The organism is Novipirellula herctigrandis (genome assembly GCA_007859835.1).
Taxonomy (GTDB): Bacteria; Planctomycetota; Planctomycetia; order Pirellulales; family Pirellulaceae; genus Novipirellula_A; species Novipirellula_A herctigrandis.
Genome location: SJPJ01000001.1, coordinates 4,268,513 through 4,326,183, shown reverse-complemented (window position 1 = coordinate 4,326,183; position 57,671 = coordinate 4,268,513). Strand labels below are relative to the sequence as shown.

36 protein-coding genes (1 of these 36 cut by a window edge) are annotated in these 57,671 nt (G+C 52.7%); 26 read left to right on the top strand and 10 right to left on the bottom strand.

The window, feature by feature from the left end; translation table 11 throughout:
- The 3 genes from CA13_RS16090 to CA13_RS16080 all read left to right on the top strand — a co-directional run.
- Nucleotides 1–313: the final stretch of a secretin N-terminal domain-containing protein gene (locus CA13_RS16090; protein WP_146398288.1), read on the top strand. It extends 3,455 nt beyond the left edge of the window; 313 of the gene's 3,768 nt are visible here — the last part of the coding sequence; the start codon falls outside the window, past its left edge; its stop codon occupies nucleotides 311–313.
- Nucleotides 313–1,359 carry a hypothetical protein gene (locus CA13_RS16085; protein ID WP_146398286.1) on the top strand — a complete coding sequence of 349 codons (1,047 nt, stop codon included), beginning with the start codon at nucleotides 313–315 and terminating at the stop codon, nucleotides 1,357–1,359. The genes CA13_RS16090 and CA13_RS16085 overlap by 1 nt, the downstream gene beginning before the upstream one ends.
- Before the next feature lie 67 nt (nucleotides 1,360–1,426).
- Nucleotides 1,427–3,052, top strand: a complete 1,626-nt coding sequence (locus tag CA13_RS16080) for a cation:proton antiporter (protein ID WP_146398284.1) — start codon at nucleotides 1,427–1,429, stop codon at nucleotides 3,050–3,052.
- Between the two features lie 31 nt (nucleotides 3,053–3,083).
- Here the strand turns inward: CA13_RS16080 and CA13_RS16075 are convergent, their stop codons facing one another.
- A complete protein-coding gene (locus CA13_RS16075; RefSeq protein WP_419194436.1) occupies nucleotides 3,084–4,904 on the bottom strand; it encodes an outer membrane protein assembly factor BamB family protein in 1,821 nt (606 codons plus the stop codon).
- Nucleotides 4,905–5,266: 362 nt separating this feature from the next.
- Between CA13_RS16075 and CA13_RS16070 the strand changes: the two genes are divergently transcribed.
- Both CA13_RS16070 and CA13_RS16065 read left to right on the top strand, forming a co-directional pair.
- Nucleotides 5,267–8,740: an aminotransferase class I/II-fold pyridoxal phosphate-dependent enzyme gene (locus CA13_RS16070; protein WP_419194435.1), complete on the top strand. Its 3,474-nt coding sequence runs from the start codon at nucleotides 5,267–5,269 to the stop codon at nucleotides 8,738–8,740.
- A gap of 266 nt (nucleotides 8,741–9,006) precedes the next feature.
- Nucleotides 9,007–10,782, top strand: coding sequence for a cbb3-type cytochrome c oxidase subunit I (locus CA13_RS16065; RefSeq protein ID WP_146398280.1), 1,776 nt, complete (start codon nucleotides 9,007–9,009; stop codon nucleotides 10,780–10,782).
- A 38-nt stretch (nucleotides 10,783–10,820) separates the two neighbouring features.
- Here the strand turns inward: CA13_RS16065 and CA13_RS16060 are convergent, their stop codons facing one another.
- Nucleotides 10,821–12,080, bottom strand: a complete 1,260-nt coding sequence (locus tag CA13_RS16060; protein ID WP_146398278.1) for a nickel-dependent putative hexonate epimerase — start codon at nucleotides 12,078–12,080, stop codon at nucleotides 10,821–10,823.
- Nucleotides 12,081–12,377: 297 nt separating this feature from the next.
- Between CA13_RS16060 and CA13_RS16055 the strand changes: the two genes are divergently transcribed.
- From CA13_RS16055 to ilvE, 3 genes are read left to right on the top strand one after another with little or no spacing between them, the layout of a single operon-like run.
- Complete coding sequence (locus tag CA13_RS16055) at nucleotides 12,378–12,926, top strand: 3-hydroxyacyl-ACP dehydratase FabZ family protein (RefSeq protein WP_419194434.1); 549 nt, start codon at nucleotides 12,378–12,380, stop codon at nucleotides 12,924–12,926.
- A gap of 1 nt (nucleotide 12,927) precedes the next feature.
- Nucleotides 12,928–13,767 carry an enoyl-ACP reductase FabI gene (locus tag CA13_RS16050; RefSeq protein WP_146398276.1) on the top strand — a complete coding sequence of 280 codons (840 nt, stop codon included), beginning with the start codon at nucleotides 12,928–12,930 and terminating at the stop codon, nucleotides 13,765–13,767.
- A gap of 27 nt (nucleotides 13,768–13,794) precedes the next feature.
- Entirely contained in the window at nucleotides 13,795–14,652 is an 858-nt protein-coding gene (gene ilvE, locus CA13_RS16045; RefSeq protein ID WP_146398274.1) for a branched-chain-amino-acid transaminase, read from the top strand.
- 27 nt (nucleotides 14,653–14,679) lie between these two features.
- Here ilvE and CA13_RS16040 read toward each other — a convergent pair whose 3' ends face one another.
- A complete protein-coding gene (locus CA13_RS16040; RefSeq protein WP_419194433.1) occupies nucleotides 14,680–15,273 on the bottom strand; it encodes a hypothetical protein in 594 nt (197 codons plus the stop codon).
- Nucleotides 15,274–15,401: 128 nt separating this feature from the next.
- The gene (gene ychF, locus CA13_RS16035; RefSeq protein ID WP_146403704.1) at nucleotides 15,402–16,493 is read right to left on the bottom strand and encodes a redox-regulated ATPase YchF; all 1,092 of its coding nucleotides are present in this window, start codon (nucleotides 16,491–16,493) and stop codon (nucleotides 15,402–15,404) included.
- A gap of 351 nt (nucleotides 16,494–16,844) precedes the next feature.
- Between ychF and CA13_RS16030 the strand changes: the two genes are divergently transcribed.
- From CA13_RS16030 to CA13_RS15975, 12 genes are all read left to right on the top strand, one after another.
- Nucleotides 16,845–17,648 (top strand): hypothetical protein, encoded by an 804-nt coding sequence (locus CA13_RS16030; protein ID WP_146398273.1) that lies wholly within the window; start codon nucleotides 16,845–16,847, stop codon nucleotides 17,646–17,648.
- A 291-nt stretch (nucleotides 17,649–17,939) separates the two neighbouring features.
- Nucleotides 17,940–19,700 carry a GspE/PulE family protein gene (locus CA13_RS16025; RefSeq protein WP_146398271.1) on the top strand — a complete coding sequence of 587 codons (1,761 nt, stop codon included), beginning with the start codon at nucleotides 17,940–17,942 and terminating at the stop codon, nucleotides 19,698–19,700.
- A 452-nt stretch (nucleotides 19,701–20,152) separates the two neighbouring features.
- Nucleotides 20,153–21,265, top strand: coding sequence for a type IV pilus twitching motility protein PilT (locus tag CA13_RS16020; protein ID WP_146398269.1), 1,113 nt, complete (start codon nucleotides 20,153–20,155; stop codon nucleotides 21,263–21,265).
- A 242-nt stretch (nucleotides 21,266–21,507) separates the two neighbouring features.
- Nucleotides 21,508–23,226: a GspE/PulE family protein gene (locus CA13_RS16015; RefSeq protein ID WP_146398267.1), complete on the top strand. Its 1,719-nt coding sequence runs from the start codon at nucleotides 21,508–21,510 to the stop codon at nucleotides 23,224–23,226.
- A gap of 140 nt (nucleotides 23,227–23,366) precedes the next feature.
- Nucleotides 23,367–24,803 carry a type II secretion system F family protein gene (locus tag CA13_RS16010; protein ID WP_146398265.1) on the top strand — a complete coding sequence of 479 codons (1,437 nt, stop codon included), beginning with the start codon at nucleotides 23,367–23,369 and terminating at the stop codon, nucleotides 24,801–24,803.
- Nucleotides 24,804–25,070: 267 nt separating this feature from the next.
- Nucleotides 25,071–26,345 (top strand): prepilin-type N-terminal cleavage/methylation domain-containing protein, encoded by a 1,275-nt coding sequence (locus tag CA13_RS16005; protein ID WP_146398263.1) that lies wholly within the window; start codon nucleotides 25,071–25,073, stop codon nucleotides 26,343–26,345.
- Nucleotides 26,346–26,401: 56 nt separating this feature from the next.
- Nucleotides 26,402–27,601 carry a type II secretion system protein gene (locus CA13_RS16000; RefSeq protein WP_146398261.1) on the top strand — a complete coding sequence of 400 codons (1,200 nt, stop codon included), beginning with the start codon at nucleotides 26,402–26,404 and terminating at the stop codon, nucleotides 27,599–27,601.
- Between the two features lie 2 nt (nucleotides 27,602–27,603).
- Entirely contained in the window at nucleotides 27,604–28,923 is a 1,320-nt protein-coding gene (locus CA13_RS15995; RefSeq protein ID WP_146398259.1) for a type II secretion system protein, read from the top strand.
- Nucleotides 28,924–28,939: 16 nt separating this feature from the next.
- The gene (locus tag CA13_RS15990; protein ID WP_146398257.1) at nucleotides 28,940–30,424 is read left to right on the top strand and encodes a hypothetical protein; all 1,485 of its coding nucleotides are present in this window, start codon (nucleotides 28,940–28,942) and stop codon (nucleotides 30,422–30,424) included.
- A gap of 125 nt (nucleotides 30,425–30,549) precedes the next feature.
- Entirely contained in the window at nucleotides 30,550–36,933 is a 6,384-nt protein-coding gene (locus CA13_RS15985) for a hypothetical protein (protein WP_419194432.1), read from the top strand.
- 11 nt (nucleotides 36,934–36,944) lie between these two features.
- Nucleotides 36,945–39,302 (top strand): PulJ/GspJ family protein, encoded by a 2,358-nt coding sequence (locus tag CA13_RS15980; protein ID WP_146398255.1) that lies wholly within the window; start codon nucleotides 36,945–36,947, stop codon nucleotides 39,300–39,302.
- Entirely contained in the window at nucleotides 39,302–39,730 is a 429-nt protein-coding gene (locus CA13_RS15975) for a hypothetical protein (protein ID WP_146398253.1), read from the top strand. The genes CA13_RS15980 and CA13_RS15975 overlap by 1 nt, the downstream gene beginning before the upstream one ends.
- A gap of 333 nt (nucleotides 39,731–40,063) precedes the next feature.
- Here CA13_RS15975 and CA13_RS15970 read toward each other — a convergent pair whose 3' ends face one another.
- Complete coding sequence (locus CA13_RS15970; protein ID WP_146398251.1) at nucleotides 40,064–41,344, bottom strand: outer membrane protein assembly factor BamB family protein; 1,281 nt, start codon at nucleotides 41,342–41,344, stop codon at nucleotides 40,064–40,066.
- A 483-nt stretch (nucleotides 41,345–41,827) separates the two neighbouring features.
- Between CA13_RS15970 and CA13_RS15965 the strand changes: the two genes are divergently transcribed.
- Nucleotides 41,828–42,625 carry an SDR family NAD(P)-dependent oxidoreductase gene (locus CA13_RS15965; protein ID WP_146398249.1) on the top strand — a complete coding sequence of 266 codons (798 nt, stop codon included), beginning with the start codon at nucleotides 41,828–41,830 and terminating at the stop codon, nucleotides 42,623–42,625.
- Nucleotides 42,626–42,664: 39 nt separating this feature from the next.
- Here the strand turns inward: CA13_RS15965 and CA13_RS15960 are convergent, their stop codons facing one another.
- From CA13_RS15960 to CA13_RS15950, 3 genes are all read right to left on the bottom strand, one after another.
- Nucleotides 42,665–44,722, bottom strand: coding sequence for a M13 family metallopeptidase (locus CA13_RS15960; protein ID WP_146398247.1), 2,058 nt, complete (start codon nucleotides 44,720–44,722; stop codon nucleotides 42,665–42,667).
- Between the two features lie 489 nt (nucleotides 44,723–45,211).
- The gene (locus CA13_RS15955; protein ID WP_146398245.1) at nucleotides 45,212–45,886 is read right to left on the bottom strand and encodes a tellurite resistance TerB family protein; all 675 of its coding nucleotides are present in this window, start codon (nucleotides 45,884–45,886) and stop codon (nucleotides 45,212–45,214) included.
- 115 nt (nucleotides 45,887–46,001) lie between these two features.
- Entirely contained in the window at nucleotides 46,002–46,613 is a 612-nt protein-coding gene (locus tag CA13_RS15950; RefSeq protein ID WP_146398243.1) for a 4'-phosphopantetheinyl transferase family protein, read from the bottom strand.
- Nucleotides 46,614–46,683: 70 nt separating this feature from the next.
- Between CA13_RS15950 and CA13_RS35255 the strand changes: the two genes are divergently transcribed.
- Entirely contained in the window at nucleotides 46,684–47,556 is an 873-nt protein-coding gene (locus CA13_RS35255; RefSeq protein ID WP_419194431.1) for a hypothetical protein, read from the top strand.
- A 46-nt stretch (nucleotides 47,557–47,602) separates the two neighbouring features.
- On the opposite strand, the gene CA13_RS15940 is transcribed toward CA13_RS35255, so the two are convergent.
- Nucleotides 47,603–49,123, bottom strand: coding sequence for a bifunctional folylpolyglutamate synthase/dihydrofolate synthase (locus CA13_RS15940; protein ID WP_146398241.1), 1,521 nt, complete (start codon nucleotides 49,121–49,123; stop codon nucleotides 47,603–47,605).
- 225 nt (nucleotides 49,124–49,348) lie between these two features.
- Here CA13_RS15940 and CA13_RS15935 point away from each other — a divergent pair, with 225 nt between their 5' ends.
- Genes CA13_RS15935 through CA13_RS15925 form a run of 3 tightly spaced genes read left to right on the top strand, consistent with a single transcriptional unit; the run spans nucleotide 49,349 to nucleotide 54,062 of the window.
- Nucleotides 49,349–50,368 (top strand): ABC transporter ATP-binding protein, encoded by a 1,020-nt coding sequence (locus CA13_RS15935; RefSeq protein WP_146398239.1) that lies wholly within the window; start codon nucleotides 49,349–49,351, stop codon nucleotides 50,366–50,368.
- Nucleotides 50,368–52,263, top strand: coding sequence for an ABC transporter permease (locus CA13_RS15930; protein ID WP_146398237.1), 1,896 nt, complete (start codon nucleotides 50,368–50,370; stop codon nucleotides 52,261–52,263). Before CA13_RS15935 ends, CA13_RS15930 begins: the two co-directional genes overlap by 1 nt.
- On the top strand, nucleotides 52,260–54,062 hold the full coding sequence (locus CA13_RS15925; protein ID WP_146398235.1) for an IRE (iron responsive element): 1,803 nt from the start codon (nucleotides 52,260–52,262) through the stop codon (nucleotides 54,060–54,062). Before CA13_RS15930 ends, CA13_RS15925 begins: the two co-directional genes overlap by 4 nt.
- Nucleotides 54,063–54,412: 350 nt before the next feature.
- Here the strand turns inward: CA13_RS15925 and CA13_RS15920 are convergent, their stop codons facing one another.
- A complete protein-coding gene (locus CA13_RS15920) occupies nucleotides 54,413–56,881 on the bottom strand; it encodes a coiled-coil domain-containing protein (RefSeq protein WP_146398234.1) in 2,469 nt (822 codons plus the stop codon).
- A gap of 315 nt (nucleotides 56,882–57,196) precedes the next feature.
- Here CA13_RS15920 and CA13_RS15915 point away from each other — a divergent pair, with 315 nt between their 5' ends.
- Nucleotides 57,197–57,631 carry a hypothetical protein gene (locus CA13_RS15915; protein ID WP_146398232.1) on the top strand — a complete coding sequence of 145 codons (435 nt, stop codon included), beginning with the start codon at nucleotides 57,197–57,199 and terminating at the stop codon, nucleotides 57,629–57,631.
- Nucleotides 57,632–57,671: the final 40 nt, after the last annotated feature.

Sequence of the window (57,671 nt, the reverse complement as noted above, 5' to 3'; positions counted from 1 at the left end):
AGGGAACTACCAGGATTTCGGTGTCGACGTCATTTATCCGCACGATGACCCGCGCGGTCAGAACATGGTAATGGAACCGAGTGAGATCCCAAATGAAATGAGTGTTCTGCAGCCAGCTCATTCCTCGATGCAAAATCCGGTGATCAACGGATCAGGCAATATTATGGATAACACAATGGAAACGACAGTGGAAAACCTTGCCGATCCAATATGGTCCGCAAGCCCAATGCCCGACAACACGCTGCCGCCCGGGCGCCTCTCTTCACCCGATACGATGTTGTCCGCACCAAATGCGATAGGAAGTGGTTTGTAATGAAGGACACAAACAACCACCGATACACCTCTAGTTGTCTTTGCACGCTGATTGTCACAATCGTTTTAACAGCGGGATGTCAATTTGTTCCCGACCGAGTGAAATGGTCGCCGGACTTTTTCAACAAGGAAGAAGAAGCGGTCGTTCCAACTCGGATGATGGTGATTTGGACCGACACGGTTTTGCATCAACCTCAAAAGCCAGGCGTGCGAGGATTTGGTGGCCGTATTTATTTCTACAACGAAAACGATCCTGATCCCGTTAAGGTCGATGGCGGGTTAGCGGTCTACGCATTCGATGCAGATGACTTGAACCCCACGACCGCGAAACCGGAACGCAAGTTCGTCTTCACGGCCGATCAGTTTGCCGAATACATGAGCCGAACGTCGATGGGTGTTTCCTATAGCGTTTGGTGTCCGTGGGACGAAGTTGGCGGGTACAACGAACAATTGAGTTTGATCGTCCGTTTCGAAGGTCGCGGTGGCGGCGTCGTCATTTCCGATCCGACCATCAAGTTGCTGCCGGGACTGAATCGCCCCGCCAGTGTTATGGAAAAATCAAACAATACCAATAGCGGCGTCACGCAAGCGGTCGTTTCGAGTGACACGAAGTCATCCAACCAAATGGTCAGTTTCGAGACCGACCCAACACGAACCGTCAAAGCGAAGGCACCGCGACGCAAAACCGAAACGATCGATTTGCCACCAAGTTTTTATCGACATCTTCGCGGTCCCTCCGTTCTGGATCAACCGTTTGAGATGACCAACGAAAACGCCGATGCGACCAATGAGCTAAGCACGCAGCCCATTGTCGACGAATTGCAGATTCCGGACGTCGAATTGCAACAACAACAATCCGTTAGCAGCGATAGGGAATCGAATGCGAGATGGGCTCAGTACCCTTCCCGAACGCTCGGTTTTCCACGACGGTTCGAGCCTCATGGGACTCGCCAAGAACCGATACCGGCGGGATGGATCGAGGAATTGCCTCGGACACCGCGTTCCGGCTATCCCCATTCGCGGTCGATTGCGGAAGAAACCCCGTAGCGTAAACCGGTCGAATCGGTCAAATTCGTCCGTACTGACCGATTGATACACTGCGTGTGGAATTTCGATGGACGATCTCTCAAGAATCACCTTCGACCTGTTGATTGTGTTGACCGCTGGTTTGATCGCGGTTGCGACCTGCAAACGGATTGGCGTGTCGCTATTGGTCGGCTATTTGGTCGTGGGTGCCTTGATCGGACAAGGTGTATTGGGGATTGTTTCCCAACAGAACCATGAGCTTGAAATTCTGGCGTCCGCCGGTGCGTTGTTCTTGCTGTTTGCCGTTGGAATCGAGTTTTCGCTCGATGAACTGGCTCGACTAAGCCGCTATTTTTTGGTCGGCGGTTTGACCCAAATGCTACTCGTTGCAGTTCCGCTCAGCGTGGCCTGTTTGGCGTACGGTTTTACAGCCAACGTAGCGATATTGATCGGGGCGGCCGGCGCGTTAAGTTCCACGGTACTCGTCTTTAAGGCTCTTTCGGAATGGGGTCAAACCACGACCCCGCATGGAAAGCGTGCCATCGCAATCCTTTTGTTCCAAGACGTTGCACTAGTACCTTTAATGCTGCTGTTGCCGCTGCTGACCCACCAAGGGGAAGCACCGACAATCGGCATTTACGGGTTGCTTGCAGGCAAATCGCTCACCTTTGTTGTTGCGATTTATTTGCTGCGAAGGCTGGTCGCATCGATGCTCGTCGCATTACTGGTCAAACTTCGCAGTGTCGAGTTGGTCATCTTGTTCACGTTGTGCTTGCTTGGTGGGGTTTGTTGGGGTGCGGTTTGGCTTGGCTTACCAGCCGCTGTCGGGGCATTGGCAGCGGGAATGATCCTCAGCGGCAATCGACTCAGCAAACAGATCGACACGGTGGTACTGCCGTTTCGCGAATCGTTTTCAGCCGTCTTTTTTGTGACGCTTGGGACGCTGTTCGATCCGGCGGTCTTTTTTCGAGAGCCGCTGCTGCTCTCGGCATTGTTGGTCGGCATGTTGCTGGTAAAGGGAATCGCCGCCGCCATCTCGCTACGGCTTACCGGATTGAAATGGAAACCCTCGATCGGGATGGGATTCGGACTTGCTCAGCTTGGCGAATTCTCGTTTTTGCTGTTGGCAGGAGGTGTGAGCCAAGGGTTGGTGTCGGCGTCTCAATACAACCGGATGCTCTTTATTGCCCTTGGGACGTTAATTCTCACGCCCCAGCTTTTGAAGTTTGGGCTTCAATGGACCGATCGATTGGCCATCGAACATGATCGTGATACGAGCGTCGTTGTCGATGACAAGGATTCCAAGCAAGCTGTGGTGATTGGTTTGGGTGTTATCGGACGCCAAACCGCATCGCGGCTCGAAACAACGGGGCTTCATGTTTGCTTGATGGACATTAGTCCCATCAACCTTTACGCATTTGCTCAACATGGTTTTCATACCGTCACCGGTGACGCACGTGACGTCATGGTGTTGAGAAGGGCAAACGTTCAAGATTGCGCTTTGGCCGTTGTCACAGTTCCCGATGATAACGCTGCCCGCCAAATTGTCACCGCGATCCGCTTGATCAACACAAAGGCATCGATTTTGGTCAGGTGCCGATACCTGGGGAACGTGCCCCGAATGAAAAAGGCAGGTGCGAATGGTGTGATTAGCGAAGAAGCCGAAGCATCGCAAGCGTTAATGAAATGGTGCGAGCAATTCATGGCAAAGTGAGCGAATCATGTCAATGCGAGCGAGGCCGATCCTATTCGCGCGGTGGCAGCCAGAAACAAATCGCCTGTCGGTCGTTGCGGACGATCAAATGCCGACCGGCGACCGTGGGAATGTTCCATGTCTTCGCACTCATCGCAGGTAACCGCAGCAAGATGCTGTACTCCGTCGGCGTCGCGCGAACCAACACCACTTCCCCCGGTTCGGTTTGCATCACAATCGTGTCTTCACAAAGCAAGATTTGACCTTGAGCCGCTCGGTCACTTCGCGGTTGTTCCCAAAGACGTTTTCCATCCTCGACTCGGACTGCTTGCAGTGCTCCATTACTAATCGCGTAGGCGGTTGCGTTGTCGACACACGCATGCGTGAACTTGGTTTTCAATACTCGGCCCGACATCCAAACTTCCTCGGCCGTCCAATTTCCTTCGGCATCCTTGGATACTTCCACTAAGGCACTGCCGCCACCGTAACCTTTGCCGATCAAGAATCGGTTCTCGCCAACGGGCATAGCGGAGGAACAAGAGGCATTCGCGTTGGACCGGCCAGGCCAATCGAATGACCAAAGGAGCGAACCGTCCGCGATTTCGTGTCCCGACACACTCGCTTCGTTTACCGTGACGATTTGCTGTTTTCCTGCCAACGTTAACACGACGGGCGAAGCGTAACTGATTTGGTCCTCGCCAGCAGTCCATCGTATTTCGCCCGACTGAGCATCTAACGCGATTAAGCTGCGGCCTGCTGTGGCAAGCTCCGACGGTGGAATCGATGCGTCCGATGCAGGGCCGCCAAACGGAATGATGCACAATCCATCGACCAGTAGCGGTGAGGCTGCGCGGCCCCATGAAATCAACGCTTCAGATGCTTCGACATCCCAACCGGCTAGTTCCACAAGATCGACCGTCCAGACCACGTCACCGTTTTTCAAGTTCAAACACCACAACTTACCTGTCGCTCCGAGTGCATAGACTCGATCCCCGTCGATGGTGGGTGTGGAGCGAGGGCCGACGCCGCCGAGCGTGTCTTCATGCCGCGCGGGATGTTCAACAATCCACTTAAGATGGCCGTCCCCTAGTCGATAACAACTGACACATTCAAGGTCGTCGCGTTGTTCAAGCGTCACGGCCGAGTCATTCGATACTGCGAACGCAGACCACCCCTCGCCGATCCCCTGATCCCAAAGGATTTCGACTTGCTCGGCATTTTCAGGGACACCAAAAAGCCGCTGTGGAATCACGCCCGTACGCGAGTTCCCAAGAAAGCCATTCGACGGCTCCAAGGCCATGGCCGCGTCAGAGATTGGAAGCGATTCCCTGGCCTGACTGCTGTCAATCGCGACCCGTGGAATCTTTTCTTCACCCCAATACCGGGGCTTCCATTGAGGCACCATCTCGCCACTGAATCCATCAAACTGATATAGCCATAAGAACAGCGCAATCGGTGCAACAGTCAAGAGTGGAACGGTCCAAACCGATCCGCCAACTGCGGAAACGTAGCGATGCAGTTTGTAGAGAACGAACAGGATGCCGAATTGCGCGATCGCAAACGTAGCGAAATTGGCCATCTGATGATCGGTGCTCGGAGCGAAACTCTGCGCAAGCCAAACCAGTAAAATGGTGACCAAGCAAGCGAAGCCAGCCCGCCAAAGGTAGCGAGACGACTTCTTCCCAGCACGCACTAATTCGTTTATCTCGGCATGCTCCGTAGGAGATGGCGACGGTTCGCCACCGAAAACCTCCCCGGATGCAGCGTCAGGAAGACCACCGTCCTCTGGAAGACCACCGTTCTCAGGAAGACCACCGTTCTCAGGAAGACCACCGTTCTCTGCTGGCGACGGTGAGTTTTTGGAATCAGTCAAAGTCAGATGAATCCTTACGATCAGCAAATAGTGAATTAGGGGGGCACAAGGGGCGACTTTTGGTGAAACCAGAACTCGCCCTCGAAAATTTTGTTACCTCGTCAAGTTCGATATCATAGTGAACAAAGCTATGATCCCGCCGCTCCGTGCGAGAAAAAAGATTCCATCAGCATTCGATCCCCAATTTTGACGAATTATCTGTGGTTTTGGCAGCCGATTTAAACGGAATCATGTGATCACAGAGTGACTCCTGCGGATGCTTCGTTATCCTAGGTGCTTGTCATTGTTATTCTAATCGGATCACCACCCCCTTGTTCGGGTGGTGCTGTCGAGTCAATCGATTCCAGGCGGTAATTACGTTCGTGGACCTAAAACGATTTTTTGGAAACGAGATCCCACCGCGAGACCACTATGTCTCGATCCTGCGTCATTGGGCGGAAAACCGTGCTGATAATGTCGCGTTTGGCTTCACTGATGGTGAATCGGTCGAACAGGAGATCACGTACGCCCAACTTTGGAACCGCGTCCGCGGGCTGGCTGGTTATCTTCAAGATCGATGTCGGATTCGTGCTGGCGACCGACTCTTGCTGCTTTATCCACCTGGGCTTGATTTCATTATTGGATTTTTCGCTTGCCATGCTGCTGGTGCAGTAGCCGTTCCTGCTTACCCACCACGGCGAAATCGCAAAGCGTCCCGAATCCGATCGATCGTCGTTGATGCCGATACACGGTGGGCGTTGTCAACCAAATCGGTGGTCGAACAATTATCGAGCGATCAGAAATACGATGACCTCGTCGGCGTTCAACTGCTCGGGACGGATGACCCTGACTGTCAACGGATCGACAAATGGCGGATGCCAAAACTCGATCGCAATTCCCTCGCAGTACTTCAATACACGTCCGGTTCGACGGGTTCGCCTAAAGGCGTCATGTTGACTCAGGGTAATTTGGTCGCCAACAGTGAATTGATTCTGCAAGCGTTCGAGCCCAACCGGGCAGTCTGTGGAATGACATGGCTTCCAACCTACCACGACATGGGCTTGGTCGGCGGTGTGTTGATGCCAATGTTTATTGGTAAGACAAACGTGCTGATGAGTCCGATGACGTTCCTGCAGCGACCGGCACGTTGGCTTCAAGGCATTTCGAAACACCAAGTTTCGATTAGTGGCGGTCCAAACTTTGCCTATCAACTTTGTGTCGACAAGATCGGTGACGAAGAGATGCAGGGAGTCGATTTGTCGACTTGGGAAATTGCGTTCAATGGTGCCGAACCGATCCGCGCATCAACGCTCAATACTTTCTGCGAACGATTTGAGCGTTACGGTTTTCGCCGCAATGCGTTTTTACCATGCTACGGGATGGCCGAAACGACGCTGTTGGTCACAGGTGGACCACGTGAAACCCGACCGGTCATCACAACTTTCAACGGGAAGGAACTCGACAAAAAACATGTCGTCACCGTTGATTCGGACTCTGACTTGGCACGACCATTGGTCGGCTGCGGGCGGGTGCTCCCGGAAGAAACGATCCTAATCGTTGACGCCAAAACCCTGATGCCCCTCGCCGACGACGAGATCGGCGAAATTTGGATCCAATGCCCATCGGTTGGTAAAGGTTACTACCAGCGTAAGGATGCCACCGAACAGACCTTCTATGCACGGACGGCCGACGATCAAGGACCGTTCTTGCGAACCGGTGACCTTGGTTTTTTACACGACGGGCAACTTTACGTCTCGGGTCGCTTAAAGGACATGATCATTGTCCGCGGTGTGAATCGGTATCCGCAAGACATCGAAGCGACGGTCGAACGGGCCAGCCATGCGGTCCAGGCAGGCTCGGTCGCTGCGTTTGCGATGGAATACGATGGACGCGAACAATTGGTGATCGTGGCCGAAGCGATCCGAGCACGCGACCTCGATTGGGACGCTCAGCTTCAAGCGATTCGCCGCGCCGTTACCGCCGAACACGAATTGCCGCCTGACGCAGTTTATTTGATCCGAAATAGCAGTGTCCCGAAAACCAGCAGTGGAAAGATCCAACGTCACGCCTGTTTGCACGCGGTCCGCGATGGCGATTTGAAGTTGATCGCCAAATGGGTGCGACGCGAAGAAGAATCGGCAGATCGCGATGGCAGCGATTTGCAGCCGATGATGCAGGCCGCCGCAGCCAGTGGACATGACACTACGATCAACGCCGATGACCTGAACGATTCGGTCATCGAAGCGATTAAGCAACATATCCGCAAAGTCGCAGGTGAACGAGCGAGCCACCTTGATCTCGAGACCAACATCGTGCTCGACCTCAGTCTCGACAGCCTCGAACGACTCGAAATCGCACGTAACTTGGAACGAACTTTTGGCGGTCGTTTCCCCGAGCAGATTCTCGACGAAATCGAAACCATCGGCCAAACCGCCCAAGCAATTGAGCGTTACTTGCCGCCCGGCGGTGAGATGCGCGCGGTGGCGTTTCTAAACGGCGCCGTCCCCCCATCGATCGCTGCAGCAGCGGGCAATGGTGCGGTCGCCTATGCTATGCCGACTGTCGAACCGGAAGACGATATCGCGCAATTCGCCGAGTACCGTCGACTGAAAACAATGATGCAGCAAATGCAGATGACGGGCTGTCCAAATCCCTATTTTACTGTCCACGAAGGAATCGTCCGCGACATGACCGTCGTCGGTGGCAAACCCTACATTAGTTTCGCATCGTACAACTACTTGGGGATGAGCGGACATCCACGCGTCACCGAGGCAGCAGCCGAAGCGGTTAAGAAATACGGAACGAGTGTTTCAGCAAGCCGTTTGGTCTCTGGTGAGAAACCGATTCACAATGAACTGGAACGAGCGATCGCCAAGTGGATCGGCGTCGACTCATCGATCTTAATGGTCGGTGGTCACGCAACCAATGAAACCACGATCGGGCACTTGGTCGGATCAGGAGATTTGATCCTGCACGATTCGCTTTCGCACAACAGCATCGTACAAGGGGCGCTGTTGTCGGGAGCTCGACGACGCCCGTTCCCGCACAACGATTTTGAGGCCCTGGACCGCATGCTAACGGAGATGCGGTCTCAGTACCGTCGCGTGTTAATCGTGATCGAAGGGGTCTACAGCATGGACGGCGATTTTTCCAATGTTCCTGAATTTGTCAAAGTCAAACGCAAACATCGCGCGGTGCTAATGGTCGACGAAGCGCACAGTTTTGGAACGATGGGAAAAACCGGCCGCGGAATGGCCGAACATTTCGGCATGGACGCGCGCGACGTTGATATTTGGATGGGAACGCTAAGTAAGTCGGGTGCGTCTTGCGGTGGCTACATTGCCGGCAGTGCAGCATTGGTGGAATTGCTCAAGTATACCGCGCCTGGTTTCGTGTTTAGTGTGGGCATGCCACCTGCGCAAGTCGCAGCAGCGCTGGCGGCAATCCAAACCTTAGACGACGAACCCGAGCGGGTCGAACTGCTGCGCAAACGAAGCCATTTGTTTCTTTCGCTTTGCCGCCAAGCGGGACTCGATACCGGTGATAGCGAAGGGACCCCCGTCATCCCCGTCATCACGGGCAATTCGATGGTCGCACTTCGCTTGTCAAATCGGCTCAAAGGGGATGGCATCAATGTCCAGCCGATTCTTTATCCAGCCGTCGATGAATCGGCTGCGAGACTGCGGTTCTTTATCACATGCGAACATAGTGAAGAACAGATTCGGTTCGCGGTCGAACGAACCGCCAAGCACTTGACCGATCTCGGCTTTTGCCGCACTACCGAGCCAAAGACGCCCGAAACCGAATCCGCGCAAACCGAATCCGCGCAAACAGCACCGGCCCAAATCGACCCTTAGTCTTTGCGGAAAAACAGTTCAAGCGGTTACCGAGCTTCGTGTTTTCCCTCTCCTGCAAACGGGCACGGCCAGGTATTGAACCAACTTGCCCTTAGCCATGTTTCATGGCCCCTACAAACGCGAACACCTGCACAACCGACACGCGACTCGGTTTCGAATTGCGGTTTTGGAGTATTTCTTGCCAAACATAACCTAGGCTTTCAGTGGTTCCCTGCGTTCACTTAGGTAACCATGTACACCTTCTGTGTTCCACTGAGAAACAGGTCATGCCGAAGTCGTCAAAACGAAATAGCAATCGAAACGCGCCGCCGCGCCCGCGCGGCAGTTACTCGATACTCTTTGGATTTCTACTACTGCTCTGGGGCACCACGCTCGCCATCACGTCCGGAATTCCGATCGGGCATCGATCATTGGCAATGAAAGCGTCACCACGCGAAGTGGACTATGCAACCTTGATCAAAGAGGGGCTTGCCGACAATGCACATGTGCATCTGACCAACGTTAACTTTGACCGTAACGAAAAAGCAAGCCAACTTGAACAGATCGCAAAAAGTCTGAGCAAGGTCAGCGATCTCGGATCTCTTAGTAGCGACCCCGAAGAAGTCAAACGACGCGTCGCAGCAATGCAAAAAGACCTCGCCGGTTCGATCGACCCAGCTCAAATTGGGAAAATTTTGGCGGATTCCTTCGAGCCGATCAAGCTCTACCCTCAAGACGCCAATCCAACTTCGCTTCCTCACGAACTCTCGTTGATTCGCACGAGTAATGCGGTTGCGATGGCTGCAAAACAAATTGATTCTTTCAATAAACTTCGTGGCTATCTCACGATTGACACAACTGGCCAATCCCGACAAACGATATCCATGCTTACGAAACCTGGGGCGATGGATCGCGATGCAACCGCTTGGGTTGAAACGCTTCAAGAGCTTCAAGCATCGTCGACAGACTCGCCAGTAAGTTACATCATCGAACCGATGAACGAACCTCCTTCTCGTGTTTATGCCATGGGCAGACTGCTGGTATCGCTTCTATCCATTCTGATTGGATGGTTACTGATCGGTAGCGGCACACCGTCGTGGTTGGGATGGATATTCATGCCGATCCCGTCGCTAATCGCTTTGGTCGGTTTTCCGCTTCGTCAAGGACGAGGCGGTCGTAAAACAAGCATGCTGTACATGATTATTGGTTTAATGATGGTCATCCTCGGCGGCTATGAAATGTTTGTGGAGGGCCATTTTGCACGCGTCGGCGGCAATTCGCTTCATCAAGTTTTTGGGTTTCTAATTGGAACGACTGGATTGGCTGCTGTCGTCGCTTCTCGACTGCACTGTCGGGCGTGCCAACCGCTTGAGAATATTTTGCCGCCACCATCGGTTGCCGAGCCGAGCGAACGAAAAGTCCTCAGCTATCGGTCATCGTTCGATCAAGCCCAAGATAACTTGGCTGGACGTGACAACACAAAAGAACCGATGATTTACAGCGACCCTCGGTTAATCGCGACGATGGACGATTCGTGCAGTACGATCATCATCGACGCTGTCGAACGGTTAGCAACGATCAGCTTTTCGAATCCCTCTTATGTTCGCCCAAGTGATGACTTCAACGTTTCAGCGATTGCATTGCAATTTGGCTGTGACCACAAAGTCCTTGCCGAGATCAGCGACAAAGGCCCCGAACCAATGATCCGGTTCACCAGTGTGTTACATGATGGGTTAGCGATCATTACAGTCACGGACAACATTGATCGAACGCGCCGTCCCCAATTCGGCGACAACGGCATTTACCAAACAGGGAAACTCGATTTGATCGAGGAACTATTGGCAAACCATCTGCAGCAGACTATTCGGATGTCCGACAAACGCGACGCAACGGTGGTGACGTTTGGTCACGAAGAGAAGCTTGAAGTTTGCCTCTATTCACGCCGCGTCTTTACCGACGTTCAGCGACAATTCAATGGGACCAAAATCGAAGTCGGCACTGCGAATTACGACCGATTCCAGTTCCCACCTCAGCAAATCGAAGAGTTAGCCGAGATAGCGTAACGTCTTAACATCGAGACCTTTTTCGCCGTGAAAGGTCTCTATCCTCTCCAAAGACCAAGCGCTGGATTTTGGACGTAGTAAAACTCACTGCCGTCGACGTCGGTATGGAAACCGTTTTCGAGCGTTTCAATATCGTAACGCTTCATCAACTCGGCAAGATCACCCGGCGTATAGCCCACGCTGTGGATTTCTTCGTCGCTGAGTTTACCGGCAGCGTAGACCACTTCAAAACGGTCTTCTGATGAACCGTGGATCAAGTGCGCTGCTGCCGATGGGTTAGCTGCCAAGTCTTCGTTGGCGTCAACCAATTCCATCACTCGTTGTTTGGTTTGATAACCGTATTTCCGAATCAGTGTATCGATTTGTTTGTCTTCGCCAAATTCTTCGACGGCGGGACCGAGTACCGTCAATCGCCCTCCGTCAGCAATCGCAAGTCGTGTGCGATAGATGGATTTGTTACCTAACCACGTACTTTTGAATTCACTGGGGTCGAGGTAAGTAACGACATGCTTTGGTTTGTGAGGCAGGTCTTTGATGTTTACTTTTTCGGCTAACTTGGCCGCTTGAAAAAAGGTCTCATGATCATCGCCGATGTACAATCCTCGCGTGTGCATCGTGCCATCAGCCATTTGTTCAACGACCGTCAATGCGTAAAGCAGCGGCATCGTTTTGCAAAAATTGTCTTGCGCATAGTTGAGAATTTGTCGAAGGGGCGTGTTCGCTTGCCCGAGAGTCTGTTCGATGCCATAGACCGCACTGAGGTAATGACTCTCGTTAATTCCATCCTTACCGCCAGTGCCAACAAAGATGTTCTTGTTATAGTTTGCCATCCCGATGACCTCGTGAGGGACAACTTGGCCGATTGAAAAAATCAAATCGTGCTCACCATCGCGAAGCAGTTTGTTTACTTGTGCTTGCCACGGCTTTTTGTAAACCCCACCGGTAACCTCCGAAACATAATCGGCCGGTACCGTTCCAAGCGTCACGACATCGCTACGCCAAAGATGAGGCCGAAACAAAGCGTGCGGTATGCCGGGGAACATATGGTCGAGTTGATTGGGGGCCATCGCCGAATGCGTCCCCAAAGCCGGCATGATGTCCGACACACGATCCCCAAGGATGTCTCGGCACAGAATCGTCAATTCGCCTGCACGGCTAAAAAAACGAGTTCCATCGGGGGGCAACAACAAGGCCCGTTTCGGCGCTCCGATCGCGGCAAAGGTTTGATTAAGTGCTTCGCGAAAATCATCACTCGATAGCGAAGTCGTGGCCGAACCAGCAGCGAAATAGGTTGTCATAGAAAAAGAATCCGGCAAAAAGACATTGAGAGTGTTAACGGCAAATGGGGATGAGTGCCATGTTTCGGAGCGCCTTGCCGCTCACGACGCGACCCCGTTGAATCCACACTCTACAAGTTACAACCAAGCACGCCCGGTTGAACAGGTCGGCTGGAAGAGGATCTGGGCAAATTCGATGTCCAAGTGAGGGCGACGGATAGACTCATCCTCGCTCGCTGTAAAAGCATAAGAATGCCATGATGCCCGGTTAACGCTTCCGGATGGCTGTTAGCACCACTTGAAAAACTGACTTTGCCCATGAAAAGCAAAGGTAGTGGAAGCCGGGTTGACGAAATGCGGCGTTTTCGCGTCGAATGGTCCGCGAAACACGCCTTCAAGACTGCGAGTGCCGACGAGATGACTGCTGAGAAAATCGAACGAATGATTCCGCATCGCAGCCCCATGCGTTTGTTGGACGAAATCGTTTCGCAAACCGAATCGGAAATCGTCTGCCGGAAAACTTTCCACGAAGACGAGTTTTTTATCCAGGGCCATTTTCCTGGGCATCCAATCGTCCCGGGGATCATTCAATGTGAATGCTGCTTACAAGCCGGAGCGATCTTGTTGGCGGAAATCACATCGATGCAGTCGGCAACATCGATGCAATCGGCGACGGTTCCTGTCGCCACACGCATGGACAACGTCAAGTTCAAACAGATGGTTCGGCCTGGTGACACGGTCGAAGTCCATGCGGTATTGAAGGATCGCGTCAGCAACGCGTTTTTCCTGACGGGAAAAATGATCGTCAACGGCAAAATTGCCACGCGACTTGATTTTGCTTGCTCCGTCGCAACCCTAACGAAATGAAATGAATCAAAAACCTTCTCACGAACCAAGTCTCGATTTTTTGGGTCTACGCGATCGTACAGTCCTTGTGATGGGTGTCGCGAACAAGAAAAGTGTCGCCTACCAAATTTCACGCATTCTCAGCCAAGCGGGTGCCCGTGTGATCTACAGCGTCCGAAGCGAATCGCGAAAAGAGAGTTTGGCTAAGCTTCTCGATGGAGAGAAGATGATCGTTTGCGATGTCGAAGATCAATCGCAAATTGATGCGCTGGCGGAACAGATTGCGTCCGAAGGGATCCGAATTGACGGTTTGGTCCATTCGATTGCCTTTGCTGATTACCCGGAAGGTATTCGGCCTTTCCACGAAACAACGCGAAAGCAATTCTTGCAAGCGGTCGACATTTCCGCTTATTCGTTGATCAGCGTATGCAATGCGTTAAAGGACCAATTTTCGGCGGACGCGTCTATCGTAACGATCGGCATTAGCACCACTCGCATGGCCAGCGAAAGCTATGGCTTCATGGCTCCGATCAAAGCAGCATTGGAATCATCGCTTGCGTTTTTGACCAAGTCGTTCAGCCGGTTTAGCGAAGTCCGGTTCAATGCGGTTTCGGCCGGACTGCTAAAAACGAGTGCTTCGGCAGGCATCCCGGGCTATGTTGATTCGTACCTCTATGCGGAAAAAGTAATCCCTCGCGGCCGTGCCGTTTCGACCAAAGAAGTGGCCAACACGGCTGCGTTTTTACTCAGCCCACGAAGTAGCGGGATCGCCGCTCAATCCATTGTGGTTGACGCTGCGATGGCAATAAACTATTTCGACTCTGCCGTCATTCAAGCAGTCACGGCACAAGACATTGACTAACCTCTTTCCCCAGCGTTGTTACGCATTATGAGCCAAAAAATATATATCAACGGTGAGTACTTCGATCGCGAAAATGCAAAAGTCAGCGTGTTTGACCACGGTCTACTCTACGGTGACGGCGTTTTTGAAGGGATGCGGATCTATGGCGGCAAGGTCTTTCGTCTCCGCGAACACCTCAAGCGATTGTGGGATTCGGCGCAAGCGATCGCGCTTCCCATCCCGATTTCGCTTGACCAGATGTCAATCGACGTAAACTCGACCGTCGCCGCGAATGACCTTGAAAACGGCTACATCCGATTGGTCGTCACGCGCGGTGTCGGACCACTAGGCCTCGACCCGTTTAAATGCAGTAACCCGCAAGTGATCATAATCGCGGACACCATCAAGTTGTATCCCGAGGAATACTATCGCGATGGTTTGCAATTGGTCACGGCATCGACAATCCGCAATCATCCCGCCGCGTTAAGCCCACGGATCAAGTCGCTCAACTACCTGAACAACATCATGGCCAAAATCGAAGGCTTGAAAGCAGGGTGTATCGAAGCTTTGATGCTGAATCATAAAGGAGAAGTCGCCGAATGTACCGGCGACAACATTTTCTTGGTGCGCGATGGCGTGTTGATCACACCACCAATGGATGCCGGAATCCTCGAAGGGATAACTCGTGATGTGGTTCTGGAATTGGCGGAGCAAGAGAAAATCAAGGTCCGCGAAATTCCAATCACCCGCTACGACGTCTACGTCGCAGACGAATGTTTCCTAACGGGCAGTGCCGCTGAAGTGATCCCTGCGGTTAAGATTGATGACCGCACGATCGGCAATGGAAAACCAGGTCCAGTAACCAAGAAATTGACCGAAGCTTTCCGAAAACTGATTCGACAGTAGCGCACGCTGGACTTCGTCCTCCGAACGTCAAGTGAGCGGTTCTTCGACCGCGTGAACTTCACCACCATGCAATGGATCAGCCTCGGCCGCACTTGACTTCGCGGGACCCGCATGACCGTGAGGCGTGTTTCTCGCGACGATCACCACGCCGATGACCGTGACCAACATTCCGACCCACAACATCGGACTGACCACCGTTGCCGCGTGCAACCGAAGTACCGAAACCAAAGCGGTAATCGAAACTGCACCGCCAAATACAATCGGCATGATCAGTAACGCATTGCCCCGACTTGTCATCATCGCAGTGGTCAAGCAAAGCGCTCCGCCCGCACCGAGCGTCCCCGCTAGGAAACCCCACTTTGCTGTGGCAAAATGCGATCCGCTATAACTAAAGGTGTCCCCTTTTACCTTCATCATTATCAAACCGCCTGCAATGGCGATGACCAAGTAGGCGATTCCAATAAACACGTAGGGTTTAAAAGGAGTCCAGCCCTCCGGTGGAACCATCGGACGGCCATCGATACCGCGGGGTGATTGCGCGTTCCCAATCGCAGGTCCATAGCACCCCCAAAAGATCGCAGTGCCCAAGGCAAATAGAATCGGTATCAACATTTTATTCATGTATTTCTCGGGAGGAGTGGAACCAGCCACGGTGGCTTCTAGCCGCCATGACCGAGCCAAAAAAGGTTTCTGAAACGGCAGCAGGGCACCACCGTTTGGGAACGACGCTTGTCAATTGGACGTGCTAATTAGACATTGAAAAGGAAGTGGCAAATGTCACCATCTTGCATGACGTACGCTTTGCCTTCGACACGCAGTTTACCCGCTTGTCGAATCTCTTTCTCGCTTTTGTATTGTTCGAGATCGTCAAGCGAGTAGATTTCCACTCGAATGAATCCACGTTCGAAATCGCTGTGAATCACACCTGCCGCCTGAGGCCCGGTTGCTCCGATTGGAACCGGCCATGCACGGACTTCTTTTTCGCCTGCGGTAAAGTAACTCTGCAAACCAAGCGTCCGATACGCCTCTCGTGCGATCTGATTCAGTGCCGGCTCCGTCAATCCCAAATCGGCCAACATTTCGCTCCGGTCCGATTCGTCGAGCTCAGCAATCTCCGCCTCAAGCTTCGCACAAACACAGACCACGCTGGCCCCCGCCGACTCCGCGTATTCGCGAACTTTCGCCACCAACGGATCCTTTCCTTCCAAGTCATCTTCACCGACATTGGCCACATACAACACCGGCTTGGCCGTCATTAAACCGTAACTCGAAATCGCTTCCTGTTCGGCTTCGGGCAGCCTCAATGTTCGCAGTGGCATATCCTTTGCCAAATGCTCGTTGCACTTTTCGATCGCAGCCACTCGCAGTTTCGCCTCTTTGTCACCGCTTCGTGCTGAACGTTGAGCTTTTGCCAGCGAGTTATCGAGCGTCTGAATGTCAGCCAACATCAATTCCGTTTCGATCGTTTCGATGTCCGACAATGGGTCGACGGTTCCCGAAACATGAGTCACGTCCGGATCTTCGAAACAGCGAACCACTTGGACGATCGCATCGACTTGGCGAATGTGGCTAAGGAACTTGTTCCCCAATCCCTGCCCCTCGCTCGCGCCTTTGACAATGCCCGCAATGTCGACCAACTTCAACATCGCCGGAATCGTTTTTTGCGGAACGATGTACTGCGTGATGCGAGTCAAACGGTCATCAGGGACACTCACAATCCCTTCATTCGGCTCAATCGTGCAAAAGGGATAATTCTCGCTTTGCGCCGCTCGGGAGCAAGTGAGTGCGTTAAATAGTGTGCTCTTGCCAACATTCGGCAAACCAACGATTCCAGCTTCCATATACCAAAAACAATACAGGTGAAAATTTGCGACGCACTCGTTCGGTTGACGATCCTGCCAATAGGGCCGTCCGAGGCGAGGGGAAAATCGTATCACGCCGAAACCAATGGTCGTAGGGCATATCAAGAACATTTGCCTCGAATCACTCGACTGCACAGACAAGGAATCCCAAAAAATACGGCCGTTTTGTCAAAAACCACTCATCTACACCCCCACTCGAAGCCGATTCCTCACTATTGCAAGATGCACATTTGCGCCGTCGATCGATTCATTCGGTCTCGCTCGCAGGTGATTTTCACGGACGAAACTGGTGATTGTTTTAGAACCATTCTCGTTTGTGAGTCGTGTCCCTTGCGAAATCTAACTCTCGGCGTCCTGATCGTTTCCGCAGGCACTTTGGCCGCGTTACCTTTCCGCCGTCCTCCCTCACCCTCGGCCGACCTTGTTCCGGACTCGACGGAGCTATCGGATGCCGCCGCAACGCAACCCGTTCCCATCCCGAGCGCCACTGCCATCCCTGCCGATCGGAATGCAATTGCCGCTGCAAACGCCGCCGCAATCGCCAAACACGCTGCCGAATCGGAGTTGGCAACCCAGAAACTCGAAGCAGAAATGCGTGCGATCGACACGTTTGCATCCGGTTCTTCCCCCTCATTCTCTTGGAACCAGAACCTTCACGCCCAAAAACAACCGTCAGCGCGAGGTCGACAATCCCTTCGGCCGCTGACGTACGAAGACCTCGCCGTTCCGCTGACCCGGCCCGCGATTGTCGAAGACCGCTTTAGCGCCACCGTATCGGTGTACGAAAAGACCAATCAGCAAGCTGCCTCTGTCCCCGCCGACTCCATACCCGTCGACTCCCTTGCCGTCGGCGCGATTGCCTCCATGAAGCCGATGAACTTGAAGGTACCTGAAATGGCTTCCCAAACGCGGCCTTCCGAACAAACACTAAACTGGACCAACCAAATCGCTCGCGGTGTGACTTCTGCAACGCAGAAAGCCAGCCCCAGTGCGGAACGAACGGTGCAGCAAAACGCGACCTTTGCCAGCACCCCCTCGCGCGAAGTCGACGCGCCACTCCCCACATCGCCACTCCCTGTGTCGGCGGCAGACGATCACCCACGAGAGCGGTTCTGGATTCAGCAGCCCCAGTAGAAACCAATTCACCTGCGAATCGCGTTCTTGTCCATGCAGGTGTTCTACCGCATGCAATTGTGCTCACAATCGAAACCGTCGAGAGCGATTCAGATAGCGAATCGCCCTGCGGGATGGTATTCTAGAGAAGCACGTTGGTAGCCAGCCCGATATCGCAGTTCGCCCCTAAACCGACAATCGGGCGTACACTCAATGCTTTGCATGTGAAGCAGCCGAAAACCGGGCTCCCAATATTTAGCTTGAAAAGGCAACTACGACTCCTTTGCGACTCCTCCTCTTAGGTACCTCCTCATGAGCCAAGCAATGAAAGAATTCACTGATTTGCTGCTAAAAAAGGGCATTATCAGCCTCGATCAACTCTCCGAAGCCGAGGAAGTTGCCCAAAATACGAAGACCGACGTGGGCGATGTGCTGATCCAAATGGAATACGCGACGCCCGAAGAGGTCGCCCAAGCACTTGCCGAACACCACAAAATCCCGTTTGTTGACCTGCGAGCCGAGCGGGTCCCGGAATCGGTCATTGAATTGGTCCCCGAATCGGTTGCTCGCGAAAATACGATCCTTCCCTTCAGCGAAGATGACGGTTCGCTGCGAATTCTCATCTCCGACCCCTTTGACCTTGAAACGATCGAAAAGCTGCGGTTCATTCTGAATCGAAAAATCGAAACCGCCCTCGCCCCCAAATCCGCCATCCTGGGGGCGATCAACCACTACTACGGGCAAGTCGAAGGGGAATCGGCTGACTCGATGCTGCAAGAATTCACCGACACCGCGATCGACTTTACCGAAACGTCGGACGCCGATTCGGACTCGATGGACGAAACCGTCGACGACAGCAGCGCGCCCGTCATTCGTCTGGTCAACCTGATGATCCAAGAAGCGGTCCAACTGCGAGCCAGCGATATCCATGTCGAACCCTTCGAAGAGCGAGTTCGCATCCGTTATCGGATTGACGGCGTTTTGGTCGAACGCGAAAGCGTCCCCCGCCGGATGCTGTCAGCGGTGATCGCCCGTATCAAGATCCTGTCGAAAATCGACATTTCCGAAAAACGGCGTCCCACCGACGGGCGGATCAAAATCACCGTCGGCGACAAGCAATTGGACCTCCGCGTCAGTATCATCCCGACCAATCACGGCCAATCGTGCGTGATGCGATTGCTCGACAAGGACAACATCAAAGTAGGTGTACGTCAGTTGGGTCTTTCCGAGCGAGACTTCCGCAACTTTAACTCGCTGATCCGCCGACCCAACGGCATTATCTTGGTCACCGGCCCAACGGGATCGGGAAAGACGACCACGCTGTACGCTTCCCTTAATGCGCTGAATCGCCCCGACCGCAAAGTCATCACTGCCGAAGACCCGGTCGAATACTACTTGCCCGGCATCAACCAAGTCGAAGTGAGGCACAAGATTGGGCTCGACTTTGGGCTGATCATTCGCGCGATGCTTCGCCAAGCTCCAAATATTATTCTGGTGGGCGAAATGCGAGATCACGAGACTGCTTCGATGGGAATCCAGGCCTCACTCACTGGACACCTGGTATTTAGTACGCTCCACACGAACGATGCGCCCAGTGCCATCTCGCGGATGGTAGACATCGGTGTACCTGGCTATATGGTGGCAAGTAGTGTCATCGCGGTCTTGGCACAGCGATTGGTGCGGACGATTTGTCCCCGCTGCAAGGTTAGATATACACCGCCCGAAAGTGTCATTAAGGATTCGGGGTTGCCGCCCGAGATGGTCAAGCAGGCGGAGTTCGCACGGGGCAAAGGCTGCCCATACTGCGGACGCAAAGGCTACCGCGGTCGCATTGGCATTTACGAGCTTATGTTGGTCAATAACAAGCTACGTGAACTTATGTTCAAGGGCAAGGATACCAATGTTATCCGCGCCGAAGCCATAAACAACGGCATGTCAACACTTTACGCCGACGGAATGCTGAAAGTCATTCGCGGTATCACGACCTTCGAAGAGGTCTACCGGGTCGCCAAACGGACCGAACAAGAAGACTTGGCGTTGCAGCATATCGTCAAAGATTTGGATTCGTTGTAGGCCTGCAAAGCAAGCAATTTCGACGCACATCTAAGGGCCGTTCCCACGCCCAATGGGTCACCGCTGAGCCATGGTCGCTTGGGAAGCAAACGCCTCCCAAACAGCCCCCAAGGGGTGGTGTTATCTAGCTCGCCCGCACACACCTGACCAACGGACCGGCAAGCGCGGAATTGGGTCGCTCAGCGGTCCCGCCAAAGGGTGATTTGCGATCTTTTCTTGGATTATCCAGCGCAACTGGGGATAATGGTGGTGCCGACACAATTATTTCCATTCAAACGGCATCTTTTCTAACGATCGCAATTATTATCGTCGTTGATCGCGTCCTTAATATCGCTGCTTTTTCGCCACCCTTTGCGTTGTCGAGAAAGCCTCGGTAGTGAAACGCGGCTGTCGCAGAGCGATAGGCGACATTACACCAACGACTAACCATCAACTATTCCTGGGAGTGCCGAGTGGCCACCCTGCTGATTGACAAACTACTGCACGCTGCGATCAAGCAAGGTGCGAGTGATATTCACATTGTGGTGGGCCAACCACCGGTATTCCGGCTCCATGGCCGAATGCGAAAGCTGGACACAAAGACACTTGAAGCCGAAGACACGGTCGGATTGATGAAGAGCATCACGCCCGAACGCTGCCAACGGGAGCTCCAAGAAACGGGAAGTGCCGACTTTGGATTCGCGTTCGGCGATGCAGCTCGGTTCCGTGTGTCGGTTTTTAAGCAACGCGGTTTCATTTCGATGGTACTGCGTCAAATTCCGAACGACAAATTGACTCCGGAACAATTGGGGCTCCCCGAAGCAGTGGTGAAACTGGTTCACCGGCCTCGCGGTCTATTCCTCGTTACGGGTCCGACCGGTTCAGGGAAAAGTACGACGTTAGCCAGTTTGATTAACTTGCTCAACGAAAACGTGGACCATCACATTATCACGATCGAAGACCCGATTGAGTTTTATCACGACCATATTGAAAGCACGATCAATCAACGCGAAGTAGGCGTCGATGTGCCAAGTTTCGCTGAAGCGATTCGACGTGCGTTGCGACAAGACCCGGACGTGATTCTCGTGGGCGAGCTTCGCGACTTGGAAACGATCGAAGCGGCGATCACGGCGGCGGAAACCGGACACGTCGTTTTCGGGACCCTGCACACCAACAGTGCTCAAGGAACGGTTAACCGAATCATTGACGCGTTCCCGGGCAACTTGCAGGACCAAATCCGCACCCAACTAGCCAGTACGCTAATCGGTGTGGTCGCACAAACGCTGATCCCACGGCTCGGTGGTGGGCGAGTGGCCGCCTACGAAGTGTTGGTTGTGACACCTGGGATTGCGAACCTGATCCGCGAAAACAAAACATTCCGGATTAACAGTTCGATGCAAACCGGAGCGAAGTTCGGAATGCAATTGATGGACGATGCGTTATTCAAGCATTGGAAAGACGAAAAAATTTCGGTCGAAGACGCGCTTTCCAAGGCACATCGTCCCGACGACTTAGCAAAACGCATCGTTCAATTCCGGCATGGAGAAGGCGACGGCCAAATTCCTGTCCCAGAAGACGAAAGCTAAAACACTGGACTAAGGGATTGGGCGAAGGCGTAGGAAAGTGAAGAGCAAGGGGAACAAGGGAATCGTGGCAAGAGATCAAGAGATGACGAACACCAAATGACAAACTTCGAGTAAAGCCCCACGCGTTGGCAAGCCTAGCTAACTTTGCCAGCGCGTGGGGCCAAACGACATAAACCACGCTCGGGCGGGCGTAGCTTTACCAAACCTTCAAACATCACCCTTCATAACTCAAACGTTTCATCATGGCCCAACGTCGAATCGGACAGATCCTCGTCGACCTCGGTTTCCTCACCGACGAGCAGCTCGAGATTGTTCTTGAAGAACAAGAACAGCAACCTGGAGCATTGTTTGGGAAAATCGCCGAGGACATGCAACTGATCACCGACGAGCAGCTCGTTCAGGCGCTCGCGGAACAAATGTCGATGCAAACGGTGTCGCTTGAGGAAGCGGACATTCCCGAAGAGGTACTCGCTCAGATTTCCGAAACCATGTCGCAGCTTTACCGCGTTGTGCCGATCAAGTTCGAGGAAGATGCAAATCGGTTGACCGTGGCGACGTGTGACCCGCAAAACTTGACGATCCAAGATGAGTTGCGGACGTTCCTCGGTCATGAGATCGCGATGGTCGTGGCGACCGAGCGCGATGTGATGCAAGCGATCACCAAGCACTACGACTCGGAAACCGAAAGTGTCGAAAAACTCGTTGCCGAGCTTGCGAACGACGAAGAGTTGAAACGAGTCATCTCGGCATTGGAAACGGAAAAGTTCAACATTACCGACGCCGAGGCACTCGCCGATTCAGCACCGGTTCGAAAACTTCTCAACATGGTTTTGTTGTTGGCGATCAAGGATCACGCCAGCGATGTTCACTTTGAGCCATTTGAAGATGAATTCCGAATTCGGATCAAGGCCGAAGGCGTGTTGTACGAAATGGTCCCGCCGCCACGTCACTTGGCTTTCGCAATCACGACGCGGATCAAGGTGATGGCTAGCTTGGATATTGCCGAGCGTCGGATGCCGCAAGACGGACGGATCGAATTGATGGTCGGGGGTCACCCGGTCGACCTTCGTGTGAGTGTATTGCCGACGATCTTTGGTGAATCGGTAGTCATGCGAGTGCTCGACCGAAGCGTTGTGAACTTGTCTCTCGAAAACGTCGGAATGGACGAGGTGACGATTGGCAATTTCCGCAAAGCGATCGATCGCCCCAACGGCATTGTCTTGGTGACCGGACCGACGGGTAGCGGCAAGACGACGACGTTGTACTCGGCACTGACCGAACTGAATGACATTCAAGACAAATTGATGACGACCGAGGATCCGATCGAATATGACATCGACGGCATCATCCAAATCCCGATCGACACCGACGTCGGGGTGACCTTCGCCGCCTGTTTGCGAGCAATCCTGCGGCAAGATCCTGACACGATCCTGGTGGGTGAAATCCGCGACTTGGAAACGGCAGAAATCGCGATCCAAGCCGCACTGACTGGTCACTTGGTGTTTAGCACGCTGCACACCAACAGTGCTGCGGCAACGATCACGCGTTTAAAGGATATGGGCATCCAAGCATTCATGATTTGTGCCACAGTGGAAGCGATCTTGGCCCAGCGGCTCGTACGCCGCATTTGCACGAAATGCCGCGAAGAGACTCGCGTCAGTAGCGACATGCTGTTCGATTTGCGTCTCGAGCGAAAAGACGTTGAGAAGAAAAAGTTTTACAAAGGAACCGGCTGCGATGCCTGTAATAACACAGGCTACAAAGGTCGCATCGCCTTGTTTGAATTAATGGTCATGAATGACAAGATCCGCGAAATGGTAATGGTCAACGCATCGACGGACGAGATTCGTGACGAAGCCGAACAAAATGGAATGATCGCGCTGAGAGAATACGGAATGGCTCTCGCCTGCGATGGAATCACAACACTCGACGAAGTCATTCGAGAAACCGTTGAAGAATAATAAGTTCTCAGTTGATAGCTGACCGTTCTCAGTAAGAACGAGCCGTAGAACGGCTGAATTACAGAGAACCGAATGCTATCGGCGAAGAACGAAGAACTGACATTCTGATAACTGACAACTGTTAACTGAGAACTAATCCCATGCCTATCTACCAATTCGAAGCGATGGACGCGGCCGGACAAGAGATCCGGGATGAAATCGATGCAGCCAGCGAAGAAGAGGCGCAAACCACGATTCGCCAGATGGGATACTTCGTCACGAAGATCTCCGTCAAAAAGCAAGCTGCGGGCCAAAAAGGTGGTGGCAAAAAGAAGCGTGGGTTCGCGATCGGTGGTGCCAAGACAAAACATATCTGTGCGTTCACTCGGCAATTATCGATTTTGCAAGACGCGGGGCTACCGATTTTGCGGTCGCTAAAGATCCTGGAGAACAACCAAAAACCAGGCAAGTTGAAGTTTGCGTTACAAGACGTGTGCGAAGAGATCGAAGGCGGGGCAACACTGAGTGAAGCGATGAGCAAATGCCCAAAGGTCTTTAGCCGACTGTACGTCAATATGATTAAAGCGGGTGAGGCCGGTGGTGCACTCGAAACGATTCTACAGCGGCTCGCAGAATTCCTCGAACGTGCCGAATCGCTAAAGAAGAAAGTCAAAGGGGCGTTGATTTATCCGTGCGTCGTCGTCACCGTCGCCTGTTTGATTTTGACGTTCATTATGTTGTTCATCGTTCCAACGTTTGAAAAGATGTTCGACGAGTTTGGTTTGACGTTGCCCGCGCCAACGATCTTGTTGATCGCGATGAGCAGCTACATCGCAAACTACTGGTTCTTATTGATCGCGATGCCCGTGACGTTAATGATCTTTGTCAAGATGGTTCGCAAGTTCAAACATGGACGAATCGGATTTGACCAATTCATTATTAAAGTGCCAGTCTTTGGTAGTTTGATAGAAAAGAACATTTTGGCACGGACCACACGAACGCTCGGGACTTTGGTCAGTAGTGGTGTACCGATTTTGGAAGCGATCAACATCACTCGCGAAACATCGGGCAACGCGATGTTTGAAAGGCTGTTTACCAAAGTCAATGAACAGATCCGCGAAGGGGAAGTCATTAGCAAACCGCTGCGAGAACACAGCGAACCTGGATTCAATGCAATGGCGATGTTCTTTTGGGCCTTGTTCGCGGCGTTCCCCGGCATGTTGGTCTTTAGCGTCGCGGTCACCGCCAAAGGGACCAAGATTGACGAAGGAGACATGATCAACACATTGATGATGATGTCGGCTTACCTGATAGGCGGCGGAGCTGCGTTGGCATCATTATTTTACTTAACCAAAATCAAATCCCGTGTCGTTGATGACCTAGTGGTAAACATGGTCGACGTCGGGGAAGAGACGGGCGAACTTGACACGATGTTGTACAAGGTCGCCGACACCTATGACGAAGAAGTCCGGACTTTGACCGATGGTCTGACCGCGATGATGGAGCCGATCATGATCGTGTTCCTTGGTTTTGCAGTCGGTTTCATCGTGATTAGTCTCTTCATGCCATTGGTCGACCTCATCACCGGATTGAGTTAGCCCATAGGCGATAGACTTTCAACTTCAAATCGCAACGGAAGTCGCAGAGACTTCCGGACTGAATCGTTTTGAAAGCCACCGATCGCACGGATTTACACGAACCGAATGCCTCGAACCGAGTCATCGCAACACTTCCAGTTCGCTATTCGTGTCGATTCGTGATATTCGTGGCAAATTACAAACCTGAAACATTTCCTGAAGTGATCGTCTCGACGACTTTCGTTCTGAAAACTGTCAACTGAAAACTGTCCCCTGAGAACTGAACTCATGCGAACCGAAAAACGAAAAACCGGCTTCACTCTCGTCGAAATCCTCGTCGTGATCGTCATCATCGGCATCCTCGCAGGGCTAGCGATTCCAGCGGTGACAGGCGCATTGCGAACTGCCAAGGAAGCAGCGATCCGACAAGAGATTGATGTGCTTAGCCAATCCCTCGAAGCCTATCGACTCGATCGTGGTTCGTATCCTCCGGACTTCTCCGATTGGAACGCTGTCGAACGCCATTTCCGTAAAGCGTTTCCAAACATGAACGACAATGAACTTCGAATCTTGTCGCAATTCACACACTACAACTCAGGGCTTGCTCAAACGGATGTCGGCGCCGTAACCGATCCAAGAACCTCCGCTGCATTCGGTCACTACCCTCATGCGATCGATCGTGCCGAAGCACTTGTGTTTTGCTTGGGAGGTTTCAGTAGTGACAAGAAACGTCCTTTCACTGGGCAAGGCGGTCCATTGGTTTTGGCCAGCGGCTCCACAGACCCTTATACAGCGGGTGCATCGAGTAGTGACTTTTTGAAGTACCAATACAACACGGATCGAAACCAGGGCCAGTTTCCATTCAAGACCCAAGATCTAACGATCGCGTTGCTTACCAGCCCAACGGCTTACGCTTACTCCAATGACGAGGGAGCAGGGGGCGCGGGTGGTTCGTCGACTGCGAATTCGCTGGGCGCGACAGTTTACGCGGATCCGTTTCCTGTATTCCGACCGAATTCAACCGAAATGCCGATCGCCTACTTCAACTCGTCCACTTACAACATCACCTACGGAACCGACCCTAGCGGTTCGAGTGCTCCGGCTTGGCTAACCACAGCAAGATACCTTCAAAGTTTGAATGTCTATTGCCCACCAGGCGATCTAGCGGACGTCGGAATCGCAAGACCTTATGCGTCGAACGTGATCGACACCACACCTCCTTCAACCATTCGTGGCTTTTCGGTCACTTTGGCAGTTGCAGAGTTCGCGGAAAACAAACGGTTCCAACTCATTTCTGCGGGACTCGATAACAACTACGGTGGACTCGTTAGCGTGTCGGGATCATCGCTTCCGAGTTCGGGGTGTCTTTACATCTACAGCGTCGGTCGTGCCTACAACCCATTTGCGACGACCACACAAGCGACAACGATGGAATCGCTCCAACGTTATCAGGACAACGAGACGGCTAAGGCTTTTGGCGGCTCCGAGGTTTATATCTCAAACCCACAACTTGACAACGTCACCAACTTCTCGACCCGAACTTTGGAATCCGATTTGGAATAGACAATTTCCTTTCCCAACGAATTCTCTTTACTGCTTGTCTAGCTAACTGAAACGTCATGAATACAAAATCCAATCGAAACGCTTTTACGCTCGTCGAGATCCTCGTCTCGATCGTCGTGATTAGCATTATTGGCGGGATGGTAGCCACCGCGATCTCGGGTGCAAGTCGACAAGCTCAAGAAACTCGCGGCAAAGCTTACATCAATCGATTGAATCTGTTGATGATGCAAATCTACGAAGAGGAATCGTATCGACGGGTTAATTCGCCACAGAACAACTTCTCCGCCCAGACGCGTGCGCTTTCGGAACTGATGTGGAAACGCGACTGGTTGCGGTGTGCATTACCAGAACGACGTGAAGACATTTCTTCGGGACCTGTTTACGTCCCCTATCCCGAAGCCGGTGGAACTTTCGGTAGCTTAGATGCTGGAATCCCGCTGGCCGTTCCTGGGCCCGCTTGGCCAAGTGGCACTCGAGCCCAAATGGTCCAGCGTTATCGTCAACGTATTTTCCAAACTATCAAAGCAACTTCGCCTAGCTGTGCGGATTGGGGCGAGGTTATTGACGGCAATGCGGCAAATGGTGAGTGGACGTCGAACTATCAATCGGCCGAGTGCCTTTATTTGATCTTTGCATCACGCGTTGTGAATGGGCAACCAGCCTTGGACACCTTTCGCCCTCGGGATATCGGTGACTTAGATGGGGACGGGATGCCCGAAATCCTTGATCCTTGGGGAGTACCGGTTGGATACATGCGTTGGCCGGTTGGCTTGAAGCTAACGCCCAAATGGAACGATCCACCGGAAAGCCCTGCGTCTACCTCGACCCGAGCAAACTGGACGGAGCTTACAACACTTGTAAAAGAATACGGGCGAGACAATCTCGACCTGCTCTATTCGGACCCCCGATATACAGACAACACAACCTCAACGGCAGTCAATCTGGAAGCGGAAGATCCTTTTCCACTGATACCTGTCATTGTGGCGGCAGGACAGGATGGCGAGTTTGACCTTTTCGGACTCGATGATCCTTCGCTAACTACACCGCCGGTAATCAACTACACGCTTACGGATTTCCCAAATACGTCACCGACCTTCGTCCAGCCAACCACTTTCCCCGCGGCGTCTCCTTTTGTCGATCCGTATATGGATTCGGTTATTGTTGGCAATCGTTTGGGAGCACGGATGGATGTCAATGGAAATGGCACCGATGAATCGGCTGACAATATCGTGCCCACCTTCGAGATAGGCAGATAGATATGAACTTTTCCTTTTTCCGAACAAATCACAATCCCAAGTGTGGCTTCACGCTTGTTGAGTTGCTCGTCGTGATTGCGGTGATCAGCTTGCTGACGGGCATTTCACTTCCCGCTATTAAGAATTCACTTCGTGAGCAGCGAGTGGTGCGAAGTGCATCGTTGGTGCAAGCTGCGATTGAAGAAGCCCGCGCCCGAGCCATTGCAACCGGCGGCGGCGGAGTGATCATCGACCGAGTCGGCGTCGATTCGCTTAACGAACGATGCGAGTCAATTCGCCTAAGGATGGCCGACGAGCCACCAAGTTATTCAGGTGATTCACCCGACGCGAAAGCCATTTATCTGTATGAGCCGGATACAACCAATGCAGCAACGAGATTGAATCCGTACTTGGATACGCATTACTTGCTGTTCGATAACGATCAATTCCAAATGATTCGGTCTGCGGATGACATTGATAACCTTGCAGTACCAACATTGATCAACATTGGTGATGTGATCCGACTTGGCGATGCGAAGTTACCGGTTCAAATTCTAAATATCGTCAATCTTGGAGACTTAACGACTCCGCCCGCATGGTCAAACTGGACATCGACCTTGGCCCCTGTTCCGCAGCCAACCGGGTATCCAAATGACTTTGTTCGAGTTCAGGTTGTTCCCGTTGAAGACAATGTCGATTTGCGTCGGTTTGATCGCACCCTACTTTCGTTTGATATTCGCCGTTCGCCACGGCCATCGATCGCAATGCCGATCGAGTTGCCGAGCGGGACTTCGATCGATTTGACCTCTTCGGGACTGGGGCGATTTGGCAACGAGTTTTCTCCGATGGGAATCGAAGGCAACTACATCACTCAAACCAATCGACCGTTTACGCCCAACCCGTTGGACTATCGATCGATTTGGATTTTGTTTGGACCTCGCGGCGAAGTTTCGCGAATTTTGAGAGGTCAGTATGAGACCGCATCCGCATCGATCGTGCTACAGCAGGTTCCCGTCACCGGTGACGTGCATTTACTGGTGGGTCGTCGCGGTGAAGTCAAAACGCTACCGACCGAACAGCTCGAAGATGACGACCCGAATCCATTGGGGGACGAAGCGAAAGATGGCACCACACCGCTGCTGGATGCAGAGAGCATTTGGGTCACGATTCACGCCCGAAACGGCGAAGTCACGGCGACGCCATGGATCAACCCGACCAATGGTGTTTCTTTGATTCCGGCCAGTGGAGCGGCAACCAATGCGGCTCAACAAGCCAGAATTCAAACCGTCATCGGTCGCACCCGATCTGCGGCGGTCAGCGCACTTGATATTGGTTCGCTGTAATCCTTTTGGAGTGAATATGTTTTTCTTATCAAAACTTTGCAGTGAAGATCGCAGAAGCGTCGGCCATTCCTATCGGTCGGGGCCTAGCCGCGATGCAGTCACGTTGATGGAAACGGTCTTTGCGATCGGCATCATCTTGACGGGGCTAGTCGGCCTCGCTGCGTTGATACCGATTGCGGCTGACAATGCAAAGGCAACCATTGAGTTAGATCGAAGTGTGAGCGAGTCGACATCCGCAGCAGCGATGGGCCGTGCGCAAGATTTCACAAAACTCGATGCAATGGTCATCATGGATAAGGCTGCCGCTGAATCGGGTGCAGCCTTTGGATTTGGCGTTCGACCAACAACCAATCTACAAACGATTCAATGGAAGGTTTCGACTCAACTGCAAGGAACGGGAGGGGCTGTCCCTACGGATCCGATTGGAAAACTCGATTCGCCTGGGTATGGCCATACCGCATTTGGTGACGGCTTAGCGGCGGGGATTTGCTTAGACCCACTTGGAGTCCCTGACCCAGTATTGATCAACACATCGACGGATTCTCCTAACTTTACTACGGCAGTTAATTCGGCGGACACCGCGTTTGATTACAGTCGCTTTCCCTACTACAACGAACGCTATCGCATCTTAGCCGCTCCGAACGAATCCATTGATGGAAACGGTACAGTAGCCGCTAGGCCTCTTTGGCCAATGTCACCCAGAATGTGGCGAGCCACACTGCGGTCGCCCCTTTATCCCGCTGCATCTCCCGTCGGTCGATCCCAGTTGATCCAAGCCAAAACGGCCGAGTCGGTATTTCGCGGTTTCGGTTCCGTGTTTGGCGTTGAAGGTTTGGAGGACGAAGACCCCGAGTCGGTGCTCCTGTCTCGATACCGAATTGGTAGCGCACAGTATGATTCGGCGCGTGACGCATCAAGCAACTATAGCTGGATCATGACCCTGACACCTCCGTTCCTTGGCACAACTAAGTTTCGCCAATCGATCATTGTCATCAATCAACGCGAAAATCCTGTTCCTATACGTGCGAACGATCCTTTAGCGCTTCGCAAAGATGCCTACACGATTTCGGAACGCGAAGACAATCCATCGGGCGAGCGACTAACGTGGGTGAGTCGTGGAATTGGTTTCTCAGGAGGAACCGGAGGCGAAGTGTTGCTGTATGGTTCCGATGCAATTAGCGACAAGATCAAAACCAATGAATGGGTAATGTTGTCGCGGCAACCGCACACCGTAGCCCCCGCTAGCCCAACCGGCGCTGCAGTACATCGATGGTACCGAGTGTTGAATGTTGGCGCCCCCCAACTGGGAACCATCACCACTGACTTCGCAGAGCCGAATTGGGGTGGCGCGGATTTCCCCGTATGGCGGCGTTGGGTCACTTTGGCCGGGCCCGATTGGGCGTTTGAAGATGGAGTGCCCGACGCAAGAGACGATACGTTTTGCACGATAGTGTCAGGAGCGGTTTCGGTAATCGAATCCGAAATTGACCTACAGTTTTAGTTGACCTTTTCGATCGAGTTTATTGGTCGAGTGTTCGAGAACGATTGCCGCCAGCTGACAGCAAAAACTGCGCGGCACCAAAGTCCCTTTTCTGTGAAGGATCTGCGTCAAAGCAGACAAGTACTATGACTTACCTTATCAATCAACAACGATTCATGGCGGCAAAGACCATTTCTTTGCCTCGTCGGCGTAGGCTTGATCGACAAGGCATCGTGCTACTTGTGGTTTTGGGCATGCTTACTCTGTTTAGCATGTTGGCGGTTTCCTATTTGGTATTTACCAGTCGCCATCGCTCGGCCGCTTTTAATATCAGTCGCAGTGAAACGGGGAAACTTGACGGCGCGCAATTGGTGGATGATGCCATCGAAAGACTTCTGGTCGGTTCGAATGGCCCCGACTCCTCTTTATGGGGACACGACTTACTCGGTGACCTTTATGGAATGCGAGACGCCATCGAAGGTGATATTTCGACTCCAGCCAATTTCCCGGGCAACTCGATTGATAGCGCACCGGAAGTTCTGATTCGAAACACCACGAACGAAGGGAGCCAATTCCTGCGGTTTCCTACGGAGCTGTTTCGGAATTTCACTTATCCCCATCGCCGTGAAGACACCGATACGAATCGGCAATACCCTAGCGTCGCTTCACTGCGTCCAATCGAAACGGATGACGTGCTCAACGGTCGATTGATCACCTTCAATGCCGGTCCGCTCGAAGGGCTGACCTTCCGTATCGTTCGTTCCTTTGGTGACCACACCAATATCCCAGCGGCGATTGCTGGACGCGAAACTTTGTCCGGACAACTTGTCATTGACATTCGTCCGCATCTGAGCACGACGGTTGAAATTGATGGCGATGCAAAAACCATTTCGCAGTGGTTGACCGATGGTTTATCACCTCATCGATTCTTCTACGACCGCGTCATCGTGGATACGACAACGCCAGCGGTTCCGTACGGCAATTTCTATGTCAATGGACGCATGCTTAACGGCCCTGGACTTGGTTGGGACCTTGCTCGAACTGACTATACAACGACATCGGGCACCGACTACAACTTGAACGAAGTGATCGCAACATCGTTGAATCCGGTCGCTGTCGACAACGGATCGTTTACAGCCGCCAATGGCAATCCCGTTCGGGACGTAGCGTATGAAACGGGCGACACAGGGCAAGACATTCCGGTGTCTTACCAGGGCCATTATGCCTTGCATCGTTATTCGCCCGGGTCTGCTGCGAACGCAGTACAGGTTTTCTTAAACGATCTTCCGCCGGGGGATGTGGACGAACCTTACGATGCGCCCGATTACAACAATTTATGGTTAAGCTATTTTCCGAACGATCCGGAATTGGGCGAGCCAACGCCTTCATTTGTTCGCCCCGCATTGGTCAATTGGATCTTGAACCAACAGACGTCAACGTCTCTGGAGTCACTTCCAGTGGACCGTTTGCGAAACATTCTCTATGCCCTCCAACGATCAACGCTACGGCCTTTGCCTTTTGTTAATGACCCACGTGTACCCAATTCGATTCCGAACCGACTTGATGGTGTTTTGAAACTGCGGTACGACGCGTTCACCGGCAGCAACTTAGCCGTTGGGCTAAATGGCCCGATTGACATCGCGTCAACGGATACAACCTATTTGGCAACGAAAATTTTGGATTTAGCGTGGGCACTTGCCGGGCGTGACGACAACGGGGACGGGGTCCTCGACAGTTGGGATGTCGATAATAACGGCGATGGTATTGCCGACAGTTTATGGGTCGATGCCGGTATGCCGTTGCAACAGGATGCACAAGGGCGACTGTTCAAGCCAATGGTCAGCTACATGGTGGAAGACCTTGGCGGTCGTGTCAACGTAAACCTTTCTGGCAACCTAGCGCAAGCACGCAATGCGATTGCTCCGACGATCAAAGGCGCGGTCCAACATACCGGCGTGCAGCTTCGCCCGGCGGGAACCACGACTTGCCCCGTTCCTCTGCCGAATGAGTTTAACGATACGGATCTGCCCAATGGATTTGGATTCGGGCCGGCCGAAGTGGATGTTCGTGGGTTATTTGCTCCTTATTTCGTGATTGGTACCCCAGCGTTGCTAGGGCCACAGCGTTTGGTTGGCCAACGGCTCAACGTATGGTCGTTAACCAACGGTCGTGAACCGGCTACCAACGTCTTGGCAACGGGAACCTACCTTGCACCCGGAGAACTTTACGATCCGATCACCGCTAATGGAAATGATTGGTATGGTGCGATCCGAAGTCCGGGACGAGCGAACCTGCAAAATTATCAGCAGTCACAGGGATTGCCGATGGATGCCTACGGACGAACTTCGGTGGCGTTGGCTGTTGACGGCAGCCTTGCAGTGAGCCGAGCCAGCGAGCCGGTCGGGTACGCCGGAGCCTCGGCAGGCGACTCGGTCGATGACCCGTACGAATTTGATGAGAACAACCTCGGTGATCCGGATGCCGCCTATCGATACAGCGAGCTTGAGTCTCTGCTTCGTTTCGACGGTCTCGATCGCGATTTGGTCGCAAGTCGGTTGATGGATTTGATCGATGAGTATCATTCGCAACAAGCGTCGTCTCGCGCTGAACAAGACCAAATCACGTCGCTTCGTCGGTTGCTTGCCGATTGCATGACAACGGATAGCAATAGTGCAGCAATCACCACTGGCGCATTGCCTTCGGAATGGCGTGACAATGCGATTGAATCCACGGCGGCAAGCCCGCCACAACGATTGTTCGAAGAAGGCATCGATTTACGGTTCCCCACTACCGGACATCCAGCCGTTCCAGCGGTTCAGCAAAATCAAGTCCGCAACGCCTGGTTATGGGAATTGCTTCCCTGGGAGGTTCGATCCGGACGAAAACTCAATTTGAATCGACAATTCGGAAATGGTCTCGACGATGACGTGGTCGGAGCACCTGGCTATGGTGTGATTGACGATTTTTACGAGGTAACTCGGCACATCAACGGAATTGATGATAATGGGGATGGCAACGTCGATGAAGCGGCTGAATACATCGATCTCCCTTATAAGCTCAACACAGGAACGACACGATGGTCCTCGACACGAGGTGACGTAACACCAGGGGAACCTGGTGCCTATAGCCGTCGACTCTTAGCACGCCATTTGTACGTGCTTGCAATGTTCTTGCTTCGCGACGGTGATGCGAACACCGACTTTGATTATCCGGTAGACCCCACGATGCCGTTTACTCCGTTACCGACACCGTATAACCTTTCGGTTCAAGACGAATATCGAGCATGGAAAGTCGCGCAGTGGGCGGTCAATGCCGTCGACTTCCGTGACGCGGACGCAACCATGACACGGTTTGAATATGATCCCTATCCCTTTGATGGTTGGGACATCGTTGCTCTCCCAGGACCTCCCGTCGTTCCACAAAGTTACCGTGTGGTATACGGCATGGAATTCCCGGAATTAAGTCTAGAAGAATCGCTGGCGTTCCATGATCGCCGAGTGCGTGATACTGCTGTCGATGACGGCCCGGCCGCGCGGCGACTTGATGGTTCGGGATCCGTCGGTGCCGACCCGACGCCGGACCAATACCGTCTTCCACAAGGTTCACTTTTCCTCGAATTGCGCAGCACACGCTCGCCGCAACCGCTTCGGGCTCCTACGACAACACCGCTTGATACCGACCCGGTTGCCAACCCGATGGCGTTTCCGGCTGAACTTTATCGCAACGTTGGTACTGCGGCTAATCCACAATGGGTTCTCGATTTATCGCGATTGGCTCCCGACAGCAATCCTATTTGGCGCGTGGCTATCTCAAGTTATCACGACGAATCAGCCGCGACCCGGGAATTGTCTCCCGACTTCTTGCTTCAACCTGATGGAAGTGGAGCCTATAGCTCGACCCCGATTGGTCGTGACTCGGTAACACTCGATCCACAGCGACCTCAATTTTTTGCCAACACTGCACCAACGGGGCAAAGGATTGATCGTGTGATTTGGTTCTCCAACCAAGATCCCGACTCGGACGATGACGGCAGAAACGACACCTGGGTTGCCTCGGACACTCCCGCTGCGGGTCAAGTCTTCTATTGGGAATCAGGCACGCAGCTTATTGAACCGGGACAAAGCATGGTCGTCGCTCCTCGCATGGTAACCTCGCTCGGCGAGAACGAAAACGATGGCACCACCGTTACGCGTGACGCGAATGATGCTCCCTTGGTAACCTATGACAATTTCCAATCGACTCAAGCGATCCAAGTGACGGCCAATGGAATCGAGCACACCGATATTTCGAACACCGTCACGACTCCCCTGATTGACGATGCGACCACACCGGTACCGTCGGCCAACATTCGCCCGGCAGCAGTCCTGATTGCCTCGTCGCAACGTCCGGCTGCGTGGACCACAGGCGGACGCATCGGCGTCAACATTTCGGAACCTTACGAAGTGGTCAACGCAACAACGCCACCAAGCGGAATGGCGGCTTTCCCACCGCGATCGTACTATCGTGAACCAACCGAAATATTGAGCGATCAAACTGGTGGCGGGTACGTTTACCCTCTCGACACGTGGCGCAATTTCTCGACGAACACCGGCAATTTGCCCGACACACCTTTTGACCGTGCGTCTTACGCCGAACTCGAGCGAACACTTGGGCCTGTGGGTCAAAAAACCGGCACGACGCAACAATTCAAAACGGCCTACCTACAACGTCTCGCGGATCCGACGTTGCCATGGAATGAAACAACCAACCCTTACATCTCGGTTGACTACATTTCATTGGACTTAACCGTTTTCAACGGAAGCATGGACAATTCACAATTTGAAACCCCAACGGCGGGTCCTGACTTGTGGGTGGATGACGCGGATGAAGCTCCTTTCACAACCGCACCCGATGAACAGTTTGCAAGTCGCTACAAGACCGGCATGCCCATTCATTTGGACATCACATCCAATACGCCTGTGAATTTGAGGCACAGCGTCAATACGTTCGCTCCCGTGGACACGAATAGGCTTGCAGCGGCCCCCGTTCCTCCACTTGCGGATCCCTTTTTCCGGGTCAACCTAAGTACGTCGACCGACGTTAATACGTATCCCCAAGCGGATCCAAATGTGGTGTTGGCAAGACAAATGCATTGCACAACATTGGGCTATACGAACCAATCCTACGGTCAACGGTGGGAACAATCCGCCACAACCCCTGCGGCAGAGTTTGTCCCGTTTGTTGGTTTGCCAATCGATTGGCAAACCAATGTCGCTTGGCTTAACCGACCATTTGTATCCGCCGAAGAATTGATGTGGGTCCCAACGAGTGCCCCCGGTCGCTTCGCGTTTGAATTTGGCAGTGCGTCGGTACCGGGCGGCTTACCGGCTGCTACGGATCCATACGACGACGCCAACAATGCAGCACCCGGTTCCTATACGGAGACCACGCAACGCCGCTTTGATTTCAACCAACGTTTCACGCATGTTTGGAACTATTTGTCGTCGAACAACAACGACTTCTCAACGTCCCCGAACTACTTGCGATTACTCGATTGGGTAGGCGTTCCCACGCCTTATGATTCGGACACCAATTTTGTATCGCCCGAATTAGACATCACCACCACTGCGGAGAACTCAATCGTCGCACCGACGTTCAACTATTCCACCTTCTTCTTGCCACCGACCGCTGGATCGTTCACCTCGGGCAATCCACTCGAATGGACATTGGCAACACCACGTGCGGCCAGAGATCGAACTTACAATCGCAATACTGGAGCTTGGGGACCTGACCCTGGCAACAACGGTATGACGAACGGTTTTTGGACGGATCACGTTTCCATGGAACCGTTTCGACCACCATTTGGTTTCCAAGACAACGACTTCCGACACGGCTTGATCAACTTAAACACGGTCAAGAATAACCGAGTCTACAAAGCGTTGATGTACGGATTTTCCAATTCAGCCGAGCGAGGCATTGTTGGTATGGGGTCGTTTTGGCAGTCCTTTACCGACAGCCGACGCGGATTCAGTCTCGCAGCTCACCCCGGTCCGACAATCCCCACGACTGCTGGAAACTTGCGAACCCTCTTAGACCCCAGCCTGCCGACCCAGATGCACGGCGTCTTTGCACCCTCATCGGTATCGGACATCCATCCATTGGTCACAGGCCAAACTCGCCGTGACCCGATTGAGTCCACTCGGCTAAGAGCCGATCCAACGACAGCAACATCGCCGATCTTCCAACGGGCCACGGCCCCCTCGGTGGCCCAGTCGCATGATCGCAGCGTGGTCCATAACCAACTCGGCCAGACACGATTGTCGAACTTGGCTTCGGATCAATCCAACGTGTTCGCAGTCTGGGTGACGGTAGGCTTCTTTGAAGTGGACGGTGGAACGTTAACCGTTGGAAATGAACTTGGATTGGCCACCGGAGAAGCCCAACGCCTCAAAGCGTTCTACATCATCGACCGCAGCGTTCCAGTGAAGTATGAACCTGGCAAACGCAACAATGCATTTGACACGATTCGCTTCTCGCGAATTCTTGAATAAGGGAGAAGACCATGAATCGAATAAGACTATTTCACGCTCGACGACTGCCTGCTTTCACCTTGGTGGAATTATTGGTGGCAATGACCATCACCTTGGTGCTAATGGCAGCTCTGGGACGTTCGTTTGCGTTCATCGGCCGCAACATGAAAGAGGGCCGAAGCAAAGTCAGCCTGAGCAGTAAACTACGAGGCATTAGTTTCCGTTTACGGTCTGATCTGAGTGCTCGTACCGTAGACGCGAAACCACCGATTTCGTCGCAATCGGGAAAAGGATACTTTGTCTATTACGAAGGTCCTTTGACGGAAAGCACGTTTGGAACATACGCTGACGAGCCCGTTCGAATTGGAACCGATGGAACCGTATACCGAGCATCGGACACCACCGACACAGACACCGATGGAACAACCGATTACTACGACCAAGACATTGAAAAGGGCCCGACATACAAACGTCATTCGCGGATCGGGGACTTTGATGACTATGTTGCATTTACAGCCGAAGCACCTGGTGATGATTGGTTTACCGGAAAGGTGCCTGCCTATTTGGTAGACGACTCCGCAGCCGATCCGATGGAACCTCGGATCATTCGATCCAAATACGCAGAAATTATCATGTGGGCCTCACCGCAGTGGGATGTGGATGCGGCGACCAACACGCTTCAGTATGAGGCTCATCCAAGCGCGATGCCAAAGTACCAGGATCAAGATATGGACGGTGTTCCTGACCGCATCAAACTTCATCAGCGAGTGCTGCTGATCCGCCCTGATCTGAATGTGCGCAGGACGCTTCCCTATGCAGCACCATTAGTTCGAGTGGAAGCAAATGTTCTACGCCCACTGAATAACAGTACGAATCCCGATGCGGTCCCTACTGCACTTCAACGGCTCTATCCGATTGGCATTAATAATGGTGCCGCGGCGACTCCGCCAACTCCGATGTTCTCGAATTACGTTGATGGGACGACGGCCACTGACAATACACAATTCTTCAATAGCAATTGGCTAGTGGGAATGACGCCGCTTCACCATTTCTTTGACCTTTCCTTGCGCCGGGTCGTGCATCCAGTGACCGGGGAACCAACGCCATACGTTGCAGCAAATTCGCTAGAGGACCTCGTACAGCCACACAACCGATTTGCACACGTACGGTATCCGGGCAGACATTTCGGACGTGGAACCACAGGATCCGACTATGCAACTTCGATGCCCCTATTGGCGTTAGGAACCAACAACACCGTCTTGAACGCAGCTAGCCCCTGGGTTCCTAATGGTCACCATCCGAACTTAACAACGGTGAATGCTCTTGGGGCACCCGCGACGCGATCTGGGTTGTTCAATGGATGGCTACTGCCTCAATTTGAACTTGGAGATGCAAATCCGCCTGCTACCGCTGGCACGACCGATCATTGGCAACGCGGTTACTTGGTTGCAAACGACCCAAGATGGGATCGATCGGGTGAAGATGTCATCGCTGCCAATTTGTTGGCTTTTGACATCAAGGGTTTTGATCAAACCGCGCCGATTTTTCTAACCAGCGGGCTCGATGGCGCGCCGGGACGAGAAGGCGTTAATGATGATGGAGTTCCCACATCAGGTGCCGATGCAATCGATCAAACGGCTATTTACGGTGGCCAATACGTTTCAGAATTAGGGGCCGTTGGAAGTGATGATGAATTGGTTCATATGGGCGATGAAGGCATCTACAACATTATAAGAGACGGAGTTTTCAGCCCTGACGTTGCGGGCACAGGAGGCTTTCACCAGCATATGTTAGCTTCACGCGGTGACTTCGTAGATCTCTACTACCCCTATCTCGCAGGCGGTCCGCTACGTGATTTGATGCAATACACAGCCTCAACGAAAACCCCTGCGATTACAGCACCGGCGACGCCTCAACCTCGCGTTGCGTTTAATTACACCAACTTCCTCGTCTCCCAATTTTCCGGTTACCCAATCCCCGTCGCCACCCTTAACGATATCAAACGCAGTGGCAAATTGGTGCATTCGTCAGGTACTGGTGATATCGCTTTTTTCCAACCGACATACGACACATGGACTGACGGTTATGAAACCGATGGATTCGATCAAACACATCGCACGAGCGGTGCTGTGACTGGAGGCCAGATGGTTGGAACAACCTGGGTACTCAATGATGCGGTCAGTACCGTCGCGGGGCGCAACGCTCGCCTGCCAACGCCGGCGGCCACGCCTCTACCATTTTCAGTGGACACAGGGAATGTGATTCCAACCGATCCTGAGACTTCCGCTCCGATTAATGCGCCGCTACCCGCGATAAGTATCACGATCCGTATGGGTGATCCAGCATCGAATCAGATGACCCAGTTTACAGTGATTGAAAGCCTCGATTGATGCGACGCTTGTCATTGCTCATCGGCGTTCTAATGATTGGCCCCGTTGTCATCCGTGCGCGGTCGATGATGGATGCCTCATCGCATCGATCCGCAGTCAAGACTGCTTCCTCGCCGAAAGAAAACGGCCTTCCGCAAACACCTTCACGCCACTTCGATCCCGATGCGGAGGTGATTTTATTTGCGGGGGCCGATGGCTTGCCGGGACGGGCCGAAATCGATGATGATTTTAATGGCATCGTCGATGATCCATCCGAACTCGGAGCCTTTCGCAGCGATGATGTTTGCCTGACACCAAACGATCCGACCTATTTATCGGTGCGAAGCGGTCAGGCGTCTTGGAAAGTAATTAGCCGCGGCAGTTCCGTGATCAGTAGAAAGTCCTCTGTAGACCCTCTCGAACTACTCCAAAAGCGTTCAAGCCATTAGCCGGTGATCGAGCGAAGCGAACACCACTGGAATACGGAACACAGCTTCTGGTTCGACCGCGAAGGGTATCGAGATACGCTATTGCCGCTATCGGACCGTAACTGCGTTATCGCGACCTACGGCTAATGGCTGACATCCCTTTGGGATTAAAACGGAGAACCGAATACGGACCGCCATCTTCGCGGCGATCTGCGGTTCGGCGGCTGAAAAGTATGCGGCTGAAATAAACACGGTCACCATCGTCATTGGGTGATCGGCACGTTTTCTTGCCAATGGTTTGCCCCGAACAGGGATTGCCCCTGTCCGAAAGTCTCGCCAACTTCTGTTATCGAATTATTTCCCTGGACCGATTCGGTAGAGATAACTGTCACTGCGCAGAAGCACCGCTCCGCCAGGCAGTGGGACGGGCGCGGCGTTGAAGACGGAGTCGTCGCCTTGGAGTTTGGTATGCGCGAGCAATTCAAACTTGGGGGTTGCCGCGACCACAAAGATCCCGTTTTTGCGGCTGACGTAATACAACCGACCATCGGCCAATAATGGCGACGCGTAAATCAAATCACTTTTTGGATCAAGTCGTTCTTCGTATTTGATTTCGCCCGTCGCAGCGTCGGCACAGTACAAGATACCGCCCTTTTCCTTGGCCCAATAGAGATTTCCTTCGTGGTAAACGGGCGAGCAAACATTGGATCCTTTGGCAACATCCCAAATCCGATGCGAATCGGTCACGTCACCGCTTCCGCCGCTACGAATCGCAATCATGCGACTACGACGACCACCACCCGCGTAGAGTACGCCGTCCTGAACCGTGATGTGGGGACAAATATAGTCATCGATACCATCGCAATTCCAAAGTGGCTTGCCCGTATTGGGATCGAATGCCAGGATCTTGCCCTTGATCGATACGGCTAACTCATCGTTGCCACCGAGTCCTTGATAGATCACGGGTGTGTTCCACGCTTGGGCCATCCCTTGTTGTCGCCACACCTGGCTACCATCGGACTTCTTCAACGCAATCAAATCGCCACTTTCGACACTGGCGTTCACGATCACCATCTCTTGGTACAAGACAGGTGAATTTCCTGCACCAAACGAGTGCGTTTTCGAGCCCACATTGACTCGCCAACGCTCGTTTCCTTGGTGGTCAAACGCGATCACCCCCGTGGCACCAAAGAAGACATAGATGCCGGTATCGTCGACCGCAGGCGTACTCGATGCGTATCCATGAACACCGACTCCCCATGTGTTGAAGTCGTTCTTGTCTGATTTTGCCGGAACCGATTTCTGCCAAACGATTTTGCCGTTTTGGGGATCGATACAGAGCAGATGTCGCACCAAGTCACTGGCGTTTCCAGGATTCCCCGGATCGATTCCATAACCCGTGTAAGCGGTCAAATAAATACGATCTTCGAACACTACCGGACTGGATGCGCCACGGCCCGGCAGGGGCGTTTTCCAGTTAACACCATTCGAATCCCAAACTTCGGCAATGTTTGTTTCAGCTGTCCGCCCGTAATCCGATCCAAGATATTGGGTCCACTGTTCGGCTGGCAAAGAGCGATCTCCCAAAAGAACAAAAACACCTAGGCTGAGGATCTGCAGTCTACTTTTGGGCATGTTGGTCTCTATAAAAAATGGGTAAAGACGAAAGTCACCACTGATACGAAGTGACGGAACACATGCAGTTCCGCAATGCTACCGCGCTGCCGCGGGACTCGCCATGGCTTACGGACCTCGCGTATGGGAATGCATTTGATCAATTTGGGTATTGTAACTCGGCGGTCTGAACGGAGAAATCACGATGTAGACCGCCATGCCAAAATTCATTGCCCAAGTCATTTTGAAATACAGATTTGCTCGGAGTGCGGTGCGAGGCAACTAGGAATCCCCATCTTCACGAACTATGATTTGCGTTATCCATTGGGACCGGTTCGTTGGGACGAGTGCTCCATCCAGATTTAGTTGTGGAGTAGCGGAACTCGTCAAGAGTTTTGGACGGCCCCGTAATTACCGAAAGTCTTGACGACTTCCGCTACGGCCGGATCCCAAAGTTGAAGGTTGACCAAGCACTAGGTCTGTTTTTCTTTTTGAGCGAATACGATGTCGTTGCTTGTCGACAAATCGATTGTCATCATCGGTGGAACCACGGGACTTGGACTATCCGCGGCGAAAACATTTGTCGATGAAGGTGCGAGTGTGGTGATTGTGGGACGTGATGGTGCGAATGCGGCGGCGGCAACCGAAGCGATCGGTGGCAAAGCTGTTTCATTCGTGGGCGACGCAATCGAGTCGGACACCGCGCCTTCCGCCATCGGATTGTCGCTATCGAAGTTCGGGCGTTTCGACGGGCTGTATCATGTCGCCGGTGGCAGCGGTCGCTCCATGGGAGATGGTCCACTGCATGAAATTACCGACGAAGGTTGGCAGTATACGGTCGATCTGAATTTGACGAGTCTATTCAAATCGAACCGTGCAGCGGTCGTGCAATTTTTGAAACAAGGCAGCGGCGGCAGCATCTTGAACATGGGTTCGGTGCTGGGACATCGCCCGTCACCAAAATATTTTGCCAGCCACACTTACGCAGCCACCAAATCAGCGATTAACGGATTCACGCGATCGATCGCTGCTTACTATGCCAAAGACAACATTCGAATCAATGTCTTAGCGCCGGCACTTGTGGAAACGCCAATGTCTCAGCGAGCATCGCAGGACGACACGATTCAAAGTTTCATTGCCACAAAGCAGCCGCTCGACGGTGGTCGAAACGGCAAAGCGTCGGACCTCGACGCAGCGGCAGTTTACTTCATGAGCGATGGTTCTCGGTTCACGACCGGCCAACAACTCAACGTTGATGGAGGATGGTCGGTGAGCGAAGGCCAGTGGGGCAGGCTGCAGTAAACCACCCACCGTTTCTTGACAAAAATCTCACCGTCCCAACTACCAAATGCGGACGCGTTCTTCCGGCTCTAGATACAGCGGGTCGTTCGGTTTGATGTTAAAGGCTTCGTACCACGCGTCCATATTTCGCACGATGCCATTGACGCGGTATTCGCTCGGGCTGTGCGGGTCGGTGATCAATCGCTTTAGCAGCTCTTGATTGCGATAGAGCCGACGCCAAATTTGCGACCACCCCAGAAAGAACCGCTGGTCACCGGTCAATCCATCGATCACGTCCGCTTCTTTGCCATCGAGTGACAATTGGTAGGCCTCGTACGCGACGCTCAGTCCGCCAAGGTCACCGATGTTTTCGCCGAGAGTCAAATCACCGTTGACAAAGTTTCCTTCGACCGGCTCGAAGGTGCTGTATTGATCCGAAAGGATCTTGGCGCGGCGTTCGAATTCTTCGCGATCCGAGGGCGTCCACCAGGAACGCAGATTTCCACGCCCGTCATACTTGCTCCCTTTGTCGTCAAAACCGTGGCTTAGCTCGTGGCCGATCACGGCACCGATCGAACCGTAATTGACCGCATCGTCGGCAGCCATATTGAAAAACGGCGGTTGCAAGATCGCTGCCGGAAACACGATCTCGTTCATGGTCGGGTTGTAGTAGGCATTGATTGTCTGGGGCGTCATGTGCCATTCGTTTCGATCAATCGGACCGCCGAGTTTGTCGAGTGCCCGTTGGTCTTCAAAATTCGCAGCCGCAATCAAATTGGATGCTAAATTGTCGGACTGAATACTCAGCTTGGAGTAATCCTTCCATTCGTCGGGGTAGCCAATTTTGGTCGTAAACAGGGTCAACTTCTCAAGAGCTTGCTTCTTTGTCCCTGCGCTCATCCAGTCACGTGATTCGATTCGTTTTGCGAACGCACGCTTCAAATTTTCCACTAATTCGGTCATCCGATTCTTGGCCGCTGGCTTGAAATGACGCTCGACATAGACTTGCCCAACCAATTCGCCGAGCACACTGCTAGTCGTGTTGACGGCTCGTTTCCAAAGCGGTTCTTGTTCGCTTATACCGCTCACGGCAGTACCGTGAAAATCGAAGCTTCGTTGTTCTAAATCTTTGGTTAGCGAGGACGCGTAGCGATCTATCAAATGGAATCGCAAATAGGTTTTCCATGCATCGATATCCGTTGATGCAAACAACTTGGCAAATGCGTCGAGATAAGTTGGCTGGCGAATGACGAGCTCGTCTTGTTGGATCAGGCCAGCGGTTTGTGCGTAGGCTTGCCAATCGAAGGCGTCAAGCTTTGAGCCAAGAGCCTCGCTCGAAATCGCGTTGTAGGTCTTTTCAGGATCGCGGTTTTCGGTCTTACTCCACTGGGCCTCGGCGATTTGACGTTCAATCTCGTAAACGGATTCGATTTCCTCGTCGCTAATCGGGCCGCCGTTGGGTTCGAGCTTGGCAAGCATGTCGCCGATGTAGCCTTTGAGTTGTTTACGAAGTTCGATGTAACGAGGCTGGTCTTCGATGTAGTAGTCGCGATCGGGCAACGTCAAGCCGGTTTGAGTGATGTAAACGGTGTATTGGTCGCTGTCTTTTGCATCCACATCAATGTAAGCAGCGATAGGACCATGGACCCCATTCCGCCCAAGTTCGCCAAGAACTTTTGCGAGGTCTTGTTTAGATTCGATCGCATTGATTTTTTTAATCAGTCCGTTGATGGGCGTGATACCGGCAGCGTTTCGAGAATCTGTATTCATGACGCTACGGTACAGGTCACCGACTTTCTGTGCTGCCGATCCTGGGTCGTTCTGCTGCTTGGCCACTTCCTCAATCAGCTCACGCACTTGCTCGCGAGTTTCATCGTTCAGAATCGTGAAAATTCCGTAGTCCGATTTGTCAGCGGGAATTTTGGTCGTGCTAAGCCATTTATTATTGGCGTATTCGTAGAAATTCTCGCCGGGATCGATCGTGTCACCAAACAGCGACTTATCAATCCCCGAGACTTTTGTGGTTGTCCCTTCTTGGCCGTCCGCTGGCTTCGAAACAAGAGAGAGGAGGACAAACGCGGTCGAAATGGATAAAAAATTGACGGCAAAACGTGGCATGCGTCGCTGGCTCCGGCATCATTGAGAGAGGAGAAATTTGTGTTTGTCGATTGTAGGCCAGAAAGCAAAGGGGAACGAGTGGTGCCTACCGAATCACACCGAAAGAGGCGAGGCAAAAGAAGTGAGGCACTGCCGGCAAAAGGTGCATCATACCGATCAGCCGAAACGCGTTTACGTCCCATGTCCCTCACAAAACGTGCTTGGACCATAGGCTAACGCTTGTCGGCTGATTCGCAGCATTTTGCCGTAACGGATAAGCAACGTACTTACCCGCAAACAGGCTAGTTGGGCAGCATCGCTCAGGTGAAGAAATGCTGCAATTCACAACAATTTCAAACTCAAAAGCGGCATGGCCTTCGCGGTTGGTTCTACCTGCGATTCCACTATCACTTGCTCTTGCGCAAGCAGAAACCTGCGTTTTTTTTCAAAATGCAGGCCTGCTCGTTGACGCTCCGAATGGGCAAATGCTAGACGTTTGGTTCCGACAACTTAACTTGTCTGGAAAATCTCGGGCGCCCTATATTGCCGATGGATTTCGTTGCACTTTTGGGGTGGCAAACGAAGGCCACGGGCTAGTTCACCGAGGTATTGCGCCTCTTTGTTTTCATCAAGGTCCATTGCCAATAGCGAGACCGAATAGACTTGCTCTTCGAGGCCTAGCGGGACCGACCAAGCCAACTCTCGGACGTCGATTGGCTTGGCAAATTCGGCTCGCAAGAAAGCAACCTCATCCTGCGAAACTTGGCCGAATTGCTTCAAGATATTGTCTTGTTCGGCTTGATCAATTTGACCATCGGATTTCGCGGCGCTAATCATCGCTCGCACCAAGACCTCCGATTGAGCGTTCATTGGTGCATCCGCCGCGGGGGCTTGGCGACTGCGTTCGGGCAGTTGTGCTTTGGGCATCGATGGAGCCGAAGGTGCGGATCGCGATTGGGTTCGAGTTTGATGGCGTTCGTTGGAAACCCCGAGAATATCTTCAAGCGATTTTGCCGCACCATCAATCGTGTTAGGGCGTTGCATTCGTGATGAAGTACGTGATTTAGGAGGCGCCGGAGCAGGCCGTTTGCCCCCGCCGAGCATATCCTTGAGGATTTGGGCACCCGCGCCGCCTTTTTTTGATTTTTGGCCAAGCAAAGCGCCTAGTACGTCCATTGCATCCATCGTAAAGAACCTTCCGTTAAGAAAAATGTAGTGAAAAGGGAGTGACTGTTTGCAGATCCGAATCCCAACCAACGCTAGTGACCACGCGACCACCACCAGCGATTTTCATCGCCTGTTAAGGCCCTTTCGGATCGCTTGAAGCTGAGTTTTGATGCACGAAGGAATCAAAATCGTGAAGCTCCATCGAGACTGCTGCCTCGTCCTGGTTGGCCGCAACGGCAATCGCTGCGATAAAAGAGTCACGCGGATAACAGGAAAAAAACCGCCAATTCAAATTACTTTCTAGCTCTGGGCTGAGCATTCGAATTGTTGGTGAAGTGGAGTCGATATTCTCAAACGCGAAATTCGCGAGCGGAGTGTGCAGTCCCGTTCCAATTGCCTTGATAAATGCTTCCTTCAGCGTCCAGACTTTTAGGAAGGCGTGGTGGCGGCACGTCTCGTTGCTAAACGAGAAGACATATTCAACCTCCGGAGCCGAAAAGTACCGGGCGGCCAATTCCGTATCGGTTCGGCGGTCGAGTCGTTCGACGTCGACCCCCAATTGCAGGTGGTGCTGGGGGGCAATGCCGCACAGCACAAGTCCGTCCGTATGAGCGATATTGAACGGCTGGGCTGCCTCGGGAGGAGCCTGAACGATTGGCTTGCCGTGCTGCAAGCAGGAAAATTCGATCGCGTCGGGCGTGACCTTCGCCGATTGGGTGGCATGACAGAGTAAATGCCTGGCCATTCCCCGACCAACGATGTGTTGATTGCGACTCGTCGGCACTCGGAACCGAGCGGCTCGATCAAGCTCGATTTTGCTTAGCCCTTGTTGGCAAAACGATTCGACACGTCCGGGGGCAGACGAGGAGCTCGACGCGTGCCAAACTCGTACGGTCCCGTTGGTTTTGTGTGGTGAATGGTCGGCAAACAAAGCGGTTATTTCGTTAGATTCGGAAGAAACAGACAATACGACAAAGAGAGACGATGCGTTAATGCTGGGGCAAACCCAATTGATTCAATTGATAGCCGGAATCGAGGGGTGGAATGCCGATTCTTTCAAGAAGGGGAAAGCGTCGGCCATTGCCGCCGACTCCTATTGTTGCCGAAAACCTTCGCTCGTGCCTACTTTGGGGAAGCAAAAGATGCTGTTTCTAGCCGAAATGCAACAGGCTCAACTTTGGATGGTCGCCGGTTTCATCTTGTTAGGGTGGGTTTTAGCACGACGGACGATCCGGATGCGAAAACGGGTCAATACCGACGCGCGGGCCGCCAATAAAGCAATCAAGGCCATTCGCGAACACAAAGAACCATCGGTTCCACTTTGCGATGCACCGCCGGAGGTCCAGCGTTGGCAAATTGCGATGTACGAGGTTCAGCGTGAATTGACCGCCGAGTTGGACACACGCATTGCCATCGTCCAATCGCTAATGCGTCAAATGGATGCGAGGATCGAAATGTTGGGAATGGTCCCACCAACAGCCGCTTCACCGATCACAACTGAGCCGATCCCCAATGAGCTCATGAAAAGGGAACCGATCGCGGAGCCGAAGGCTGAGAAATCGAGTCGCAGACCGCATTCGGCAATTTGGAATCACATCCGGTCGATGGCCAAAGAGGGACTAACGGCCAAACAAATCAGCGAGAAGCTAAACATGCCACTTGGCGATGTGGAACTGATGCTAGGATAGTTGCCTTATCGTTTCGCGTCCTTAATGCTGCATCATCCGTGCCGCGTTACGCATCTTTCTCGGAACGGAAGGCGTCCATCGTTGGGCGGGTCTCGGCGGCTAGGAAAAACGATCCGCAAACAACCACGACTCCACCATCGGGTGTACTTGCTTTCGCTTGCTCACAAGCTTCGACGGGGTCTTCGATCACCATCGCGTGCGTTTGGTACTTGGAACTCAGCATCGCAAACAATTCCGATGGGTCGCGGCGACGCGGATTATTTTTGTACTGAGTCAAATATAACCGGTGAGCGATCGGCGCTAATTGTGCCAACATCGTTTCGGCTGCTTTATCGCGACTGGTACCGAACACGATCGTGATCGTCCGATTTTGAAATCGCGAGTTCAAAACTTCGACCAACGCGGCGATAGAGTCCTCGTTGTGCGCGGCATCGAGAATCGCCGTGATGCCTCGTTCTAAATCAAATCGCTCGACACGAGCGATCGATTGAACGTCGGCCAGTCCTGCGGAGATATTCGCTTCCGAAATCGTTTGGCCGGTCGTGCCTAACGCATCACGAAGGACATCGGTCACTGCGATTGCAACCGCGGCATTGGCCGCTTGGTGTTTCCCTTCGAGTGCTAAATGCGCCTTGGCCATTGTGGACAAAGGGGATCGATTTGCGGTGTAGACTAGCTCGCTGCCCCAATCCGGTTCGGGGCTCGATTGAATATGAAAGTCACGTTGGTATTGATAGATTGGCGATTGCCCCTCGGCTGCGTTACGGTGAACCACTTCGATCGCTTCGGGTCGGACGACGCCTGAGACGACCGGGACAACCGGCTTGAAAATCCCTGCTTTTTCCGTTGCGATTTCAGTAATCGTGTTACCAAGCACATGCTGGTGGTCGAGCCCGATACTGGTGATCGCCGTAACCGATGACGCAAAAACATTGGTGCTGTCGAGTCGCCCACCAAGCCCCACCTCTAAAACAATGGCGTCGCACGATCGAAGATGAAAGTGGAGCATTGCCATGGCCGTGGTCAGTTCGAAGAACGTCGGCGCCAACCCACGGTCCCGATCCATTGTTTCGACGACGGGGCGTATACGTTCGATAAGGGCAATGAATTCGGCCGGTTCACAGGGCACCGAATCGATCTGGAACCGTTCTTCGAGGTCATTCAAGTGAGGCGAAGTATAAAGCCCGGTTCGCAACCCAGCGGCCGTCAGGATTGACGCGACCATCGCCGCGGTGGAACCTTTTCCCTTGGTCCCCGCTATGTGGACTAGCGGTTTCGGAGGAGCATGGCCGTGTGAGTCGGCTTGGTAAAGGTAGGCTCCGATCCCAAGACGTTCGACCAATTCAGCCATCCGGCGGAGCCGAAAAGGATACCGAGAAGTCGTCACCACTCCTTCGTAGTTGATCCGATCGTATAGAAAGCTCAGTGCCTCTTGGTGGGTGAGGTTGCTTGGGGAAGATGCTTGGCTATGTTGAGCGGCCAGCAACTGGGAGGCCGTGCTCGGGCGATCGGGGGGCTTCGGATCGGATGGCAAATCGGTCAAAACGATCGCTCGCAGGCTAAACATCGGCGGAAGAAAGAGACGTTTTGTAGGCTGATCGGGTACGATTTGGCAATGCGTCTTGATGCGTCTTGTGGGGTCGAGCCAGGCTACTTACCACCTGAACCCGTCAAAAATCCCCTCCAAACTGGGGCGTAGACAAAAATCCGAACCGTTTGCTAGACCTCGCCGTAACGTAAAGACCCTGTAATTATCATCTTCGTCCCTTCTCTACAACGGAAGCGTTTGCTCGTGGATACCGATGCTACTGCGGTCGCCGAGTCAACTGACCCGACCGCCACCCCAAACCCGACGACCACCGATTCGGGTGTGGTGATTGAAACCCGAAACTTGAGCAAGATTTTCCGCGACTTTTGGGGGCGGAAAAAAGTCAGCGCTCTGAAATCGCTCGATATTGAAGTGCGTCAAGGCGAAATCTTCGGTCTGCTCGGCCCCAACGGCTCGGGTAAATCGACGACAATCAAGTTGATTCTCGGATTGCTGTTCCCCTCAAGCGGCCGCGTGCTGGTGTTTGACAAGGATGCGTCGGAAACCAGCAAGAACGAGCGAATCGGTTACTTGCCCGAAGAGTCGTATCTCTACAAATTTTTGACCGCCGAAGAAACACTCGATTTTTACGGGCGGCTATTCAACATGTCGGGTGCCGACCGGAAAAAGCGGGTCGACGAGTTGATCAAATTGGTAGGCCTCTCAGGGGCCAAGCACCGTCAACTGAAGGAATACAGTAAAGGGATGACGCGACGGGTCGGTTTGGCCCAAGCGTTGATCAACGACCCTGACTTGATTTTGCTCGACGAGCCGACCACGGGTTTGGACCCGATTGGGACTCGAGAGATGAAGGACCTGATTTTGGCTCTTCGCGACCAGGGCAAAACGGTACTTTTGTGCAGTCACCAATTGGCGGATGTCCAAGACGTTTGCGACCGAGTCGCGATTTTGCACCAGGGCGAATTGAAGGAACTCGGCCGCGTATCGGATTTGTTGAAAGTCCAAGATGTCACCGAAGTTCACGCTCGCGGGCTCAACGATGCCGCAAAGTCCGAAATTGCCGATGTGATTCGTCGCCACGGCGGCACGGTCGAATCGATCGACAACCCAACCGCAACAATGGAAGACTTGTTCTTGAACATTGTCCGCGAAAGCGAAGCGAGACCAGGCGCCAGGCGTGTTTCGGCAGACGGCCAAACGTCGGCGGACTCGTCGTCCGAAGATTCTGATTCGGCGGGCAACAGCTCGGAGGATGCTGGTTAATGACGCTGCAACCCGAAGATTTCTGGTCATTCTACGAGTGGCTCGTTCGCCCCAATGCGTTTCTTGAAAGTGCATTACTTCAAGGAATCGTCCTTTTTGTCTTAGCAATTGTGCTTGGACTCATTGCTGGTTACGTCATTTCCGCAGCCCGCTACGGACCGAGTGAAGGTTTTTATGCGGTTGCGCGAACCGTACGCGATTTGGTTCGATTTGACCTACCCGGCACTTCGATTCGTCGCGTTATCGCCCTAGCACGCTTGGCGTTCAAGGAAGCAATCCGGCGGAGAGTGTTGTTTGTTGTCGGCTTGTTCGTCGTTGGACTTCTGCTTGCCGGCTGGTACCTCAACCCGGAAAGTGATGATCCGGCGCGACTCTACATTAGCTTTGTATTGACGGCGACCAACTATTTGATTCTAGCGCTCGCTCTGTTCATCAGTGCGTTTTCGTTGCCTGCGGATATCAAGGCCAAGACGATTTATACGATCGTGACCAAGCCCGTACGACCGACCGAGATTGTGCTGGGCCGGATGCTTGGATTTGTCGCTGTTGGCTCGATGATGCTTGTTCCGATGGGATTCGCAAGTTATTTGTTTGTGACACGTGGAATTCGCCACACTCACTTGGAAGTTGCTGATGTTCATGAACTGAGCGACGGACGACTCGAAGGCAAAACCGACTATGTTCGCGGACACGAACACTCGTTTTCAATCGATCCCGATTCGGATGGACGCGGGTTGACCGATATGGTTCGCGGACACCGCCACGTGGTCACACGCGGTGAAGATGGCACGTTTACGATCGGCATCGTGACCGATGCTCTTCGTGCTCGAATTCCCTCGTACGGCGACGTTCAGTTCTACGACCGACAAGGAAATGAACAAGAAGCCGGGATCGACGTTGGCAACGAAAAAGTCAATGAAGGTTACGGTAGCGCCGGCATTTCACGATTGGTCGGCGTCTCGAAAGGGCCTCGTCGCGCAGAACACGGTTATGTTGAAGGAGGAACTCTCGGAGTCGCTGAATTTACATTTCACGATGTTAGCGAGGCTCGGTATCCCAACGGCTTGCCTTTGGACATGTCGCTTCGTGCGTATCGCTCGTTCAAAGGGGACATTGAAACGGGGATTCGTGGCTCGATCACGATGAAGCACCCTGAGCAGTCGATCCGCAGTAACCCGATCACCTTTATCGTGGACGAGTACTCGGTTGACGAGAAATTACTACCAACGGCGATTGAAGGAACCGACGGCAACGAAACTCGAATGCTCAACGTATTCGATGATTTGGTTGATAAGAACGGCGACTTAATCGTCCAAATTCGCTGTCTCGATAGTAGCCAGTATTTGGGTGTCACTAAGAGTGGCGTCTATTTACGTGCTGCTGAAAACAGTTTCGCTTGGAACTTAACCAAAGCTTACATTTCGATTTGGCTTCAAATGACGATGGTCATCGCATTTGGAGTGATGTTCAGTACTTTTTTGAGCGGTCCCGTCGCGATGGTCGCCACGTTCGTCTGCGTGCTGCTCGGCTTTTCTGCCGAACAAGTTTACGACACACGCTACTACATGGATGCTGGAATCAATCGCGGTGGCGGACCAATCGAATCGATGATCCGGCTGCTTAAACAAGACGCAATGACAACCCAGTTGGACGTCGATGCGGTAGCAGGCAAAGTCATCACAACGCTCGATTCGGGGATTGTTTACACGTTAGACGCGATCGCAACGGCACTTCCCAACTTGCCGAAAATGGTTGGAACCGCGGAATACGCCGCGAGTGGATTCGATATTTTCGGCGCCCTTTTAGGCCGGCATGCTGCCGCGACGTTGGGCTACTGCATTTTGGCATTCATTGTCAGTTACTTCTTCTTGAAATCGCGTGAGATCGCGGCATGAAAATTACAGCACTTGGTCGAAAACTCATTTACTTGGTTGTCATGTTGGCAATGCTGGTTCCGCTCTACATGCTGGGTCAACCCAGTGGTGGTTCGGGGGATTCCGGCGGACAACTTGCAGAAATGCGTGATAAGTTCAACATCGCTGAGAGTGACTTAGGCGAAATCAGCCCTGCGAGTGAAACGATGAAACTCGCTTCGCTCGGACTTCGTGGTGTCGCCGCTACGCTGCTTTGGGGCAAGGCGCACCATTTCAAGGTGCTACATGAATGGGATCGCTACAAGGCGACATTGAACCAAATTTCGTTGCTGCAACCTCACTTTGATAAAGTCTGGGAGCATCAAGCGCATAATTTGGCATACAACGTGTCGACCGAGTTTGACGATTACCGCCAACGCTACGAAATGGTCCGCGAAGGGACGGAGTTCCTCACCAAGGGCGTTCGCCAAAACCGCAATGCGCCTCGATTGATTTGGTATACCGGATGGTTCTATGGTTCCAAAATGGGAACGTCCGACGAAAAAACTCAGTTCCGCCGACTTTTCGCCGACGACGAAGTGTTGCATAAATCGTTGGTCGAACAGGGAATCAATGTCGACAGTCCTGAGGCTCGAGGGCCATTCTTTAAACCAGACAATTGGCTCGTCGGACGATTGTGGCTGAACCACGGATACGACATGGTCGATTCGGGAGTCAAAATTCGGCGCCAAACTCCACTGAACTTTTTTGAAACCGGCCCGAAGTGGCGTATCAAGCACGCCGAAGCGATCGAAGACGAAGGTGTCCTCGATGAACGCGCTAGAAACGCATGGGAGTTGGCTTCGGAAACCTGGCAACAATTCGGCGAACGCAGTGTTCCGACAACCTCGCCGTTTACGATCAAACTCGGGCAACTTGATGAGCTAGTTCGGTTAAAGGCATTGCGATTGGCGGAGTTCCGCGAATTGACCGGTGAAGAGTTACCTGGAATTGAAAACCAATGGCAACCGGACTACATGCCCTTTGCAAAGAAGGCACCCGATGCTGATCGGATGCGTGCCATTGAGTTGGCCGGCGAGCTGAAAGACATCGAAGAACGCCGCGTGAAGACAGACGGCTATCGCAAACAGATCAACTATCCTTACTGGGATATGTTGGCGCAAGCCGAGCAAGAACGGCGAACAATCAAAGCCCGCCGTTTGATCTATGAAGCTGAAAAAGCGAATGAAGCTGCGGAACTTGACAAAGCAATCGAGAAATACGAGGAAGCATTTGCGATTTGGGCCGAGATCTTCGACGACTATCCAATCTTGACGATCGATGATTCCGCCCAAGATTTGGCAAAATCGATTCGCCGTTATTCGATTGCGATCGACAGCGAAGACCTCCCCGAAGATTTCCCATTACTGGCGTTTGTGGAAATGATGGGAGAATACGGACAAGTCGATGCTGTGTTGTACGAGGAAGTTCGGAACACACAGAAAGCGAAGTTAGCCGAACGCAAGAAGGAACTCGAAGAACAAGAACGCGAACGCGAACGCGAAGCGGCTGAAGAAATGGAACGCGAACGCAAAGCAAAGGCCGACGCAGAAGCCAAGGCCGCAGCAGCCGAAACGGAAGATTCGGAAGCCGAGCAATCCGAGCAGATGGAACAAGAGGAGCAAGTGGTGGAGGAAGCTGAAACCACGTCCGACGAAGCTGCACCAACGGAGTCGGAATCCGAGCTGAACGAAACGCCTAGCGAAGAAAGCACCGAATCGGGCGAGATTCCGGAGCAGTCCTCAGCAGACGAAGCGACCGAAGAATCGACCGCAGCATAGTCGTTTATTGCCCGCCTTTCGGCTGACGGTAGCAGCCCGTCTTCAAACGCTTGGCAACGGGGGTTGCCGTGGACACGATTCACAGAAGCTCAGGTGATCGTCCGATCAACCATCAGTGCCGCGACAATTCCACCGGGAAATTTTCCACATCGTTGGGTTCGAAAAGCCTGATTTCCTCTCCAGCCCTATGGCGAAACAATGGAGTCTCGGAGCTTTGGCTTCGGACTATTCTTCGGATTGGAATGGGGGCGACAGCCCCAGAGACTTCACCATGACCCGATTGCTGTCGCTCCCATTCAGTCTTTGATGTTGGCTAAAGCGGCAGTCTTCAAGCCATTGTGTCGGTGTGTTTAGGCCGCTCGCTTCTTAGGTGGCTGATCATTATCAAGGTTTGGCATTGCCACTCGCGTGCGGCGCAGCTCGCGTATTTTTCCTGCATGATCGTGAATTTGCGACTCTAAATCACGGATGCGATTCTCCGCTTTCACATTCGCTTCGAGACTGTCTTCGAGCTCCGCAGTGGCTTCCTTCAAACGCTGGATCAATTCAGCAATTTTCGTCTGAAGCGATGCATTTTCAGGACGCAATTTTTCGAGGCTTACCAAATGAACTTGCATTTGGTGGATCGATTTCTCTTGGTCGGCTATCTGCGTTTGCATTTCCGATCGATGGCGATTGGTTTGTTCCAGTTGCTTTTGAAGGCTTGTTGTTTCGGTTTGCAATCGTTCGGTGGCAGTGCGTGATTCGATCAAGGAATGGTTCGCTTCTGCAAGGTTGGATTCGAATTGGTCCCGTGCTTCGATCACGATGCGGCGATCTTCAATGATCGACCGGATTTGCTCTTGCGATGCCTGGTTGGCTGCTTCGAGTTGTTGGCGAATTGCCGTTAGCTGTTTCAATTCAACTTCAAGCTTTTCAATCTGCTCCGATTGGCTGGTGACTTGCAACCGACGTTGTTGATTAACGGTTTTGAGTCCTTCATATTCATTGGTGACTTTTTCAATCTGCTCTTTCAGTGATACTGCTTCGGCAACCGATGGAAGCAGTCGCTCGACTTCGCCCCTCAATTCTGCCGATTGCTGCTGCAGTACGGCAATTTGTTCTCGCTGTACGCTGACCACTTCTTTCGCTTTCTCGAGTTCGTCCGACGTGGCCTCGAGCTGGTCTAATTGAGCGTGCAATTGGTCCGCGTCGGATTGTTTCAACTCGATCGAATTACGAAGCCCAGTATTTTCATCCGAGATCACTTTTATTCGCTCGGCTGACTCATCAAGTTTCGATTTCGCTTCAACAAGCTGCACTTGATATTCGGCCAAGCGATGGTTCGCGTCGGCGAGTTGTTCTGCAGTACTTTCCGCCTCTACCAACTGACCCTTTAGTGTTTCAATCTCGGCGTCTTTATGCTGAGACTCATCCCTTGATTCATCAAAGCCCGATTGGAGCGACGCCAATCGCTGCTGCATTTTCAGCAATTCGCTTTGCTTATCAGCAACGACGTCTTGCAGTGGCGACAAATCTCCGATTTGTTCTTGCAAGCAAGCAATGTCAGCGAGATTCTGTTCAACCTTTGCCTGCAGTTCGCCGTTGGTATCTTTTGCCTCACCTAGCTGTTGTTGTAAGACTGCAATTTCATCTGCTTTTTGCTGGATGGTTGTCTGAGCTTCGCTGTGGGCTTGTCTCGCTTCGCTGTGGGCTTGTTTTGCTTCGCTGTGGGCTTGTTTTGCTTCGCCAAGTTGCTCCTGCAACAAGGCACTTTCTTCGAGTCTTTCTTCGATCGTCGCCTGCAATTGGCTGTTAGTTTGTGTCGCTTCGCTGTTGGTTTGTTTCGCTTCACCAAGCAGCTCTCGCAAGGCGGTGATTTCATCGACATTTTGTTCGATCGCTGCCTGAGCCCCACTGGTGGTTTGCTTCGCTTCGCCAAGCTGTTTATGCAGGAGTGCAATTTCTTCGAGATATCGTTCGATCGTTGTTTGCAATTCGGTATTGGTTTGTTTCGCTTCGTCGAACTGTGTCCTCGTTTCTGCCAATTGCTCGCGCAATGGCAAAAGAGCTTCGACTTGTTGACCAAGTTCTCCAAGTCGACTTTGTTTTTGGGTGATGTCGTTGGACAGGCTATCGAAGCGTTGCTTTTGCTGATGGACTTGGCTAGTCGATTCGGCCAATTGTTTCTTGAGTTCAGCTAACTGAGCATCGCGGGCATGAAGGTCTTTGATTCGATCCTGCAGTTGTTCTTGAATGTTGCGGTTGGCTGCAACCGAATCGTGTTGGCTATTCTTGAGCGTCTCGATTTCAATTTCGAGCTGTTGAACAGTTGCCTCACTGGACTGAAACGCTTTGGCTTGTTTCGTTACTTCCGCTTCTCGCTGCTCGACTAACTGTGTCGCCGTTTCGTGTTTCGCTTCGACATCCGTCTTTTGCTTTAAGACTTCTTGGAGCTGGTCTTTTAGCAATTCGCTCCTTTTTCGTTCGGCCGCTAATTCCGCGTTTGCTTCATCCCCACTGCGCTGGTGGCCTTCGGATAAAGCATGAAATTTCTCGATTGCATTTTTCAATTCCTCGTTCTGATTTGCTAAGTGATCGCAATCAGACGCTTTCTTTTCGAATTCAGCTTCTCTCGTTTTGAGCTGGGTTTGAAGTTGGGCGAATTGCTGCTTGCGTTGGCGAACGACGCCGCGCGACTTCAAATACCGATCTTCGCTTTCCCGCATCTTCTTGCGTTCACTTGAGGTGTCGCGATACCAAAGCAAGTGCCCAATCAAGACACCTGCAAGGACGAAAAGCAAGATTGAAACGGCAGGAAGCCCAAATAACGCGTTCATCTTCTATTCCACAATCGGAACGGACAGGAATGGGAAATGCACTGTTTTTTGAGCCCTGGCGATTGACACTCCCTTCACAGGGTGTCTATCGCAAAACTCGTGCACACGGATTCATCTGTCTCTAGCAAGATTCGCGAGCCGATGTCGACCTCGATATTCCCCCCCTTCCCTCTCCCTAGACCAACCCCTCGTGCGGGGCGCAGGCACGCTAATCGGCGAAGGTCTGGTTGTTTGAGATTGGGAGTGCAATTTCCAGGTTTGAGTCTAGAATCGTCGCAGGATGGGTAGGTTTGGTGATCTAGGAGGGGCCCTGTGGTGTCAGAAACTGTCGAAAAACGCCGCTCCCGGTTCTCGCCTAAAGTATTGGATCAGATGCAGGAGCTCGGGCGGATGATCAGCGCCGAGACCTATGGAGAGAACGGCCCGCCGATCGAGCTGACTTGGAACGAAATCGAAGAGCGCGGGCACGAGATCGGCAAGCTCACCGCCACCGAATTCGACCAGACCGAGCAGCGACCACAAGCCAAAAGGTTCGACGAGGCTCGCGCGTGTCCCCAGTGCGGTAAGCGGTGCAGCGTGAGCGTGAAACATCGCGATCTTGAGGTTCGCGACGGCCCCGCGGGTTTCTCCGAAGCCGAGTTCCACTGCGTTTCTTGCGAGCGTCTAGTCACCATGGGCGGTGTCTGTGCATCGTTCAAGGTGGCCGCCCAGATGATTGAATTGCTCACTGACTTGACGTGGCCGAAGTGATCGGGATGCTGCAAGCAGAGCAAGCAGAGCAAGCAGAGCA

What these genes read in the sequence shown, in the direction of transcription:
- CA13_RS15940 (WP_146398241.1), bottom strand. Translation starts at nt 49,123, where the DNA reads ATGTTTAGCCTGCGAGCGATCGTTTTGACCGATTTGCCATCCGATCCG.
- CA13_RS16025 (WP_146398271.1), top strand. Translation starts at nt 17,940, where the DNA reads ATGAGCCAAGCAATGAAAGAATTCACTGATTTGCTGCTAAAAAAGGGC.
- CA13_RS16065 (WP_146398280.1), top strand. Translation starts at nt 9,007, where the DNA reads ATGCCGAAGTCGTCAAAACGAAATAGCAATCGAAACGCGCCGCCGCGC.
- CA13_RS16060 (WP_146398278.1), bottom strand. Translation starts at nt 12,080, where the DNA reads ATGACAACCTATTTCGCTGCTGGTTCGGCCACGACTTCGCTATCGAGT.
- CA13_RS16080 (WP_146398284.1), top strand. Translation starts at nt 1,427, where the DNA reads ATGGACGATCTCTCAAGAATCACCTTCGACCTGTTGATTGTGTTGACC.
- CA13_RS15970 (WP_146398251.1), bottom strand. Translation starts at nt 41,344, where the DNA reads ATGCCCAAAAGTAGACTGCAGATCCTCAGCCTAGGTGTTTTTGTTCTT.
- CA13_RS16005 (WP_146398263.1), top strand. Translation starts at nt 25,071, where the DNA reads ATGCGAACCGAAAAACGAAAAACCGGCTTCACTCTCGTCGAAATCCTC.
- CA13_RS15965 (WP_146398249.1), top strand. Translation starts at nt 41,828, where the DNA reads ATGTCGTTGCTTGTCGACAAATCGATTGTCATCATCGGTGGAACCACG.
- CA13_RS16015 (WP_146398267.1), top strand. Translation starts at nt 21,508, where the DNA reads ATGGCCCAACGTCGAATCGGACAGATCCTCGTCGACCTCGGTTTCCTC.
- CA13_RS15980 (WP_146398255.1), top strand. Translation starts at nt 36,945, where the DNA reads ATGAATCGAATAAGACTATTTCACGCTCGACGACTGCCTGCTTTCACC.
- CA13_RS15990 (WP_146398257.1), top strand. Translation starts at nt 28,940, where the DNA reads ATGTTTTTCTTATCAAAACTTTGCAGTGAAGATCGCAGAAGCGTCGGC.
- CA13_RS15950 (WP_146398243.1), bottom strand. Translation starts at nt 46,613, where the DNA reads ATGGCCAGGCATTTACTCTGTCATGCCACCCAATCGGCGAAGGTCACG.
- CA13_RS15925 (WP_146398235.1), top strand. Translation starts at nt 52,260, where the DNA reads ATGAAAATTACAGCACTTGGTCGAAAACTCATTTACTTGGTTGTCATG.
- CA13_RS15955 (WP_146398245.1), bottom strand. Translation starts at nt 45,886, where the DNA reads ATGGATGCAATGGACGTACTAGGCGCTTTGCTTGGCCAAAAATCAAAA.
- CA13_RS15920 (WP_146398234.1), bottom strand. Translation starts at nt 56,881, where the DNA reads ATGAACGCGTTATTTGGGCTTCCTGCCGTTTCAATCTTGCTTTTCGTC.
- CA13_RS15930 (WP_146398237.1), top strand. Translation starts at nt 50,368, where the DNA reads ATGACGCTGCAACCCGAAGATTTCTGGTCATTCTACGAGTGGCTCGTT.
- CA13_RS16010 (WP_146398265.1), top strand. Translation starts at nt 23,367, where the DNA reads ATGCCTATCTACCAATTCGAAGCGATGGACGCGGCCGGACAAGAGATC.
- CA13_RS16000 (WP_146398261.1), top strand. Translation starts at nt 26,402, where the DNA reads ATGAATACAAAATCCAATCGAAACGCTTTTACGCTCGTCGAGATCCTC.
- ilvE (WP_146398274.1), top strand. Translation starts at nt 13,795, where the DNA reads ATGAGCCAAAAAATATATATCAACGGTGAGTACTTCGATCGCGAAAAT.
- CA13_RS16040 (WP_419194433.1), bottom strand. Translation starts at nt 15,273, where the DNA reads ATGAATAAAATGTTGATACCGATTCTATTTGCCTTGGGCACTGCGATC.
- ychF (WP_146403704.1), bottom strand. Translation starts at nt 16,493, where the DNA reads ATGGAAGCTGGAATCGTTGGTTTGCCGAATGTTGGCAAGAGCACACTA.
- CA13_RS16050 (WP_146398276.1), top strand. Translation starts at nt 12,928, where the DNA reads ATGAATCAAAAACCTTCTCACGAACCAAGTCTCGATTTTTTGGGTCTA.
- CA13_RS15995 (WP_146398259.1), top strand. Translation starts at nt 27,604, where the DNA reads ATGAACTTTTCCTTTTTCCGAACAAATCACAATCCCAAGTGTGGCTTC.
- CA13_RS16055 (WP_419194434.1), top strand. Translation starts at nt 12,378, where the DNA reads ATGAAAAGCAAAGGTAGTGGAAGCCGGGTTGACGAAATGCGGCGTTTT.
- CA13_RS16085 (WP_146398286.1), top strand. Translation starts at nt 313, where the DNA reads ATGAAGGACACAAACAACCACCGATACACCTCTAGTTGTCTTTGCACG.
- CA13_RS15975 (WP_146398253.1), top strand. Translation starts at nt 39,302, where the DNA reads ATGCGACGCTTGTCATTGCTCATCGGCGTTCTAATGATTGGCCCCGTT.
- CA13_RS15985 (WP_419194432.1), top strand. Translation starts at nt 30,550, where the DNA reads ATGACTTACCTTATCAATCAACAACGATTCATGGCGGCAAAGACCATT.
- CA13_RS15960 (WP_146398247.1), bottom strand. Translation starts at nt 44,722, where the DNA reads ATGCCACGTTTTGCCGTCAATTTTTTATCCATTTCGACCGCGTTTGTC.